Raw genomic sequence first — 57,671 nt, forward strand, 5'->3', positions numbered from 1 at the left:
GTGGCGAAGCCGCCCCAATAAAGACACCGCGCAGTTTCAGACAAACCCAATTCGCCTGGTTTGGGGCGGCTTCGCCACCCAGCGCGGGACAAGCCCGCTCACTACAGGAATTGTCAGTCTCTGAAAGTTGGTAAAACAGGCACACCCAGTTGAACAAGCATAAAAAAGGGGGCCAACTGATTCCTCAGCCGCCCCCCTGCTTAACTCTGCCTGTACGGCAAGCTTCTTCACCCGTTCAACGTAAGCCCCGGATAACTGCGCACCGGCAGCTTGTGCCTCTTTGGTTGCTGCCGCGCAAGCTGCGTCTGCACCTGTGCAACCGCCTCCAGCACGCGTTGCGCCCACTGCTTGTCTTGCGGGTCCACCACCACCACGCGAAACCCGTGATCGACCCCCTCAAGCTGCACGCCCTCGGAATCATCGACATGCAAGTCGATGTCGAATGCCGGCGGGAATTTCGACGGGGTGCTCGACAGGCCACGGTCCGTGAGGGCCTGGTTGTGCCGCACGCTGTTGACCACACCATCGACGTGGATGCCGTACAGCAATAACCAACGACGGATGTAGGACGGGGTGCGGCCGGACGAGGTATAGACCCACACGCTGCAGCCCTGGCGCCGCAACTCACGGGTCAAGGCGCGGGTTCCGCTGCGCAGCGGTTCGCCCAGCCAGCGGTGCACACACGCCGGCAAACGGCTGTGTTCGGTCGCACTGTGGTGGAGCTGGCAAGCCAGCGTGTCATCGATATCGAACGAGATACGAATGCGCTGGCGCTTGAACGCATGCTTGAGCGTGCCGAGCATATCAATAGCCACCTTGATAAACGGGTGCCGGGGTGTCGCCCAGGAAAAACTCCGCTGGATCAGGGGCGTTATCTTCCAGGAACGCGGCATATTTCTTCTTGATCTTGGGCAATTCGTACAAGGCCTTGACGCCATGCTTGGCGGAGTTGCGTATGACCGAGGACGGGTTGAAGTAGCCCTCGGCGTTGTCCAGCGTCAGTACAAAAGGTGGCAACCCCGCGCGCATCAGCAGGTAGCTGACGATCAGCGAACCGCTGCGGTGGTTGCCTTCAATGAACAACTGCGGCTTGCTGAGGACGCGCACGTAGACACCGGCGGCGCGCTTCCACACCGATTCATCGTGGTGCTTGCAGTACCAGTTGTACAAATCCTTGATGCCACCTTCGACATTGTTGAAAAAATGCACTTCGGTCGCGGCCAGGTGCTGGGCGTATTCCTGCCGGCGCTGCGGGTCTTTGCCGCAGAGCACGGTGGCATTGATCTCCAGCATCAGGTTCAGTTGCTGCAGGTCGAACAAGTCGACTCCGCGCGCCACATACTCGTCAATCAGGGCGTAGCCTTCAAGCACATTGTGCAACACCTCGTCTGTCAGCGGGTCGCGTGGCTCGGTAAAGTCCCGGCTGAGCTGGGCAAAACGGCCCTGTACCTTACGCAGTGCGCGTTCGATCGCGAGCAAATCAAGACGACGTGTTGCAGTCATTGGCAATCCTGAGAAACAGTGGATGGGCGGATCAGCTGAACTTGCCGCTGATGTAGTCCCCGGTCATTTGCTCGCGCGGGTTTTCGAAGATCTGCGCGGTGGGGCCCATTTCCACCAGATAGCCGGTGCGGGTGCCCTGGGAGATATCCACCGAGAAAAACGCGGTGGTATCGGCCACGCGAATGGCCTGCTGCATGTTGTGGGTCACCAGCGCGATGGTGTAGTCCTTCTTGAGCTCGACCATCAGTTCCTCGACGCGGCGCGTGGCAATCGGGTCAAGCGCCGAGCAGGGTTCATCGAGCAGCAACACCTCAGGCTCGGTGGCGATGGCGCGGGCGATGCACAGGCGTTGCTGCTGGCCGCCGGAAAGCGACAGGCCGCTGACCTTGAGCTTGTCCTTGACCTCATCCCATAACGCGGCGCCCTGCAGGGCGTGCTTGACGCGGTCGCCCAGGTCACCCTTGTAGCGATTGAGGCGCAAGCCAAAAGCCACGTTGTCGAAAATGCTCATCGAGAACGGGTTCGGCTGTTGGAACACCATGCCGATGTAACGGCGTACGACCACGGGATCAACGCCCTTGCCGTACACGTCCTGGCCGAGGAAATGCACATGGCCTTCGAAGCGAAAGCCCTTCACCAGGTCATTCATGCGGTTGAGGCTACGCAGCACGGTGGATTTGCCACAGCCGGACGGACCGATGAAACCGGTGATCTTGTTTTTTTCGATTGGCACATGGCTATCACGCACCGCCATGAAGTTGCCGTAGAAAATCTTGTCCAGCTTGCAGTCCATGACCACAGGTGCCTGGGTGATAAACGGAGCGGCTATTTGCGCAGATGACGTGTTCAAGATTCAGTTGCTCCCGTTCTTAGTACTTGGGCTTGCCGAAAATACGGCTCACGATATTCACGACCAGCACGATCATCACCAGCACCAACGAGGCCGCCCAGGCGAGCTCGAGCTGGTTGTCGAAGGGCATGCCGGAGAAGTTGTAAATCAGCACGGCAAGGGAGGCCGTCGGATTCATCACCGCCAGGTTGCCGTCGTGGTAGATCCAGTAGTTGCTGAACAGCGCGGTGAACAACAGCGGTGCGGTTTCGCCAGCGGCGCGCGCCACGGCGAGCATGACGCCCGTGAGGATTGCCGGCATGCCGGTGGGCAGGACGATTTTCCAGATCACTTGCGAGCGGGTGCAGCCCATGCCGTAGGCAGCGTCCTTCATGATCTTGGGCACCATCTTCATCGACTCTTCAGCCGTGAGCACCACGATCGGCAGCATCAATACCGCCAGTGCGATGCCGCCGGCAGGCGCCGAGTAGGTCCCGGTGGTCATCACCACCAGGGCGTAGGCAAATACGCCCGCCAGGATCGACGGCAAGCCGGTGAGCATCTTGGCGGCAAAGCGTGAGGCGTTCGCCAGTTTGCTGTCCGGCCCCAGTTCAGCCAGGAACACGGCGGCCAGGATACCGACCGGCACCGCGATGGCAGCCGCGATACCGACCATGACGAACGTACCCGCCATGGCGTTGCCGAAGCCACCGCCGGTCTCGAACCCGGTCGGTGGCAATTCGGTGAACACTTCCAGGCTCAGGCGAGCGCCGCCGCGGGTGATCAGCATGTACAGCACGGAAATCAGCGGCACGCTGGCCAGCAGTGCGCCAAACCACACCAGGCTGGTCAGCACCAGGCTACGCAGGGCGCGGCCTTCGAACCGGCGCTGCAGGCTCGGCATGGCGGTGATTGGGGAAGAGAGGTCAGTCATTGTTTAGTCCCCCGCTGGGCGTAGACCATGATCATCGAACCGATGATGTTCACCAAAAGCGTGATGAACATCAGCACCAGTGCGGCGTACATCAGCACCTCGATCTCGTTCGGGCCGGCTTCGGGAAAGTTCAGCGCCAGCAAGGCCGCCAGGGTATTGGCCGGTGCAAACAGCGACAGGGAAATATTGTTCGCATTGCCCACCAGCATCGCCAGGGCCATGGTTTCACCCAGTGCGCGGCCCAGGCCGAGCACCAGGGAACCGAAGATGCCGGTGGCGGCGGATGGCACCATCACCTTGAGAATCGCTTCCCAATGGGTAGTGCCCATGCCGTAGGCGGCTTGCTTGGTTTTCATCGGCACGCCGGTGAGGGCGTCCTGGGAAACCGCGGCGATGGTCGGCAGAATCATGATCGCCAGTACCAACGCGGCCGGCAGCAGGCCCGGTCCACTCAGGGAGGTGCCGAAAAACGGGATCCAGCCAAGCTCGCTGTTCAGCCACGCCGTGAGCGGGCGAATCGCCGGGATCACCACATAGATCCCCCACAGGCCGTAAACGACGCTGGGGATGGCGGCGAGCAACTCGACGATGGTGCGAAACACTGCAGCCAGCTTGGCCGGTAAAAAGTCCTGAGTCAGGAATATCGCCATGCTGACGCCGAAGAAGCCTGCGATCAGCAACGCGATGAAGGCACTGTACAGCGTGCCCCAAATCGCCGGCAGAATGCCGTATTTGCCTTGGTTCACATCCCAGACACTGCCCAACAGCACATCAAAGCCGTGCTTCTCCATGCCGGGAAGTGCCTTGCGCCCTACTTCGAACACCAGCGCGAAAACCAGCGCCAGTATCAGCACCACACCGATGCGTGCAAGGGCACGGAAGGTGCGGTCAACCACAAAGTCCTTCGTGGACGGTGGCCGGCACGCAGAGTCCGGGTTAACCGGTACGACAAAAGGTGAGTTCATTGGCTGATTCCGGAACAAGGGGGGAACGCTTCCGGCATGGCGGGCAAGCCCACGCCGGGAGCGGCCTGGCAAGCCTTACTGAATGTTGGCGGAAGCTTTGCGAACCTGGTCGACAACCGATTTGGGCAGCGGGATGTAGCCCATCGAATCGGCGATTTTCTGGCCTTCGGTCAGGCTGTACTCGACCATTTCACGCATGGCCTTGGCTTTGGCCGGGTTGCCGTTGTTCTTGCGGAAGATCATCCAGGTATAGGAAGTGATCGGGTAGGACTTGGCGCCATCCGGATCCGGCAGCCAGGCCACCAGGCTTTCCGGCATCTTCACCGCAGCCAGGGCTTCAGCACCGCTTTCGGCGTTTGGCACCACGTATTTGCCGGCCTTGTTCTGCAGCTGGGCGAAGTCGACCTTGGCCAGCTTGGCGAAGCCGTACTCGATGTAGCCGATGGCGCCTGGGGTCTGGCGCACGGTGGCGGTCACGCCATCGTTTTTCGGCGATTTGATGAACTTGTCGCTGGCTGGCCAGTTGACGGTGTTGCCTTCACCCAGGTCCTGTTTGAACGCAGGGTTGATGGCCGACAGGTGCTTGGTGAACACCGCAGTGGTACCGCTGGAGTCTGCGCGCACCACAACCGTGATCGGCATGTCAGTCAGTTTCAGCTCAGGGTTGGCCGCGACGATCTGCGGGTCGTTCCACTTGGTGATCTTGCCCAGGAAGATGTTGGAGTAAACATCGCGCGGCAGCTTCAAGCCTTTTGGGCTGCCCGGCAGGTTGTACGCCAGAACGATTTCGCCCGCGGTCATCGGCAGCAGTTGCACGCCTTCGGCAACCTTGGCGATGTCTTCGTCTTTCATTGCCGAGTCACTGGCGGCGAAGTCGACGGTTTTGTTCAGGAAGTCCTGCACGCCCGCGCCGCTACCCTTGGATTGGTAGTCAACCGTGACGCCCTCCGTCTTCTTGCTGAAGTCTTTGAACCAGGTGAGGTAGATCGGAGCCGGGAAACTTGCGCCAGAACCTGTCAGGCGGACGTTTTCCGCCGCAAATACCGAGGTGGCACTCAAAGAAACCGCGACGGCGATTGCAGCAGACTTCATCAGACGTTTCATTAAGGAGAATCCTAGTGATTTCGGGCTCGGCAACTCTGCAACAATCTTGTTACGGTTTTATGAACGTGCAGTGGCAAAACGCCCGGTTGTCGCCCTCCTCCCTGGCGATCAGGCTATTCGGTGTAATTGGTTGGTAACAAAATGCGTCTATGACTTGGCCATCCCCACCACGCGAGTTCCGCCCATGTCCTCTGTAGAAGACGCCTTGATGCAGCGCATTCACCGTGAATTGCTTGATCACAGTGATGAGGAGTTGGAACTGGAACTGTCCGAAGACGGGCACGACCTGAACACACTGTTCGATGAGCATGTCGGTGAAAGCCGCGAAAAAGCCGCACGCAGGATTTATTTCAGCGAGCTGTTCCGCCTGCAGGGCGAGCTGGTGAAATTGCAAAGCTGGGTGGTCAAGACCGGCCACAAGGTGGTGATCCTGTTCGAGGGGCGTGATGCCGCCGGCAAGGGCGGCGTGATCAAGCGCATCACCCAGCGCCTGAACCCCAGGGTCTGCCGGGTGGCCGCCCTGCCCGCGCCGAATGACCGCGAACAAACCCAGTGGTATTTCCAGCGTTACGTCTCACACCTGCCGGCCGCCGGCGAAATCGTGCTGTTCGACCGCAGTTGGTACAACCGCGCCGGCGTCGAGCAAGTCATGGGGTTCTGTAATGACGACCAGTACGAAGAGTTCTTCCGCACCGTGCCGGAGTTCGAACGTATGCTCGCCCGCTCCGGTATCCAGTTGATCAAGTATTGGTTTTCGATTTCCGACCAGGAACAGCACCTGCGCTTTCTCAGCCGTATTCATGACCCGCTCAAGCAGTGGAAGCTCAGTCCCATGGACCTGGAGTCGCGCCGGCGTTGGGAAGCCTATACCAAGGCCAAGGAGATCATGCTCGAACGCACCCACATCGCCGAAGCGCCCTGGTGGGTGGTGCAGGCGGATGACAAGAAGAAAGCGCGGCTCAACTGCATCAGTCACCTGCTCGGGCAAATGCCCTATGAGGAAGTTGAGCTACCGGTGATCGAACTGCCGCAGCGCGAACGGCAGGAGGACTATTCGCGCAGCCCGACGCCACCGGAACTCATTGTGCCGCAACTGTACTGACTTGTAGGAGCGAGCTTGCTCGCGAAGAACCCATAGGCGCCGGGTTCATCCAGCAAGCACGCGTTATTGTTGACGTTTCGCGAGCAAGCTCGCTCCTACAGGGGTGAGCTGCTCACTACCCGCAACGCCAGCCCCTCATAGGCATCCAGCGTAATGGTGAATTCGCCTTCGGCGGTCAAATCCCCCTCGACCCGCTCGTTGATGATGTCCACCACCATGCCCGCGGCAATATCGGGCAAATGCAGGGTCTCGGTGATTGGCGTAGCGCCAAAATTCAGCGCGGTAATTTGCGTGCCCTTGCCGGCCGGCAATTCGTGCACCATCACCAACAGCCCAGGATTCTCCACCTCCGGCACCTGGATCTGGCGGCTCGCGGCGATATCGTAGGCGCGGCGTACGGCAAGAATTTTTTGCAGTTGCGAGGCGAAGGACTCGGGGTCCTGCAACTGGCTGTTCAAGCTGCCGTAGAGGCTTTTCGAGCGTGGCATGTGGCCGGCGGACAGCTCTGCGTCCGGGTTCAGCTCCACCAGGTCATACGCGCCGCGATGAATCCAGCGCGTATCGCCGTCCTGCATCAGGTGCTCGACCTCTTCGGCCGCCAACGGCAGCGCGCCCACCAGGTCCCAGCCGGACAAGGCAAACACGCCAGGCTGCATGGCGTTGTACATCACCAGCAGCAAATGGATCTGGCGGATCTGCTGGATATCCGCCGGTGTGATCGCCTCCAGGTCACGAATGCCCAGCGCCGCCGTGATGATGCTGGCGGTGGTGCACGACACGCCGTTGGTCACGAATTTGAGGTTATATGGCGCATGCTCGCCGGTCAGGCGCTCGTACATCTGTTCGCGAATGTGCTCACGCAGGATATTGCCGGGGAAGGTCTGGCCCTGGTACAGGAAGGTGTCATGGGCGTGCAGCGTCCAGAAGTGCACCAGTTCCAGGGTCAATTCATCGTGGTTCTGCAACGCATGGATCAGCGAGCCGGGGTCGATGCCCTGCCGGTGCATTTCGCGCAGCATCAAGCGCAGGAATTCGGCATCGCCCATCAGCAGCGCGTGCTGGTAGGCGGGACGGGTGATGAAGTCGTAGGACAGGTCGGCGCCGCCATGGGACATCGAAGCAATGTCATCCACGGTGAGGTTCAGCTCCTGGAAGCTGAAACCGCCGGCCTTGCGGATCGCCCCGCCGAGCAACTGGTTGCCGGTGATCGACAGCGGATGGCTTTCGGACCACGCGGTGCCGTCGAGCTTGCGTTCCACGCCGAGGAAACCATTGGCGTCCAGGCGCAGGATCTTCGCGCCCATCACGTCGATGGCATGCAGCGCATCGCCGATGATCATCTGCTGCGCGGCGAAGGTCGGGTCCAGCCAATTCAGCGATGGCTGGCCCTCTTTGAAATAATGCAGGTACACCCAGCGCCGCGGCTTGCCGTCCACGCCCACCACGACGTCGGTGGCGCTCCAGTCGGTTTCCTTGACGCCGGGCTCGAAGAAGATCACCCGTTGCAATTGGCCGACGATGTAGTGCTTGTCGCGCAACGCATCGACCTGCAGCGGGCTGAGGTTCTGCGCATCGCGCCCCTCGGCGACCTCGGGCAGCAGCGGCCAGTCTTCTTCACGGATTTCAACCATGTGGTAGAGGCCTGGGTAGTCCTCATACGCCATCTCGGCCAGGCGAAAGTCCGCGCCCTTGCCGGTGTGGGACGGGATCACATCGTCGATGATCACCGCGTTGTGCGCCGCCGCCATGCGCGTCAACGCCTGCAATTGCGCCTCGGTGCCCAGCTGTGGGTCGATTTCAAAACTGATGCGGTCGAAGTTACCGTCGATGGTCGGCGTGTGCCGGGTACCGTTCAGGCCGCCGGACTTTTTCAGCGGGCCATTATGGATGCCCTGGATGCCGATCTTCGACAAGGCGTGCCACAGCGCTTCATCCCCCAGCGCCTCCAGTACCGTGCCGCCCTCACGGGTCACGATCGACGCCGGGTAGGCGGTGAACCACACCGACGACAACGCCGACGCATCGCGCGGCCGGGTCTGCGCGTAAGGCTGCTGCCACAACCGGCCCTGCCCCGAATAGAGCTTGGCCCGCTGGCGTGCCGCATGCAGCATCGATTGTTCCACCAGCCAGTTCACATGGTTGTTTTCAGCCGCCGTCATAAGCTTGGTACCTGTCGTCGAATGCATTACTCGTGAACATATGAGGGTTGTGTGGCGCATTCGTTGCATTGCGATGTGGCTGCCCTGAAACGGACCGTAGTGAGCGGGCTTGTCCCGCGCTGGGTGGCGAAGCCGCCCTAAACCCAGGCACCTCAGTCTTTCTGAAAGACTGAGGTGGCCTTATTTGGGCGGCTTCGCCCCCCAGCGCGGGACGAGCCCGCTCACTACAGAACACGAGTCAGGCGTTGCAGGTGTCCCGATACTGCCTCGGCGTAAACCCCGTCGACGCCTTGAACTGGCGACTGAACGCGCTGTGATCGGTATAGCCGCACTGCAACGCGACTTCGGTAATCGGCATGCCGGTCTGCAACAACCGATGGGCCTGCTCCAGGCGCACTTTCTGGATCATCTGCCGGGGCGTGAGGTGGAACACGCGTTTGCAGTAACGCTCCAGCTGCGCCACGGAAATCCCGGCGATATGCGTCAATTCACCCAGCGTGACACGGCGGTTGAAGTGCGCGCGGATGTGCGCGTCCACGGCGGCCAGGCGCGGGTACGCCGGGTGGCTTTCGCTGGCGGTTTGCAGGTCGACGGAAATACCGGCCAGGCCGATGATGGCGCCGCTGTGGTTGTACAACGGCCATTTGTGGGTCAGGCACCAGCCCGGTTCGCGAGTGCCATAAAGGTGCAGTTCCAGCTGGTCTTGCAGCACCAAGCCCTGCTCCAGCACGCGCCGGTCCTGCTCGGTGTAGCCCGGCCCCAGTTGCGCGGGAAACACTTCGGCGCTGGTCTTGCCCAGCAGCGGCTGCAGATACTTCAGGCCACAGCGTTGCACCAGGGTGAGGTTGGCGAGCACATAACGCGCCTGGGTGTCCTTGATGAAAATCGCCGCGTTGGGGATCACATCCAGCATTGGCAACAGCTGTACGACACCGGCCAACAGCTGCTTGAGGGTGTGAGGGCGATTCGCCTCGTTCCCCTGGCAAAGGGTCGCAAACGCGCTCTGCATCATGATGGTCGGTTCCCACGGATGGCCTTGACGCCTAGCAGATTGCCCGATGCCCGGAGCACTGTCGAGCGGTGGAAACTGTGCTGATTTCGTCATCAATACAGGCAAAAAACATCAATCGCGCCGCCCTCCATGGGCTCACTGTATGCCTATCCAATCACTCACAAGTGAGCGTCTTATGAAACGGCTGCACGTGATCGACTCCCACACCGGCGGCGAACCGACGCGGCTGGTGATGACCGGCTTTCCGGCCTTGCACGGCGCCACCCTTGCCGAGCGACTGGCGTACCTGCGCAGCGAGCACGACCCCTGGCGCCGCGCCTGCTTGCTGGAACCGCGTGGCAATGACGTGCTGGTTGGCGCGCTGTACTGCGAGCCTGTCACCCCCGGCGCGGTGTGCGGCGTGATTTTCTTCAACAACGCCGGCTACCTCGGCATGTGCGGCCACGGCACCATCGGCCTGGTGGCGTCCTTGCACTACTTGGGTCTCATCCAGCCCGGCGTGCACACCATCGACACGCCCGTCGGCCCGGTGGCGGCGACGCTGCACGAAGACGCCAGCGTGACCTTGCGCAATGTGCCTGCCTACCGTTTTCGCCGACAGGTGCCGGTCGATGTGCCGGGCCATGGCGTGGTCCACGGCGATATCGCCTGGGGCGGCAATTGGTTTTTCCTGGTGTCGCAGCACGGCCAAGCCTTGCAGATGGACAACGTCGACGCCCTGACCGAATACACCTGGGCCATGCTCCGGGCCCTCGAAGCCCAAGGCATCCACGCTGAAGACGGCGCGCTGATCGACCATATCGAACTGTTCGCCGACGACGACCTGGCCGACAGCCGCAACTTCGTCATGTGCCCCGGCAAGGCCTATGACCGCTCGCCCTGCGGCACCGGCACCAGCGCCAAGCTGGCCTGCCTGGCGGCCGATGGAAAACTTGCGCCGGGTGAAACCTGGGTCCAGGCCAGTATCACCGGCAGCCAGTTCACCGGCCGTTATGAATGGGACGGCGAACGCGTACGGCCGTTCATCACCGGCAGCGCCTACATGACCGCCGACAGCACCTTGCTGATCGACGAACGCGACCCTTTCGCCTGGGGCATCGGCGCCCCGGCCCTGCTTAACTGACTCAAGGAACAAGAACAATGAACGACAACATTTTCACCGGCTGCATCCCCGCCCTGATGACGCCATGCACCTTTGATCGCAAGCCGGACTTCGACGCATTGGTCGCCAAGGGTCGCGAGTTGGTCGATATCGGCATGAGCGCCGTGGTGTATTGCGGCTCCATGGGCGACTGGCCGTTGCTGACTGAAGCCCAGCGCCAGGAAGGTGTCGCGCGTCTGGTGGCGGCTGGCGTGCCGACCATCGTCGGTACGGGGGCGGTCAACAGCCGCGAAGCGATTGCCCATGCGGCCCACGCCGCCAAGGTGGGCGCCAGCGGTTTGATGGTGATTCCGCGCGTGCTGTCCCGTGGCGCATCCGCCACTGCGCAAAAGGCCCACTTCTCGGCGATCCTCAAGGCCGCGCCGAACCTGCCGGCGGTGATCTATAACAGCCCCTACTACGGCTTCGCCACCCGCGCCGACCTGTTCTTTGAACTGCGCCGCGAACACCCGAACCTCGTTGGCTTCAAGGAGTTCGGCGGTGCTGCAGACCTGCGCTACGCAGCGGAACACATCACCTCCCAGGACGACAGCGTCACCCTGATGGTCGGCGTCGACACCCAGGTGGTGCACGGTTTCGTCAATTGCAACGCCACGGGTGCTATCACCGGTGTCGGCAACGCACTGCCCCGGGAAGTCCTGCAACTGGTGGCGCTGAGCAGGCAAGCCGCCAAGGGCGATGTCAAGGCCCGGCGCCAGGCCCGTGAACTGGAGGCCGCGCTGGCCGTGCTGTCGTCATTCGATGAAGGCTGCGACCTGGTGCTGTATTACAAGTACCTGATGGAGCTTAACGGCGACCAGGGCTACAGCGTGCATTTCAACGAAACCGACGTGCTCAGCGAGGCCCAGCGCCGTTACGCCCAGAGCCAGTACGCGCTGTTTCGCCAGTGGTACGCCGACTGGTCGGCGCAACACACTAACCACGCAGAAGCCTAGGCCATGGCCGAGCGCGATATCGTCGTGGTGGGCGCCGGCATTATTGGCGTGGCCTGCGCGTTGCAACTGGCGCGCCAGGGCCGGCAGGTGGTGGTGCTCGACCTGCAGGAACCCGGCATGGGGGCGTCCTATGGCAACGCCGGGCACCTGGCGACCGAGCAGGTGTTCCCGATTGCCGACCTGTCGATTCTCAAGCGCTTGCCCCGCATGCTGTTCGACCCCATGGGCCCGCTGCGCCTGGACTGGCGCTACCTGCCGCGCGCCCTGCCGTGGTTCCTCCGCCTGCTCATGAACCTGCGCCCGGCCAATTACCAGCGCACGGTCGCGGGTCTGCGCGCGCTCAATGAAGGCAGCCTGGGCGCATGGCAGCGCCTGCTGCACAGCATCGGCCGCGCCGACTTGTTGCGTGAGGATGGCTCGCTGCTGGTCTATGAGCAGGCGGAGTCACGGCCAGCCCTGGAGGCCTTGCAACAACGCATGCAACAGCAGCAGGTGCCCGTGGCGTTCTGGTCCGGCGATGCCATACGCAAGGCAGCACCGCAGTTGAGCGACAACCTCCAGGGCGGGCTGTTTTTCCCTGGCACCGGCCACTTCCTGGACCCTTACCACGTGGTGCGCGAACTGGTCCGGGCAGCCGAGGCCAGTGGCGTGCAATTTCTCAAGCGCCAAGTGCTGGAGGGTCGCGTGGAGGAGCACGGCGTTTCGCTCATCACCGACCAGGGCCCGTTGAGCACACGCCAGGTGCTGATTGCCTGCGGCGCCCACTCGGCCAAGCTCACTGCCGCACTGACCGGCAAAACAGTGCCCTTGGACACCGAGCGCGGCTACCACCTCATGCTGCCCCGCGAATCTCATCGCCTGCCGTTTGCCGTCACCTCCCTGGAACGAAAATTCATCATGACCCCCATGACCGGCGGCCTGCGCCTGGCCGGCACGGTGGAATTCGCCGGCCTTGCGCGGCCAGCGAACATGCAGCGCGCCTGGCAGTTACACCGGTTGAGCCAGGGGCTGTTTCGCGAGGACCTTAGCGCCCAAGGGGCAACACCCTGGATGGGGTTCCGGCCGTCATTGCCGGATTCGTTGCCGGTGATTGACCGGGTGTGTGACGGCAAGGTGCTGCTTGCGTTCGGGCACCAGCACCTGGGGTTGACGCAGGCGGCGGTGACGGCGGAGTGGGTCGGGGAGTTGGCGAATGGCGGCCAGTCGCTCATGCCATATCGCCTGGATCGGTTCTGATGAAAACCAAATCGTTGTTTATTCGGGGTGTTGGGCGGCGGCGTTGAACAGTGCATCGGCCATTTTTTCAATGTCATCACGCATGCAGAGCTTCTCCAGCCAGCCTTGCGGAATACCCTGCACACCATAATGCGCACCGGCCAGTTGGCCCACGATGGCCGCCGTGGTGTCCGCGTCATCGCCCAGGTTAGCGGCCGTCAAGACGGCGTCGGCGAAGCTGTCTGTGTGCTGCACGCACCACAGCGCGGCCTCCAGCGACGCCACGGCGTAGCCGCTGCCCGTGATGTCCGCGCGGGGTTTATCGCGATACTCCCCCTGGGCAATCGCCACGACTTTGGGGGCAGTCAGGCCGGCGCATGAGACGTTCAACAGTTGCTTCTTGGTCGCCCCCTTCAAGGCGTTGCCGATTGCCCGCGCCAGCACGACGCAGCACTCGATTGCCTCTTGGGCGCCGTGGGTGGTACGGGAACTTTGACGGGAAAAATCGTCGACCCGTTGAAGGTCTGGAAAGTAAAACAGCACGACCGGCGCCAGACGCATCATCGAACCATTGCCGGCGGAAAAAGGCTGCGTTGAACCTGCAAACGGCTCACCGTGCGCCTCAAACTCCGCCAGCGCCGTACGTACGGTCATGCCGATATCAAAACAATCCCCGGTGGAACTCAAGTAGCCCCACTTCCACCAGTTCAGATAGCGTCCCATCTGGTCGGCGGCATCAAACCCACCTTTACGTATCAGGCTTTCGGCCAGGCACAGCGCCATCGACGTGTCGTCCGTCCATTGGCCGGGCTTGAGGCTGAACGGCCCTCCTCCGAGCATATCGGTCACCGGCGTGAAGCTGCCGCGCGGCATGAATTCGACGGTGGTGCCTACCGCATCGCCACACGCCAGGCCCAGCAGGCTACCGCGATAACGATCCAACAGCGTGAGAGACATGGAGGTCTTCCTTGAAAAAATGAGCCAGTGGGGATGTTACTTCACCAACCGCTTTTCCTTGGAGGGGCGATAACCGAAATACGAGCTGTAGCACTTGCTGAAATGGCTCGGCGACACAAACCCGCACGCCACCAGCACCTCCACCTGGGACAACTCTGTGTGCTGCAACAGCCGCCGGGCTTCGGTGACGCGCAGTTCCATGTAGTAGCGCTGCGGCGTGGTGCCCAGTTGCTCCTTGAACAACCGCTCGAGCTGGCGCCGGGAGCGGCCCGCGTAGACGGCCAACTGGTCCAGTTCCAGGGGTTCTTCGAGGTTGGCGTCCATCAGTTTCACCACTTCACGCAGCGGCGCGCTGACGCTGATGTTTTCGGTGGGCTTGATGCGCCGGTAGCGCGATTCTTCGAAGGCCAGGATGTCTTCAATGCCTTCGACCAGGGCTTTGTCGTGCAGGCCCTTGATCCAGTCCAGCGCCATATGGAACGCGCCGGAGGGGCTGGAAGCGGTGAGGCGGTCGCGGTCGATCACGTAGGGTTCGCTGGTGACGTGGGTGGCTTTTGACACCTCAGCCAGGGCCGGGCGGTGTTCGGGATGGATGGCGCAGCGATAGCCTTGCAGCAAGCCGGCGCGGCCAAGAAACCAGGCGCCGTTCCACAGGCCGGCGAGGCTGATGCCGTGTTCGGCGGCGCTGCGCAGCAGGTGGATGAAGTCGTCGCTGGCCTTGAGCTCAGTGCGAAAGCCACCGCAGATCACCAGCAACGTAAGATCTTGCAGGGCCGCTGCATCGAGGCGCGCGTCGGGGCGGATCACCAGGCCAAGGTCGCTGATCACTTCGCCATCGTCCCAGCCGAAGGTGCGCGAGGCGAACAATTCGGGGCGCAGCAGGTTGGCGGTGACGAGAGTATCGAGGGTCTGGGTGAATGCGGGCAGGGAAAAGTGTTCAAGCAACAGGAAGCCGACGCGGGTGACCGACGCCGGCTGCTGGGTTTCGTTGAGGTAGCGCAGGTTCTTGCCTTTCATGCCGCCGCTGAATTGACGTCTTTCCATCGAGGGTTGGCCCACTCTTATTGTTGATGCAATGGCGCCATCTTAGGGGCAAACGCGTCGGCTGTCTCAGGCGCTGAGCTGGAAAAAACTGCAACCGCGCAGAGCCCACGGCAGAACAGCGGCAGACGCATCTGATACGGTTTTTTCTTTGCTATCTGCCTCTGTATCGAAAAGCCGCCGGGGCGGACAATGGCGCCCTCCCCACCCCTTCCTTTCGGAGGCCTTATGGCCAAGATGGCACTTTTCCTGTTCGGCTTTTTGGTATTGACCATCGGCATCGGCCTGCTGGCTACCATCTCGCCGGTTTGAGCCTCAAGCCACAAACAACATGGGGTACAACGACAGCACCAGCAAGCCGGCCATGGACCAGTTGAACAGCCGCACCCAGCGCGGATCACGCAGCACAGTGCGCAAGCCGCTGCCGCAGCCGACCCACACGCACACGCTGGGCAAGTTGACCACGGCGAACACCAGCGCAATCACCAGCACATTGGTGACATAGCCCTCTGCCGGCGTATAGGTGGTGATTGCCCCCAGCGCCATGATCCAGGCCTTGGGGTTGACCCACTGGAACGCTGCCGCGCCGAGGAAGGTCATGGGCTTGCCCTGTTCATCGGGGCTGTCGGACAGGCCGCCCGCCGTCGCGATCTTCCACGCCAGGTACAACAAATACGCGGCCCCTACGTAACGCAGCAGCGTATAAGCCCACGGAAACACCTTGAATACTTCGCCCAGCCCCAGGCCCACCGAAATCACCAGCACCATGAAGCCGATACTGATCCCCAGCGCGTGCGGCATCGAGCGGCGGAACCCGAAGTTCACCCCCGAAGCCAGCAACATGGTGTTATTGGGCCCCGGCGTGATCGAAGACACGAAGGCGAACAGCACAAACGCTGAGAGCAGGCTGGTAGACATAGACATGACGCGGCATCCAAAAGGTGTGATATGCCTGCGACAGTAGAGCGTTATCGAGCTCCTCGCCCCGTACAGCCACTGCACGATTGAGGCATACACTTTTTTACCAAAGCTTTCACAAAGCTTTCACAGGCGACGCCCTATGGTGGACCCAGCTCCTAGTGAACATCCCTTTAGCCCGCGCTCCCCACGCGGGCTTTTCTTTGGCTGGGGTTTAGTAAACGTAACGTACAACCTTGTAGTGAGCGGGCTCGTCCCGCGCTGGGCGGCGTAGCCGCCCCAACAAAGACACCTCGGGGGTTCAGGCAAAACCGAGTCGCCTGGTTTGGGGCGGCTGCGCCCCCCAGCGCGGGGCAAGCCCGCTCACTACAGAAAGCCGTTACCATGAGGCTTCACTCATGGAAGCTGATCGCCGGGACCCAATCGATGAGAGACCTGCCCCCAACCGCCACCCTACGCGCTTTCGAAGTTGCCACCCGGCATGCCACCTTCACCTCGGCTTCAGAAGAATTGCACGTCACCCAGAGCGCCGTCAGCCATCAGTTGAAGCACCTCGAAGAGCTCTGGGGCTTGCAGCTGTTCCAGCGTGGGAAATCGTTGCGACTGACCCCGGCCGGTGCCGCGCTGGCGCCGATCGTGCGTGAGTTTTTCACCAACCTTGCGGCCACGCTGTCGGACCTGCAGGAACAAAAAGGCAGGGTCCGGCTCAAGGTCAGCACCACCTACTCGTTCGCACTCAAATGGCTGCTCCCCAGGTTGCCCAGCCTGTCGCAGCAGCACCCGGAGATCCTGATCACGCTGGAAACCAGCGACAAGGCGATCAAATTCTCCAGCGCGGATTCCGACGTGGCGATCCGCCTGGGCAACGGTAACTACCCCGGCCTGCACTCGGAGTTCCTGCTCAGGGAACAGATTTTTCCCGTGGCCAGCCCCGACCTGCTCAGCCGTTTTGGCACCCCGCACGAGCCCGCCGAGCTGCTGCGCTATCCGCTGCTGACGCGTGACGGCGCGGACTTGGTGCCCAAGTGGGAAGCCTGGTTCGAGCATGTCGGCGTCGGCATTGGCGCACTGAATGAAAGCGTCAGGTTTGCCGACACCACCATGACCATCGAGGCGGCGCTGCTGGGCCAGGGCATTGCCTTGGTCCGCAGCGGCCACGTTGAAGCCCAGATCAACGACGGTCGCCTGGTCAGGTTGTTCGAGGTGCCCTTCGCATCGCCGGTCGCCTACTATTTTGTCTGCCCCAAAGGCGTCGAGTCCCAGCCTCACATCATCAAATTTCGTCACTGGCTGCTGGATGAGTCGACACGGGCCCAACACAGCTATCGCTGAAGCATGAGCAATGACTCATGGCAGGATGAGCGGACTTCGCTTTCAAACTGCCGGATCTGATGCCTACTATTGCGCATGCCCTTGCCTATCGTGGTACTCATCCTTTTCGCCGCGCTCCTGCATGCCAGCTGGAACGCGCTACTGCGTGCCGGCAACGACAGGTTGTGGTCGATGACCGTGATGTGCCTGGCGGTCGCGGTGGCCAGCGCCGGCATCGCCCTGTTCTTGCCGGCGCCAGCCGTGGCCAGTTGGCCGTACGCCGTTCTGTCGGGCGTCTTGCACGTGGGTTACAACCTGTTCCTGGTGCGCAGCTACAAAGTCGGCGACCTCGGGCAAACCTACCCGATCGCCCGGGGCTCCTCGCCTATCCTGATCACGCTGTTCGCATTGGCCTTTGCCGACGAGACGGTGAGCGCCAGCGCGCTGTTTGGGATTGCCCTGGTCTCGGGCGGCATTATTTCACTGGCTTTCAAGCAGCGCAGGCTGGCCGTCCCCAGCCTGCCCTACGCCCTGGGTACGGGTTGTTTCATTGCGGCCTACAGCGTCACGGATGGAATCGGCGCACGACTGTCCGGCGCACCGCTGGCCTATACCGCATGGATGTGTGCCCTCTGGGGCGTACTGATGCCATTGGTCTACATCGGCCTGCGCGATACACGCAGCCTGTTTGCCCAGCGACCGGGATTCATCACGGCCTTGGCGGGCGGGCTGGTGTCCCTGCTGGCTTACGGCATTGTTATCTATGCCATGGCTGAAGCGCCCATGGGCGCCGTTTCGGCCCTGCGCGAAACCAGCGTGGTGTTCGCGGCATTGATCGGTTACATCTTCCTTGGCGAGTCGCTGAGCGTTCGAAAAGTGCTGGCGTGCGTGGTCATTGCCAGCGGCACGATGCTTATCGGCTGACCTTCACCCCTCACAAAGGTACGACAAATGGATTCTGTCTCTTCAACTCCCCTGATTCTGATCACCGGCGGAAGCCGAGGTGTGGGCGCGGCCACGGCGCGACTTGCGGCCGCGCAAGGCTACGACGTGGCGATCAGCTACGTGAGCAACGAGGCCGCCGCACTGGGCGTGGTGGCTGATGTAAAAGCACTGGGCCGCCGCGCCCTGGCCGTGCGCGCCGACAGTGCCGACCCGGACCAGGTCGCACAGCTATTCGCCGCCATTGACCAGACATTTGGCCGAATCGACGTACTGGTCAACAACGCCGCCGTCCTTGGGCTGCAATCGCGCTTCGAAGACCTCGACTTCTCCCGCATGCAACGCATCTTCGCGATCAACGCCATCGGCCCGATGCTCTGTGCGCAGCAGGCCGTCAAACGCATGTCGTTTCGTCACAACGGCAAGGGCGGCAGCGTGATCAATATATCCTCGGGCGCCGCCCGCCTCGGCAGCCCGAACGAATACGTCGACTACGCCGCGTCGAAAGGCGCCCTGGAGACGTTCACCATCGGCCTGTCCAAGGAAGTCGCGCGCGAAGGCATACGCGTCAACTGCATACGCCCAGGGCATATCTACACCGACATGCACGCCAGCGGCGGCGAACCCGGCCGCGTGGACCGCGTCAAGGACAGCATCCCGATGGGCCGCGGCGGCCAACCCGAAGAAGTGGCACGCGCGGTGCTCTGGCTGGCGGGTGCAGAGGCGTCGTTTATTACCGGGACCTTTTTGGATGTGACTGGGGGGAAGTGAGAAGACGGTCAAGGCAGATTCGAGCACGAGGGAACGAATCTGCCGCAAACCAACCCGGCCCTAGCCTTTACGCAAATAAGCAAACATATGCGGCACATAATCCGCCTTGCCCAACGGCACGCCGTTATGCCGCAGGATGCTGTACGCCGTCATCAGGTGAAAATAGAACTGTGGCGTCGCCCAGTTGACGGCGTATTCATTGCCCGTCATCTCAAACGTGATCTCGCCGGGAAGCTTGATAACGATCAACTCTTCTGCCCGCCCCTCGATCAATTCACGATCCGCACCGGCCAGTGCCTGCAGCGCCGTGTCGATCAGTGCGAAGGCCTCGTCCATTGACGCCGGGGTTTCCAGCGCCGATGCAGGCTGCCCGCTAAGCCGATTGACGGCGTCCTGGGCTTGGGTACAGGCGAAACGGACTTGAGTCGCCAGATGATGCATATCCGGCGCGAGGCGCGAATCGAGCAGGTTCTGCGGATCGTAGCCGAGCGCGCGGGCGTGCTCATTGCCCTTGGCCAACAGGCCTTTGAGTGTATTCAACATCTGGGAAAAACATGGAATGGTTGCGGCGTAGATCAGCATCGTATTCCCTCGGGTTCAGCATCAGGATCGAGTCAACAATCGCCGCCAGTACAGCACATCGCCGAGGTAGTTGTTATGAATATGCCTGCGCATCTGGCCGACCGCGGCATTTACACCCGCCGGGCGCGTACGCCACACTTGCTCGTCGAAAGCGCAACGCGGGGATGCCTGTGTTCAACGTTCGGCAAGCGACTCTGATGGATATCAGCGGATAGAAACCTAAGCGGCCAGGAAAACAGGATGGACGAGTTGATACAAGGCCTTGACGGCCCCAGGACCGCTCAGCAGGAATTGTTTTATGACCTGGAAGATGCAGCGGCGGTGATCGGGTGGTCGGTGGTTGAATTGACCGCGATGGTGGCCGACGGCAGAACGCCGAATGAAGCCGCAGCCCTGATGAAGATCTGCGCGCTGCTGACGGCGCAGCAGGAGAAAATCGGTGGGTATGCGGGTGAGGTGAAAGAGCAGCGAATCGTCAGGTCTGGGACCGAACCAGGCGACTGAACCCGTACGTATGCGTTTCACTACACCATCTTGCGGAAATATCACGCAGCGCTTTCACCCGAGTCTTATTTTTTTGCAAAACCATTCATGGCTAATTGATCTACTCCCGCCCTCGAGAGAGATCACCATGAATGACAGCACCGGCATTCCGTCCGCGCCTTTTCTACCCTACCTGAGAAGAACCTTGGCCGCGGCAGCGTTATTACTTCCCCTAACCTCCAGCGCCATAGTCGGCGGCGCGGATACGCCTGTCGGACGGTACCCGTTTGCAGCCTCCATCCAATTCAAGGAGACGGGGTCGACACCGCTCCAGCGCCACGGCTGTGGTGCCTCATTGATCGCGTCCGACTGGGTGCTTACCGCCGCTCACTGCCTGCTGGGCACCGAACCTTCGGATATCGAGGTTATCGTAGGGCGCACCCGACTCAGCGATGCCAGCCAAGGCCAGGTATTGAGCGTACGACGTATCTTCATTCATCCGGATTTCCCGCGCACGCTGGCCCCGGACGTCGCGCTGATCAAACTTGATCGGGTGGCTACCGGCATAATCCCAATTAAACTCACCACACCGGGTGAAACCCTTGAGGATCGCCGCAAGCACCTGAACGCCATCGGCTGGGGTAACACGGCACGCATCCCACCCGATATGCGCCAGGACACGTTGCAGCAGGGTAGATTGCCGCGAATGACCGACACGCAATGCAGCGCCATCGTGCCGAATCTTAACCTGCAAAACAGTTTCTGCATCGGCGCCGATGGACTGATTCCAGACAGCGGCGACTCTGGCGGCCCCGTCTTTATCAAACAGCGGAATAAAGGCTACGTGCAATTGGGCGTGGTCAGCCAGGGTATTGTGATTGCTCGGCTGTCCAATCCTGTTGTCGCCGACTTTATTCGCAATACGATGGATGGACAGCACTAAGATCTTGAAGTAACGCAGGGCGCCTCCTACACGCGGCAATTGATAAGCGCGATCCGGCCACCAGCACTCAACCCATTTAAACAGCGCTGAAATCACCGGCGCAGTGGCCAATGCCGGTCAGTTAAGCGAACGCAATGCTTAAAGCAACGAAGATCAAATGTGGGAGCGGGCTTGCTCGCGAAGACGTCGGCCCAGCAAACATTGATGTTGGCTGACACACCGCTTTCGCGAGCAAGCCCGCTCCCACTGGGATTTTCTTTGCTCGAAGCATTGCGTTCGCTTAACTGATCGGCATTAGGGGCAGCGGCCAGGTTCTGTGAAGCCTTAAGTATTCGATTGAGCCTGACTGGCTCCGCCGTTGTCACGGTCGGTCTGGGCGTCCTGATCCGATCCCGGGTTGCCAGGCGGTGGGGTCCAATCCGCTGGCTTCTCGCCCGTACCCTGCTTGGGCTCGGACTCCGCCTGATCAAGACCCGACACATGGCCCTCGCCGGCATCAGGCACTTCCTTTTTAGGTCCAGGGTATGGCGCTGCAGGCCCGTTGTTGTCATCCACCATAAATCACCTCCTGTCGGTAGCGCAGGGTTGCGCATAGGGTTGAGAGGGTTTGCGTGGATAGAAAGTGCTGTTGCCTCGACGAGTGGCTTAAGCACTGCAATTTGAATGACAAACCGCTGGCCTGCCGAGCTTCGGACATTCCTACAACTTGGCGAGGTTGAGCCATAGGAAGCAACCTGGCTAGGATGCGCCGTCGCAGTAAATCCTGTGGCCGGGTGTCGCAACCTGAAGTAGTCTGAGGCGCGGTAGCGCCATAGCTCTGTAGCAGGCGCTTTTTTTATGCCTGCTTACCGCATCTATGGTGGACCGTGTGAGGCGGGCTTTTGCCCGGCCGGTACCCTCGGACACCGGTTTGCGACCCTCGCACGGTCCACCACCCAACCGTGTCGCAACGGCGGTGGTGGCCTCTTAACTTTCCGAGGGTATAGAGGATGTTTTCTACAAATCAAAGCTGCCAGGTTCCAGTCGCAACTATTAAACCGCCCCATCAGTATTCAGCGCTGATGATTCATTCCATGTGCGGTGCACTGGAGTGCCACTCATGAAAATACACCCGACTGATGATGAATTTGCAACCAGCGTGTTCAGCGTGAAGCCAGGCTTGAGCTCCGAGGAAGCGTTAGTGAACGCGAGTGAGCTATTGGCTTCAGCGTCAGCGATAGCGAACGAACAAGCGTTCGCGGCAAGTGGAACACAGCGTCTTCAAACATTCGGGTTGGCGCAGATTATTGAGAGCGCAGGGCTTCTCGTAAATGCGGCACTTGATAAGCTAGATCCAACCAGCACTCAGCCCATTTAAACTGCGCTGAAATCGAAGGGGCAGATCACTGGTCCTCAATCAAATACTGTGGTCTGACCCCGTTCCGCCGAAAAGAAACTACGCCTTCGTCTGGAAGACGCCGGCGTGCAATCCGCGCTGAGCGCCTTCATTGATGACCTGCAGGAACGTCGCGCGCTCAACGGCATAAAAACATCCAGGCTGATCACAAATACGTCCGGTCTACGGATGAGCCAGCAGATGCTGCGTAACCGCTGGGATGAAGCTCGCGAAAAAGCTGCTATCAAAGCAGGCGCCGACGGAGACTCGGCTTTGGCCATACTGATCCGCCAGTTCCAGTTCAAGGACATCCGGCCTAAAGCCGCCAGCGAGATCGAACTTACGCACGCCAGCCGCTTACTAGGCGAAATTGTAAATCCCACGATGTGAAGAGTGCACCGCGCTGACGTATAAGCGAGTAAGTTAAATTGTCAGCATCGCGTGCATTCTTTTCACGATCATTACAATAGTTAGCAAGAGATTAGCTGTCACAAATATAACTAAAGGCGTGATCAGATACCTAGCATAACTAAAGTGAATAACTGCATCCCCGACTCCGAATTCGTGAACCAGCTTAAATACTACGGAATGCACAAAACACAATGCCACCAGCACTATAGAACTCAATATTGAAAAACAGATATTGTAATACAACTGACTAAGAAGCTCTTTTTTTGGAGCATACAAAGTATCCGCTTGCTTATTCGCCTCCAACTTGCTTTCTTGATCATATACAAGCACCAATACCGACAACAGCAACGCGGTGAAAATTGCACCAAAGTTGACGAGCATAGAGGATACATCTTTATTTAAATTATAGCCTGCCAACAAGCCAAGTCCCGCAACTAAAACAGGCACAAGAAAAAAAGTAATATAATCGCCGATCGATCTTTTACCCTCAGGGTCAGAAAGAGTTGCAATATGCCCTAAAAAAATTTCGGTGACATTGACTTTGCTACTCATACTTTCACCCCCATCTTAGGATAAAGCGCGTCTGCCAGGTCCTGCAAAACTATAGTACACCATTTATGCAGAGAGCTTCCGACAGGGTTCCCGGCGATGAAATCCACATCCTCTTCGTCGATGGCAATTTCGCAAACCTGCTCGTCTGCCGGTCGACCAATCGTGAAAGTCCGGCGCTTACCTCCCAGCTCAACCACTACCTTCACGTGTGCGCACATTGGTGACAGGTATTCCACAACCTTATACTTATCGCTATTGGGATCTAAGTAATCCTTGAACAGACCTAGGGATGAACGACTTGGCGGCTTAATAATTAACTGTTGCTCTTTGTGTCCTAATTTTTTTATCTGATCAGTCAGATCACTCATGCCTTCAAATTTCGTCAGCCTTATCTCTTTCGCCGCAGCTTTTTCCCAGCTTACAAACGCTTTCTTGTAGGCTAAAGGATTCATTTGTAAATTAAGCTTAGTAATTCGTACAAACTCAACACGAAGCAGTTCATGAAGGAGCGTTTTTATGCCCGCTCCTTTGAAGCTATGAAGCAGGGCGATACCCTCATTAAAACCAGCGGGTATAAAAAATCTAACGTAGTGCCTTATTATCTCCGCATTCTCTTGCGTCTTCTGGTAGTCCACGTTACCGGTTTTTATATCTATAATATCATTTTTGACACCATAGCTTCCGACTTCGAACCAGCCAGCGACTTGCCGCTTTGCCGGATCCGCCGTCATGCCTTTGAATCTGTAAACCTGTTTGGTATCTTCAGCAATTACAAACTTATCATCGACCCTCTTGAAATAGTCCCCTAGAATTTTAAAGGCATCATAGGCACCCACTTTATCAAGTTTAGAATATCTATCCTCGATCTTAATAGCGGTGCTATTCGGGTCAAAAAAACGAATGGAGTATGGAGCGATTGCATGCATAACTGACATCCCTGTTTATGTCCGCTCTGTGGCAGGATCAATTTCAATAGGCCTAACTACAACCCTTTTCCGTCCGCGTGACCCGCGCGCTCACGTCTAGACAAAGGGGCACTGATGCTACCGCGCGAGCTTATGCTGGCACTGTGACTACCGCAACATGAATCACTCTTCAAGCACGCATCAAGTGCAAGTCAGTCGCCGCTGACCTCCTCCAAAATGATTGTTGGCAATGCCAGTGGCAGACTCGGCGGAAGCTGGCTTATCACCTACCGAAAAGACACAGGTTGCGGAAACGATCCCAAATCGCAGGCATTAAAAAACCCCGTAGACCATTGATCTACGGGGCTTTAAGAGTGGAGGCCGAGGTCGGAATCGAACCGGCGTAGGCGGATTTGCAATCCGCTGCATAACCATTTTGCTACTCGGCCTCAAACGTTAAATGCCTCAACTACCGGCACTCATCGCATAAAAACTTGAGCGGGCCATAAAGCCATGCCTCTACTCTAACTCATTGAATACATTGAGGTTTTTAATACCTCGTTGCGTTCGATGGGCGCCATTATGTACGTATTTACCATACCGTGCAACCCCTTGATTTCAAAAATATTTCGCATTGGCATCAAGGGGTTGCGTGCCTGCCCTACTGCTGGATGTGCAGCTGTTGGTAGTGCGGGTCGGCCTTGATCTGGGCTTCGGTGAAAGGCAGCGGGTGCAATTGTTTGCGCGAGAAAGCTTGGGTCTGGTCCTTGGCGTAGGGGGAAGCCGGGTTGCCGGACTCGGAGAAGGCGAGCACGCCGGTGGCATGGGGGCCTTGATCGTCGAAGGTGACGATTTGCAGGTAGCTGCTGCCGCTGACCACTTCGCGCTTGCCGTCGGCGCGGGGCACGGTTTGCATGGCGTTATAGATCCCAAGCTCTTGCGGGCCGCCGTGGATCGGGGTTTGGCCGCTGACCTGGACGTCGCCCCAGGTGCTGTCGGCGCTCAAGCCGAGTTTGGCGACTTCGGCGCTGGAGGCCAGCATGGCTTCGCGCAGGGCTTTGGCCACAGCAGCGCGGTCGATGGACAGGCCGCGTGGGGTGGTAAGGGGCCGGGCCGGGTTGAAGGCGACGCGCCAGGCATCGGGGATCTGCTGCAGCGATTGCATCAGGTTGATGAAGTGCACCAGGCCCAGGCCGCTGTCGAGGTTGGCGCGCCGGTCCCAGCTTTTCAGGCTGGTGCACAGGGCTGTGATGTCCGCGCCGAGGTGTTTGGCGCAGAACGTAAGCAGGTCTGGCATGACTTGCCCTGCCAGGTACACCTCGTTGTCCATCACCATGTTTTGCAGGTCGGCAACGCTGATGGGTTTATCCAGCGATTGCAGGCGTTGCAGGGCGAAACGCGCGCGCGGGCCGAGGCCGATGTGGTCCTGGCTGATCACCGGGGAGAACCCGGTGAGCGGCGCCTCGGGGTTGGCCAGCCATGCCGAGTCGTTGGAATGCTGCACGTAGTCGCTGCGTTGCAGTTGCGGCAGTTGGTCGGCCGGGAAGATGCCGGGCTGGGCCGCGCGCGGGTCGATGTCCCAGGCGCAGGCGCTGTGGGCGCCGTCGAGCATGATCATTTGCAGACCGGCGCGGGGGTCGCTGCATTGCGCCAGTTTGGCCGCGCTGACGTTGGGTACCACCGACTGGTTCATGTACAGGCTCTGGCCCTGGTCGTCGGCGGCCAGGGTGTTGACCCACGGAATGCCTTGCAGGCTGTGCACCGAGGTTTTCAGGGTTTCGAGGCTGTCGGCGCGGTTCATCGCGTACCATTGTTGCAGCACGCGGTCGTTGCCGAGGTTGGCGTCACGCAGGCTGAAAGCGTAGTGGCTGTCCCAGTCGAGTTTGCCCGGCCATTGCACCACCGGGCCGAATTGCGAGCTGTAGACCGTGTGCGACTGGTCCTTGAGGCTGCCATCGGCCTGCTTGACCTGCACACTCAGCGTGGTTTTATCCAAGGGGATGGATTTGCCATCGAGCATATAGCGCGTGGCGTCCTTGGGGTCCAGGGTCAGGCGGTACAGGGTGAAGTGCTTGGACGTGTCCACGGTATGGGTCCATGCCACATGCCGGTTAAAGCCGATATTGATCACCGGCAAGCCCGGCAACGCGGCGCCCATGACGTCCAGTCGGCCGGGAATGGTCAGGTGCATCTGATAAAAACGCATGCCGCCCACCCACGGGAAGTGCGGATTGGCCAGCAACATGCCGCGCCCGTTGAATGACCGATCACGCCCCACCGCCACCGCGTTACTGCCGCGATCAAAGGCGAAACGCTCGCGGTTCGCGGCGGCCAGCTCAAAGGCCTTGGCTGTGGACGTTACGCTGACGGCCGCTTGGGGCGGTGTCGCGCCGACCAGGGCTTCGGCGAATTGGCCCACACCGCCTTCTACCAACAGCCTGCGGGTCAATTTGACCACGTCTTCAGCCACCAGCGGCCGCACCCAGGCCGCCTGGCATTGCGCCGGAGCGCCCTGCTCTTTCAGGTAACGGTTATAGCCGGCCACATAGCCGTCAATGCGCTGCTGCATCTGCGGGCTCTGCGCTTTCCAGAACGCGGCGACCGCCTCCGGCGTATTCAGCCAGTTGAAGAACAGATCGCTGGCCAGGTTGTTGCGTTCTTCCAGGGTCGCCTGCTCGGGGCCGAAGAACCGGGCGCGCTGGCCATTCACGGTGACGACTTCGTTGGCCAGCAGGCACAGATTGTCCTGCGCATAGGCGTAGCCGATGCCGAAGCCCAGGCCACGTTCATCTGTGGCGCGAATATGCGGTACGCCGTAACTGGTGCGACGGATATCCGCCGACGCCTGTGTCACCGGCTCCCGCGCCGAGGCCGCCAGGCTCGCCCCCAGCAACACTCCGGCCACACCTACCCTGGACAACCCTTTGGAAATAATCACGCGCACTCCACCGTCAGATTTAACCGTCTTACCAGGGGCAATAACCCCACCGTAAGAACGCAAACCAGCGGGAATAATTTAGCGGGGGTGACGTTTATAGAAGGCAGCGTGAATGTGACAAAACCGATACTGACGAAATTTCTACATCCAGGACTTCATGATTTCGCTCGCTCGTTCGTCTTACTAACCAAGAGCGCTCATTTTTTCCTGATCAGGCTCTGATAAGGAGTTTTTGCATGTATAACCCGCAAGTGCCCACGGACGGACATTCACCGGCTGCCGAGGCCAATTTCGCCAGCGGCACACAAACATTCGGCAAGGCGCCCGACCAGCAAGGCAACCAGCGTATCCGCCACCTGCTCAAGTGTTTTGGCTTGCGCACCAGCCTGATCCGGTTGAAGGTCATCGACGCCCTGCTCACCGCCGCCGACAACAAGCGCACCCTGGGCGTGCGCGGCGTGCACAGCCACTTGCTGGAATTGGGCATCCCGTTGTCGTTTCTCAGCGTGCGCGAAGTGCTCAAGCGCCTGTGCAGCGAGGGCGTGATCACCCTCAATGCCGACAAAAGCTACAGCCTCCATGAAGAGGCTGCGAAGGTACTCGAAGGTCGCGCCTGATTCGCGACCCGCGGCCTAGAGCTTGACCTTGCGGCGCATGACGCCGTTGATCACCACCACGACCACCGCGACCGCAATGGCGATGGTCTGGAATGTCTTCTCGCTGATTACCCCGGTGTTCTGCAGGTAGGACAGGCCGAACATCGTCGCCAGGACGGCCAGGGCAATCAGAATCGAATATTTCAAACGCTGCTTTTGTGTCATGACGGGTTCCTGAACCTGAAAAATGTAGCCCCTGTGCATCGCCGATCGGCTACGACGGGCGCTCATGGTACAGGCGATGCCTGGCGCTGCAAACCGGTGCCGGGTTGCGCGCAGAGTTCAACCAGCCAATCGACAAACACCCGCACGCGCTGGGACAACTGGCGGTGCGGCGGGTACAGCGCGGTCAGGGCCATTTTCGGCACCGCCAACTGGGGCAGCACTTCCACCAGCTTGCCCAGCGCCAGCTGCTGGCGGGCGTGGTAGTACGGCGCCTGGATCAGCCCGTACCCGGCTTCGCAGGCGCAGAAGTAGCCGTCGGCACTGTTGACCGCGACTACCTTGGGCAGGTTGACCGGACGCAGTTCGGCGCCGATCAGAAACTCCAGGCCAAACCGTTTGCCGCTGGCGCTGGAGACGTATTCGACCATCTGATGGCGGACTAGGTCATCAAGGGTTTGCGGCACGCCCATGCGCTCCAGGTATGCGGGGCTGGCCAGGGTTATCTGGTCCATCGTCGCCAGGGGGCGGGCCACCAGCGAATCGTCCAGCACCAGGCCGCCGCGCAGCACGCAATCCACGCCTTCGCGGATCAGGTCGACCGGCCGGTCGTTCAAGCCGATTTCCAATTCGATCTGTGGGTATCGGGCGCTGAAGGTGGGCAAGGCCGGGATCACCAGGAAACGCCCGATACCCGAGGGCATATCAATGCTCAAGATGCCACGCGGGTTCAGCCGGCTCGCCGAAAACACCGCTTCGGTTTCCTCGAGGTCCGACAGCAGTTGTACGCAGCGCTGGTAGTACGCGGCGCCATCCAATGTGGGGCTGACCTGCCGCGTGGTGCGTTGCAACAGCTGCACGCCCAGGTGCGCTTCCAACTGCTTGATCAGCACCGTCACCGAGGCGCGCGGCAGTTGCAGGCTGTCGGCCGCCTTGGCGAAGCCACGCAGTTCGACGATCCGGGTAAACACGCGCATCGCGTTGAAACGGTCCACGTTGCAGCTCCCTTGAGCAGATTGTTTAGATAATACGAATAGTGATAGTGCTTTTAGCCGGTTTATCCCGACTTTGTCGAGCGTAACAATGCGAGCCTACCCACACAGGAGCTCTACCGATGCACACACGTCAACTCGGCACCCACGGCCCGTTCGTCTCCGCCATCGGCCTCGGCTGCATGGGCATGAGCGATTTCTACGCGCCCGGCAGCGACACCCGGGAAGCCGTCGCGACCCTGCACCGGGCGCTGGAGCTGGGCATCAACTTTCTCGACACCGCCGACATGTACGGTCCTCACACCAACGAACAGTTGATCGGCAAGGCCATCGCCGGCAAACGTGAGCAAGTGTTCCTGGCCAGCAAGTTCGGCATCGTGCGTGACCCGGCCCAGCCCACGTCCCGTGGCGTGGATGGCCGCCCCGAATACGTGCGCCAAGCCATCGACGGCACGCTGCGGCGCCTGGGTGTGGACACGCTGGACCTTTACTACCAGCACCGCATCGACCCGGATGTGGCCATCGAAGAAACCGTCGGCGCCATGGCCGAGTTGGTGCAACAGGGCAAGGTGCGTTACCTGGGCCTGAGCGAAGCCAGCGCCGCGACCCTGGAACGCGCGCACAAGGTGCACCCGATCAGCGCGTTGCAAAGTGAATATTCGCTGTGGAGCCGCGACCAGGAACACAACGGCTGCCTCGCCGCCTGCCAACGCCTGGGCATCGCATTCGTGCCCTACAGCCCGTTGGGCCGAGGCTTCCTGACCGGCGCGCTGCAAAGCCCGGATGACTTCGACGCCGATGACTACCGCCGCTTTAGCCCGCGTTTCCAGGGCGAGAACTTCGCCAGGAACCTGCAACTGGTCCAGAAGGTGCAAGCGATGGCGGCCGACAAGGGCGTCAGCGCCGGGCAACTCGCGCTGGCTTGGGTGTTGGCACAGGGCGACTTCATCATTCCGATCCCCGGCACCAAGCAGCGCAAGTACCTGGAAGAAAACGCGGCAGCCGTTTCGATCAGCCTCAGCCCGACGGAGCTGGCAGCCCTGGACGCGATTTTCCCGAGCGATGCGGCAGCCGGCCAACGCTACCCCAAGGAAGTGATGGCGATGCTGGATATCTAGGGCCGTTCATGAACGCCCCATCTTTACCCAGGTGAAAAGGCCTTCAGGTGGATCAGCGATACGGGGCGCCGTTAAAAGCGCCCCGTTTTTCTTGCACATGCGTACCTAAAGCTGCGCCTTTCCAAGCCGATAGCCCTACGAAGCTCTAACAAAGCCGCGTCGACAATAAACGCTTCGTAAGGACGACCCCATGCCCCCACTGCGCTCCATCCAAGCCCGCTACACCCTGTTCCTGGTGCTGTTCGTCCTGGTGTTATTTGTGTTGACCGTAGTGGGTATCGGCCAGTTGGTCGCGCCCACGTTGCGCCATACCGAAGAACAGGTGGTGCTCAACCGCATCGCCGAGGTCGCCGTACAGATCCAGGGCGAGTTGAACAAGGTTCAGTCCCAGCAACGCACCATCACCCAGACCATCCCCTTGCTCGACAGTGATGCCATCGACAAGGTCCTGCCTGGGCTGGTCGATCAATATGGCGAGCTGAAGGTCTTCGGCGGCGGCATCTGGCCGTTGCCCAACCAGCGCACGCCTGGGCGCAACAAGCACAGCACGTTCTGGCACCGCGATGCGTCGGGCAAACTGGCGGTCAATACCTTCTGGAACAGCGACCCCGCGCCCAACTACTACGACCAGAGCTGGTACAAGGGCGGCCTGGCCTCGCCACGCGGCCAATGCGCCTGGGCCGCCGCCTACAAGGACGACGCCAGCCAGGAGCCACGCACCAACTGCGCCATGGCGATCCAGCGCGACGGCGCGCCATACGGTGTCGCCACCATCGACGTGACCCTGGGCTTCTTCAATGACCTGGTCGCCAGCAAAGAAAAAGACATCGGCGGGCAAATGCTGATCGTCGAAGGCGACGGCAAGATCATCAGCAACAGCACGCGCATCAGCAGCCCGGTGGTGTTGAAAAACATCAGCGAACTCACCGGCACCTCGGCGTTCGCCGCCCAGGTCAGCAAGGCCCTGGCCAACCGCGACCAGGCGCTGCAACGCAGCGAGTTCGACAACCAAGGCGTGGCCAGCACCTTTTACATGCGCCCCATCGCCGGCACGCCGTGGTTCCTCGCCACCGCCCTGCCCACTTCGCTGATCACCGCCCAGCGCGATGACGTGCTGGGTACTCTCGCGTTGCTGCAAATCCCGATGGTGTTGCTGCTGGTTCTGCTCGCGGTGTATGCGATCCGCCAACTGGTGCAGCGCATGACGAACCTTAAAGCCAACATCGACGCGTTGTCCGCCGGCGACGCCGACCTTACCCGTCGCATCACCATCCGCGCCGAAGACGAACTGGGCGCCATCGGCCACTCGGTGAACCGTTTTATTGTCTACCTGCAGAACATGATCGGCGAAGTCACCCAAGCCACCGGCGCCATGTCGTCGAGCCTTGAGCAACTGCAACGGACCTCGGCGCACACCAACCAGATCCTGGTGCGGCATGCCTCGGAGACCGACCAGACGGTCACCGCCATCACCGAAATGAGCTCCACCGCCGACACCGTTGCGCAGAACGCCGCCGAAACCGCTGCGTTCACCCAGCGCGCCAACGAGCACGCCGACCGCTCCCGCGTGGTTGTAGGTGAAGCGTCCAACAGCGTCAGCGCCTTGATCGGCGAAGTGTCCAGCGCCACCCACAGCGTGGAAAACATGCGCCAGGACGCCGCGCGCATCACTGAAACCCTCGGCGTGATCGGCGCGATTGCCGGCCAGACCAACCTGCTCGCCCTCAACGCCGCCATCGAAGCGGCGCGGGCCGGCGAGCAAGGCCGTGGTTTCGCGGTGGTCGCCGATGAAGTCCGCGCACTTGCCGCACGTACCCAGGCCAGCACCTCGCAGATCAATGAAATGCTCACGCGCCTGACCGCCGGCGTCAGTTCATCGGTCGCGGCCATGGAAAACACCCAGGCCAGTTGCCAGTCGGCGGCGGACGCCACGGCGCGGGTGAACACCGGCCTGGATGAGATGGCCGGTTCCGTCAGCCACATCAATAACCTCAGCACCCAGATCGCCACGGCCGCCGAGCAGCAAAGCGCGGTGACCGAGGAGATCAATCGCAGCATGGTGCAGATCCGACAGATGGTCGAAGAGCTGGTGCAGAGCGGCCATGCCACTGAAACCAATACCCAGAGCCTGCTGGATGCGAACGGCCGGGTGATTGCCTTGATGGGCCGATTCAAGGTGCGGTGATAAACGGATGAAACACTCCCGTGCAATGTGCGGGAGTGGGGCTATTCTGACAGTTCGACGTACCTAGTACCGCCACACAGGAGGTGTGCCATGCGCGCAGCCGAGCAGTCGGTCCGCTTGGAGCGGATCAGTCAGGAACGCTTTATCCAGGCCCCTATCGAAGCCGTCTACGACTACGTGACCCAACCGGATCGCTGGCACGAATGGCACCCCACGTCCCTGGGTGCCGACACCGGCACCACCGGATCACTCCCGGCCGGTGCACGCTTCACCGAATTCATCGACCTGCTGGGTGTGCGGGTTCCCTTGAGCTACCGCGTACAAGTCGACCGACGCCCCGGCGAATTCAAGGCGGTGTTCACCTCGGTGGCCGTCGATGGCTCCATTCATTTTTTCCTGCTGCCCCATCAAGGCGGCACGCTGTTCAAGCGCGTGCTCACCTATGAAACCGAACTGCAACTGGCGACCTTGCAAGCGCGCATGGTCGAGCTGTCGACAGTCGCCCTGGGCCAACTCAAGCACCGCTTGGAAAACCCGCCTCTCGTAGAATCTCGTATAATTTAGAAACATTACCGGCGCCTCCGTTCACCTGTGGGCGCTGGCTTGCCTGCGATGACGCCGTCATGATCGCCATCCCAACGGCCACCTCCTGCATGCGAGCCTTCCCATGAAAACAACATTGCGTCTGGCCCTGCTGTCAGCCCTGTTCGCCACCAGCCTGGCCCAAGCCGCCGAATTGATCCCCATCGACGTGCACCGCGACGCCAACTGTGGCTGCTGCAAAAAGTGGATCAGCCACCTGGAAAGCAACGGTTTCAAGGTCAACGACCATGTGGAAGCCGACATGAGCGCCGTCAAGAAACGCCTCGGCGTGGCACCGCGCCTGGGCTCATGCCATACCGCCGTGATCGATGGCAAGTTCGTTGAAGGCCACGTGCCCGCCGAGCAGGTGCTGGCCTTGCGCAAACGCAACGACCTGCTGGGCATCGCGGCACCCGGCATGCCCATGGGCTCGCCCGGCATGGAAGTGCAAGGCCGCGGCGAGGCCTATCAGGTCATCGGCCTGACCCGTGAGGGTAAAGACGCAGTGGTGGCTGACTACCCGGCGCAATGATCGCGGCTTACCTGGGGTTATTTTTCGCGGCGTTTGGCGCCGCGACCTTGTTGCCGCTGCAATCGGAGGCCGTGCTGGTGGGCCTGCTCGTCAGCGGGCATTTCAACCTGTGGCTGCTGCTGGCCATTGCCACCCTGGGCAATGTGCTCGGCTCGGTGCTGAACTGGTGGCTGGGACGCTGGGTTGAGCACTTCAAGACGCGGCGCTGGTTTCCGGTCAGCGACCGGCAGCTGGACAAAGCGCGCCAACATTACGAGCGCTGGGGTCATTGGACGTTGCTGCTCAGTTGGCTGCCGATCATCGGCGACCCGCTGACCCTGGTCGCCGGGGTAATGCGCGAGCCCTTGTGGCGATTCCTGCTGCTGGTCACCCTGGCCAAAAGCATTCGATACGGCGTGCTCGCGGCCGTGACCTTGCAGTGGGGGTTAATCCCCACTTAATCTCCTCGCAACAGCATCCGATCACCTTTCCCGGAGCCCTGCCCATGCCTCTGATCCGCGCTTTTTGTATCGCCGGCCTGCTCACGGCCAGCGCCGCCCCGGTGCTTGCCGCAACCTATGGCCCTGAACTCCAAGGTTTCAAATACCCCTACCCGCTCCAGCATTTCCAATTCCAATCCCAGGGTAAAACGTTGCAGATGGGTTACATGGACGTTGCGCCCAAAGGCCAGGCCAACGCTCGCACGGTGGTGCTGATGCACGGCAAAAACTTCTGCGGCGCCACCTGGGAAGGCTCGATCAAGGCCTTGAGCGACGCCGGGTACCGTGTGATCGCGCCGGACCAGATCGGCTTCTGCAGTTCCAGCAAGCCCGACCACTATCAATACAGTTTCCAGCAACTGGCGACCAACACCCACCAGCTCCTGGAACAGCTTGGCATTCAAAAGGCCACCTTCATCGGCCACTCCACCGGCGGCATGCTCGCCACGCGATACGCGCTGATGTACCCCGAGCAAACCGAGCAGCTTGCACTGGTGAACCCCATCGGCCTGGAAGACTGGAAGGCCCTGGGCGTGCCTCCGCTCACCGTCGACCAGTGGAATGCGCGTGAGCTCAAAGTCAACGCCGAGGGCATCCGCAAGTACCAGCTCAGCACCTATTACGTCGGCCGCTGGAAACCGGAGTACGAGCGCTGGGTCGACATGTACGCCGGCCTGGCCAACGGCCCTGGGCGTAAGTTGGTGGCCTGGAACTCGGCATTGATTTACGACATGATCTTCACCCAGCCGGTCTATTACGAGTTCAAGAACCTGCAGATGCCCACACTGCTGCTGATCGGCACGTCCGATAACACCGCCATCGGCAAGGACATTGCGCCGCCGGCGGTCAAGGCCAGGCTCGGCAACTATGCGGTGCTGGGCAAGCAAGTGGCCGAACTGATTCCCCACGCAACCCTGGTGGAATTCCCTGGCCTGGGGCACGCACCGCAAATGGAAGAACCGGCCCGGTTTCACACAGCGCTGTTGCAGGGTCTGAACGCCCTTTAACCCAACCTTTTCGAGGCACTGGTGATGTCGGTACAGATCGCGGTCATAGATGATTGGCAGAACGTCGCCAGCGGCGTGGTGGACTGGTCGGTTCTCGACACGGTGGGCCAGGTGCATTTCCTGCACGATTACCCGGCGGACACCGCCACCCTGATCGAGCGGTTGAAGGGCTTCGAGGTGATTTGCCTGATGCGCGAACGCACCCTCTTCGACAAAGCCCTGCTGCAGGGTTTGCCGGCGCTGAAGCTGCTGGTGACCGGCGGCATGCGCAACGCCGCCATCGACATCCCCGCCGCCAAGGCCCTGGGCATCCAGGTCTGCGGTACCGACAGCTATAAACAAGCGGCGCCGGAACTGACCTGGGCGCTGATCATGGCTTCGACCCGCAACCTGGTGGCCGAAGCCAACGCGTTGCGCGCGGGCCACTGGCAGGTTGGCCTGGGCGGTGACCTGTATGGCAAGACCCTGGGCATTCTCGGCCTGGGCAGCATCGGCCAGAAAGTCGCGCAGTTCGCCCAGGTGTTCGGCATGCGGGTGATTGCCTGGAGTGAAAACCTCACGCCGGAACGGGCGGCCGAGTCGGGCGTGACGTGGGTCAGCAAGAAGGCACTGTTCGAACAGGCAGACATCCTCACCATTCACTTGGTGCTCAGCGACCGCAGCCGTGGGCTGGTGGATGCCCAGGCGCTGGGCTGGATGAAACCCGGCGCCCGGCTGGTCAACACCGCACGCGGGCCGATCGTGGATGAGGCGGCGCTGGTGCAGGCACTGCAAAGCGGCCGCCTGGCCGGCGCGGCGCTGGACGTGTTTGCCGAGGAGCCACTGCCGCTGGATCACCCGTTGCGCCACTTGCCGAATGTACTGGCCACGCCCCATGTGGGTTATGTGAGCGAACAGAATTATCGGCAGTTTTATGGGCAGATGATCGAAGACATACAGGCATGGGCGACGGGCGTGCCCGTTCGTGTGCTCGGCTGACGCACCACGCTGGTGCAATACCATAATCATCCGCAAAACACACTTGTAGTGAGCGGGCTTGCCCCGCGCTGGTGGCGAAGCCGCCCCAAACGTGCGGCCGGGGTTATCCTGAGGCTCGGCGGTGCCATTATGGGGGGCGGCTTTGCCACCCAGCGCGGGGCGAGCCCGCTCACTACAGAGGCCGGCGCGCTTGGGCGAGACCAAAGCAGCCCACGACAGAATCGTGGGACCTTAGCAATGGGTATATGGTTAAAAGTTTTTTGTCCTACAAAAATCGCTCGAAAACCCTACAGGCTCTGGGATCTGTCCTAGACTCCTGACCGATGGGTCCCTTCCAAAACAAAAACCCCGCAAAAAAACTAAACTTTTCAACTCGGCCCTTGGTCAAGTTTTAAGGCAAGGCGAGCACTCCGCGATTCACGCTACATGCCCGTCCATCCAATCTTTTTCAGTTAACCGTGCAACTGGCATACGCCTTGCCAGATTGTCGTGCGCTTGTGCGCTTGGCCGCAGGAAGCGGTCATCGAGCTAATGGCAGCGGGCCATTAGCTAACCAACACGTTGGAGAGAACTATGATCAGTGCCGCAGCAAGTATTCAGGGAGAGCGTGTTAGTCAGCCAGTTGGCGGGTCGACCTCTTTAGTAGTCGACCTCAATACGGTGCGGCCGGTGTCCAGTCATAACCCCAATCGAAAGAAAGTGCTGTTTGTAACCTCCGAGTTTGCCGACCTGGTGAAAACCGGCGGCCTGGGCGATGTGTCGGCGGCCCTGCCCCGCGCCATGGCTCACTTGCACGATGTGCGCGTGTTGATCCCCGGCTACCCGCAGGTGATGGAAAGCGACAACCCGATTCACATCATCGGCGAGTTGGGTGGCCACGCCGCGCTGCCGCCGTGCAAGATCGGGCGCATGGACCTCAAGGACGGCCTGGTCATCTATGTGCTGATCTGCCCTGAACTCTACGAGCGCGAAGGCACGCCTTACGGCGCCAACAACGGCCGCGACTGGCCGGACAACCATATTCGTTTCGCCCGCCTGGGCCTGGCCGCCGCCGACATGGCCGCCAACCTGGCGCAGATCCACTGGTGCCCGGACCTGGTGCACGCCCACGACTGGCCCGCTGGCCTGGCGCCGGCGTACATGCACTGGCGCGGCTCACGCACCCCGACGCTGTTCACCATCCACAACCTGGCGTACCAGGGCGTGGTCAGCCTGGGCTGCACTCCTGAGCTGGGCATTCCGCCCCACGCCTTGCAACAGGAAGGCATGGAGTTCTACGGCAAGATGTCGTTCCTCAAGGCCGGCATGGCCTACTCCAGCCACATCACCACGGTGAGCGCCACTTACGCCCAGGAAATCACCACCCCCGAATTCGGCTGCGGCCTTGATGGCTTCCTGGCCAGCAAGACCCAGCAAGGCTTGCTCAGCGGCATCCCCAACGGCATCGAAGACAGCTGGGAAACCTCGACCGACCCGCACCTGGCCCACAACTTCAATGTGGGCGACTGGGAAGGCAAGGCCATCAACGCTGCGCAAGTGCGCGAGCTGTTTGGCTTGAGTGAGTCGACCGGCCCGCTGTTCGCCGTGGTGTCCCGCCTGGTGTTCCAGAAAGGTCTGGACCTCACCGAAGCCGTTGCCAGCTTTATCGTCGAGCAAGGTGGGCAGATCGCAATCATCGGTCGCGGCGAGCCGGAGGAAGAAAACGCCATGCGTGAACTGGCGCTGCGCTTCCCAGGCCAGATCGGCGTGCGCATCGGCTTCAACGAGACCGATGCCCGCCGCATGTTCGCCGGCAGTGACTTCCTGTTGATGCCGTCGCGCTACGAGCCCTGCGGCCTGAGCCAGATGTATGCCCAACGCTTCGGTTCGCTGCCGGTTGCACGCAACACCGGCGGCTTGGCCGATACCATCGAAAACGGCGTGACGGGCTTTCTGTTCAATGAGTCCACCGTCGACAGCTACAAGGAAGCCCTGAGCCGTGCGTTCAAGGTGTTCGCCTTCCCTGACCTGCTCAACGCCATGCGTTGCCGGGCGATGACGCGCCCCTTCAACTGGAGCCAGGCGGTGGAACCCTACGCCGAACTGTACGAGCAGCTGGTCGCCAAGGCCCTGGGGAAATCAGTCAAATAATCAAAGAGAGGTTTTTATAGATGCCTTTACGGACTCTGGAAACCTGGCCCCACGGCGCAATCATGCTGGACGCGCAACACACGCGTTTCGCCTTGTGGGCGCCAGATGCGTTTTATGTCAGCGTTGAATTGGAAGGGGGCAAATCGGTCGCCATGCTGCCCCAGGCAGAAGGCTGGTTTGAAACCGAAATAGCGTGCCCGGCGGGCACGCGCTACCGCTTCAATATCGACGGGGAAAAAGATGTCCCCGATCCGGCGTCCCGGGCCCAGGCCTCGGACGTGCATGGTTGGAGCGTGGTGGTCGACCCGCTCGCCTACCAATGGCGCAACGCCAACTGGCAGGGCCGCCTCTGGCACGAAGCCGTCATCTATGAGCTGCACGTCGGCGCGATGGGTGGCTACGCCGGCGTCGAGAAGCACCTGCCGCGCCTGGCCGAGCTGGGCGTCACCGCGATCGAATTGATGCCTTTGGCCCAATTTCCCGGTGAGCGCAACTGGGGCTACGACGGGGTCCTGCCCTACGCGCCCCAAGCCTCCTACGGTACGCCCGAACAGCTCAAGCACTTGATCGACAGCGCCCATGAGCATGGTCTGGCGGTAATCCTCGACGTGGTCTACAACCACTTCGGCCCCGATGGCAACTACCTGGGCCAGTACGCCAAGGGTTTCTTCCAGGAAGACGTGCACACCCCGTGGGGCGCCGGTATCGACTTCAATCGTCGCCAGGTTCGGGATTTCTTCCTGGATAATGCGCTGATGTGGCTGCTTGAATACCGCTTCGACGGCCTGCGCCTGGACGCGGTGCATGCCATCGACAACCCGGACTTTCTCAGGGAGCTGGCCCACCGGGTCCGCGAGCAAGTGGACGCCGGCCGACACGTGTGGCTGATGCTGGAAAACGAGCTTAACCAGGCCAGCCTGCTGCAGGACGATCGGGACTTCGACGCGCAATGGAACGACGATTTCCACAATGTCATGCATGTGTTGCTGACCGGCGAGACCGACGCGTACTACAGCGATTTTGCCGAGGAGCCTACGGCCAAGCTCGCACGTTGCCTGGGCGAAGGTTTCATCTACCAGGGTCACACCACGCGCCATGGCCATGAGCGTGGCGAACCCAGTGGGCATCTGCCACCGAGCGCCTTTGTGGCGTTCCTGCAGAACCATGACCAGATCGGCAATCGCGCCCTGGGCGAGCGCCTGCACCAGCTCTGCCCGCCCCAGGCCTTGCAGGCGGCGACCGCCCTGCTGCTGTTGTCGCCGATGATTCCGCTGATGTTCATGGGCGATGAATCCAACGCCAGCGAGCCTTTCCTGTTTTTCACCGATCACCACGGCGAACTGGCCGAAGCGGTGCGTGAAGGCCGGCGCAATGAATTTGCGGATTTCGCCGCCTTCAAGGACCCGCAGCGACGCGAGCGCATCCCCGATCCGAATGCCTTGGCGACGTTCCTGCAAACCACGCCTACTTTTACCGAGAACGAGCACACGCAGCTCTATCGTCACCTGCTGAGCCTGCGCCATCAGCGCATCGTGCCGCACCTGCCCGGCAGCACGACCCTGGGCGCCGAGGTGCTGGCCGACGGCGCGGTCAGTGCGCGCTGGCGCCTGGGCAACGGCAGCCTGTTGCAGATTGATCTGAACCTCAGCGCTACGCCCCTGGATCGTCCCGCGACGCAACATGTCCTGTTCGAAACGCCTGTCAACGATGGCGCACACCTGCCGCCTTTCAGCGCCCGCGTTACTTTATTCCCTGTTGGAGAGCACCCTTGAGCGAAGCGAACCTGGAAATCCTCGCCAGCCGAGCGGGACTGGCCGTCGATTGGATCGACGCAAACGGCCGCCCGCAACGAGTGAAACCCGACGCCCTGCGCGCCGTTCTCAAAGGCCTGGGCCACCCGGCCGACACTGACGCCGAGATCGACGCCAGCCTGCACGAACTGGAGCAGGAACAGCAGAACAAAGTCCTGCCACCCTTGATGACCATCGACAGCGGCCAAAGCCTGGACCTGGCGCGTTACTTCGAACCGGACACCCTGTGCCGAGTCAGCCTTGAGAATGGCGAAACCCTGGAACTGCGGCTCGATGGCGACGCCGTCCTGCCCGGCATCATCGCCCTGGGCTATCACCAGGTGCACATCGCCGAGCAGACCTTCACCCTCGCCGTCGCGCCTGCCCACTGCTACAGCGTGGCCGAAGCGGTCGACACCCAACCCGCCCGTGCCTGGGGCCTCAGCGCCCAGCTCTATGCCCTGCGCCGTTTGGGCGATGGCGGCTTTGGCGACACCTTGGCGCTGGAACACCTGGCCCGCTCCGCCGCCGAGCGCGGCGCGGATGCGTTGGCGATCAGCCCGATGCACGCGATGTTCAGCGCCGACACCGGCCGGTTCAGCCCGTATTCGCCCTCGAGTCGGTTGTTCCTCAACAGTTTGTACGCCTCACCGGGCTGCATCCTGGGCGAACGTGAAGTGCGCAACGCCATCGAAGCCATCGGCCTGACCGATGAGCTGCACGACCTGGAGCAGCACAGCCTGATCGACTGGCCCACCGCCGCCAACGCCAAACAGCGCCTGTTGCGCGCACTGTATGAAGACTTCCGCCACGGCCATCATCCGCAACACGCTGACTTCCTGAGCTTCCGCCAGGCCGGTGGCGAAGCGCTGGAGAACCACTGCCGTTTCGAAGCCGTGCAAGCGGCGCGTGCCGCCGCCGGTGAAAGCCTCGACTGGCGCCACTGGCCCGAGGAGTGGCGTAGCCCGCAGAGCCCGGCACTGGCCAGGTTTGCTGAAGAAAATCCCGATGAAATCGGTTACTACGCCTTCAGCCAATGGCTGATCGCCCGCTGCCTGGAGCGCGCGCAACAAGCCGCGCGCGGCAGCGGCATGGGCGTCGGCTTGATCGCCGACCTGGCGGTGGGCGCCGACGGCGGTGGCAGCCAGGCCTGGAGCCGCCAGGATGAATTGCTCGCCGACCTCACCGTGGGCGCGCCACCCGACATCCTCAACCGTGCCGGCCAAGGCTGGGGTATTTCCGCTTTCTCTCCCGAAGGCCTCAAGCGCAACGGCTTTCGCGCGTTCATCGAAATGCTGCGCGCCAACTTCGCCCATGCCGGCGGCCTGCGCATTGACCATGTGATGGGCTTGCAGCGCCTGTGGGTGATGCCCATGGACGCCTCGCCGCAGGACGGCGCGTACCTGTATTTCCCGGTGGATGACCTGCTGCGCCTGCTCGCGCTGGAATCGCACCGCCACCAGGCCATTGTGCTCGGCGAAGACCTGGGCACCGTGCCGGATGGCCTGCGCGAAAAGCTCATCGCCCGCTCGATCCTGGGCATGCGTGTGTTGCTGTTCGAGCAAGACCACGAAGGTCGGTTCAAGCCGATCCTCGACTGGCCCGACAATGCGCTGGCCACCACCAGTACCCACGACCTGCCGACGCTCAACGGTTGGTGGCACAGCCGCGATATCGACTGGAACGTCCAGCTCGGCCTGATCGACGCCCCCACGGTGGAGCAATGGAGTGAGCACCGCCTGCGCGAGCGCCAGGCGCTGCGCCAGGCCTTGAGCCAGGACCCGCAGAACTTCGTCGAAGAAATCCGCAATGAAACCGACCACATGATCGACGCCAGCGTGCGTTACCTCGGCCACACCCGTGCGCCGCTGGTACTGCTGCCGCTGGAAGATGCGCTGGGCATCGAGGAACAAGCCAACCTGCCCGGCACCACCGACACCCACCCCAATTGGCGCCGCCGCCTGCCGGGGGAGGCATCCAGCCTGCTCGACAATGCCGGCGCTGCCCGCCGCCTCGAGCTGCTGGCCGTCGCGCGTAACCAAGCCTATGAGCGTGACCGATGAAAGCACTGCCCCTGCGCGCTACCCAGCGCCTACAGTTCCATAAAGGTTTTACCCTCGATGACGCGGTGCCGCTGGTGCCGTATTTCGCCCAGCTCGGCATCAGCCACCTGTATGCCTCGCCGCTGCTCAGCGCCCGCGCCGCTTCCATGCACGGCTACGACGTGGTCGACCCGACCACCGTCAACCCGGAGCTGGGTGGCGAAGCGGCCTTGCGCCGCCTGGTGGCGGCACTGCGTGAGCACGACATGGGGCTGATCCTCGATATCGTCTCCAACCACATGGCCGTGGGCGGTGCCGATAATCCCTGGTGGCTGGACCTGCTGGAGTGGGGCCGGTTGAGCCCCTACAGTGAGTTCTTCGATATCCAGTGGCATTCGCCCGACCCCTTGCTCAAGGGCCAATTGCTGATGCCGTTCCTCGGCAGCGACTACGGCGAAGCCTTGCAGAACGGCACGCTGACCTTGCATTTCGATGCTAGCCACGGTGCGTTCTATGTCGAGCATTACGAACACCGTTTCCCGATCTGCCCACGCGATTATGCAGCGATCCTGGGCACTGGCGACTCGCTCAAGCCCCTGGCCGACCAGTTCAGCGCCCTCGCCTATCAGGACGACGCCTACCATGAGGCGGCGTGGCTCAAACAGGCATTGGCGGAACGCGCCACCGAAGTGCTGCCCGCCATCGAACAACGCCTGACCGAGTTCGACGGCCGCCAGCCGGAAGGCTTCGAACGCCTGCATCAACTGCTTGAACAACAGGCCTACCGCCTGGCGAGCTGGCGCACCGCGGCCGACGATATCAACTGGCGGCGCTTCTTCGATGTCAACGAACTGGGCGGCCTGCGAGTCGAGCGCGCTGCCGTGTTCGAAGCCACCCATGGCAAGATTTTCGAACTGATCAGCGAAGGTCTGGTGGATGGCCTGCGCATCGACCATATCGACGGCCTGGCTGACCCGCGCGGTTACTGCCGCAAGCTGCGCCGCCGTGTCGATTCGTTGTCGCCGCAGCGGCATTTGCCGATCTTCGTCGAGAAGATCCTCGGCGAAGGCGAAACCCTGCGCGAAGACTGGCAAGTGGACGGCACTACTGGCTATGAATTCATGAACCAGCTGTCGCTGCTGCAACACGACCCGAGCGGCTTCGAGCCATTGGCTGAACTGTGGACCCGCCACAGCGAACGGCCTTCGGCGTTCATCGAAGAAGCACGGCTGGCGCGGCAGCAGATCCTCAACGGCTCCCTCGGCGGCGATTTCGAAAGCGTGGCCCAGGCCCTGTTGCAAGTGGCGCGCGACGATGTGATGACCCGTGACATGACCCTGGGCGCCATCCGCCGCGCCTTGCAGGAACTGATCGTGCACTTCCCGGTGTACCGCACCTACATCAGCGCCCGTGGTCGCAGTGCCGCCGACGACAAGGTATTCCAGCAGGCCATGGACGGCGCTCGTACGACCTTGAGCGAAGGCGACTGGCCGGTGCTCGATCACCTGGAAAAATGGCTCGGCGGCCAGCCCTGGCGTAATCGCCCGGTGGGCCGAGAGCGCAAGATCCTCAAGCATGCCTGCGTGCGTTTCCAGCAGCTGACCTCGCCCGCCGCGGCCAAGGCGGTGGAAGACACGGCGTTCTATCGCTCGGCGGTCTTGCTGTCGCGCAACGACGTGGGCTTCAGTACCGAGCAGTTCAGCGCGCCATTGGCCGAGTTTCATCAGGTCAACAGCGAGCGCCTGCAGGCGTTCCCGGACAACCTGCTGGCCACCGCCACCCATGACCACAAGCGCGGCGAAGACACCCGCGCACGCCTGGCCGTGCTCAGTGAATGCGCGCCGTGGTACGTCGAGCAGGTCGAACAGTGGCGCGCCCTCGCCGCGCCGTTGCGTACCGATGCCAACGCGCCGTCGGCCGGCGATGAACTGATCCTCTACCAGGCGTTGCTCGGTAGCTGGCCGCTGGACCAGGACGCTGACTTTGGCGGATATAAACAGCGCCTGTGGCAATGGCAACAAAAGGCGTTGCGCGAAGCCAAGTTGCAGAGCAGCTGGAGCGCGCCCAACGAGGCCTACGAACAGGGCGTCGAGGCCTTCCTGTCACGGTTGTTGCTCAGTGACGAAGGCCAGGCGCTGCGTACCGCCATCGGCGACGCCGCGCAGGCCATCGCGCCGGCCGGCGCGCTCAATGGCCTGGCGCAATCCTTGCTTCGCATCACTGCGCCGGGCGTGCCGGACCTGTACCAGGGCGACGAGTTCTGGGACTTCAGCCTGGTGGACCCGGACAACCGCCGCCCAGTGGATTTCAGCGCACGGCAACAGGCGCTGAACACGCCGCCGGACTTGGGCGAATTGCTGTTCAACTGGCGCGACGGGCGTATCAAGCAAGCGCTGATTGCCCAGGTACTGGCCCTGCGCAAGGCCCACCCCGAGGTGTTCCACAGCGGTGCCTATACACCGCTGGAAGTGGTCGGCAAGCATGCCGAACGGGTGGTCGCATTCTGTCGCGAACATGAGGGCAAACGCCTGTTGGTGGTGGTACCGCGCTGGTCCCATGAGTTGCTTGAAAACGGTGTGCACCCGCAGATCAATGCGCAGGTTTGGGGCGATACGCGGGTCAAATTACCGTTCGCCGTGCCAAACCAAAACTGGAAGGGACTTTTTCACACAGGCGCAGTCACACCAGACAAGGAGCTATCGATCAGCGCTGCCCTGGAGGATTTCCCGGTCAATGTCTTTATCAATTCTGATGATCAAGAAAGCTGAAAATTTCTGCGAGGAGCATTGTGATGAGTACTGAAGACAAACGCATACGCGAGCTGGCGCATCAGATCTGGGAATCTGAAGGCAAACCCCATGGTGAAGATGCTCGCCACTGGGAGATGGCGCGCAAACTGGCCGAAGCCGAAGCGCTGACGCCAAGCAAGCCAAAGGCTGCGGCCAAGCCGAAGACGGCGCCCAAGTCGCCTGCCGCCAAAGCGCCTGCCGCAAAAGCCAAGCCTGCGCCTGCGAGCAAACCGACTCCGGCGCCGGCCGCTAAAAAGCCCGCGCCGAAAAAGCCCAAACCCTGACCCTCGTTATTTCATAGCCCTCCTGCCGACGCCGTCGGCAGGAGGGGATTCTGTTTTTGATACCGATCAGCTGACTTTCCGTCGGCAGGGCCGCGTTCGGCCCGAAGAATTTCCCCTTCCAGGAGCAACATTCATGAGCAAACCCCATAAGACCCCAGCGACGCCGGGCGGAGAACCGTCACGGGTGCGTGAAGGTTTACCGTTCCCCCTCGGTGCCACCTGGGACGGACTGGGTGTCAACTTTGCCCTGTTCTCGGCCAATGCCACCAAGGTCGAGCTGTGCTTGTTCGACGACACCGGCGAAGTAGAGCTTGAGCGTATAGAGCTGCCGGAATACACCGACGAGATCTTCCACGGCTACCTGCCCGACGCCCACCCCGGGCTGATTTACGGCTATCGCGTGTACGGTCCGTATGACCCGGCCAACGGGCATCGCTTCAACCACAACAAATTGCTGATCGACCCCTACGCCAAGCAACTGGTGGGCGAACTCAAATGGTCCGAGGCGCTGTTCGGCTACACCATCGGCCACCCGGATGACGACCTGAGTTTCGACGAACGCGACAGCGCACCCTTCGTGCCCAAATGCAAAGTCATCGACCCAGCGCACACCTGGGGCAACGACCAACCGGTACGGGTGCCATGGGACCGTACGATCATTTACGAAACCCACTTGCGCGGCATCAGCATGCGTCACCCTTCGGTCGACGAGGCAGTGCGCGGCACCTGCGCCGGGTTGATGGAAGATGACGTGCTCAAGCACATCCGCCAGTTGGGGGTGTCTTCGGTTGAGCTGCTGCCGGTGCACGCCTTCGTCAACGACCAGCATTTGCTGGAAAAGGGCATGACCAACTACTGGGGCTACAACAGCATCGCGTTTTTTGCCCCGGACCCGCGCTACCTCGCCAGCGGCAAGATCGCCGAGTTCAAGGAAATGGTCGCGCACCTGCATGAGCAGAAGCTCGAAGTGATCCTCGACGTGGTCTACAACCACACCGCCGAGGGCAACGAGCGCGGCCCCACACTGTCCATGCGCGGTATCGACAACGCCTCGTACTACCGCCTGATGCCGGACGAGAAGCGCTTCTACATCAACGATTCCGGCACCGGCAACACCTTGGACCTGAGCCACCCGTGCGTCCTGCAGATGGTCACTGACTCGCTGCGCTACTGGGCCACGGAAATGCATGTCGATGGCTTCCGCTTCGACCTGGCGACCATTCTCGGCCGCTACCGTGACGGCTTTGACGAGCGCCACAGCTTCCTCGTGGCTTGCCGCCAGGACCCGGTGTTGCGCCAGCTGAAAATGATCGCCGAGCCTTGGGACTGTGGCCCCGGCGGCTACCAAGTGGGGAATTTCCCGCCGGGCTGGGTGGAATGGAACGACCGTTTCCGCGACACCGTGCGTGCGTTCTGGAAAGGCGACGACGCTCAGTTGGCCGATTTCGCCGCGCGTATGACGGCTTCCGGCGAGATGTTTAACCATCGCGGCCGCCGTCCTTACAGCTCGGTTAACTTCATCACCGCGCACGACGGGTTCACCCTGCACGACCTGGTGTCGTACAACGACAAGCACAACGAAGCCAACGACGAGAACAACCAGGACGGCAGCAACAACAACCTGTCCTGGAACCATGGCGTCGAAGGCCCGACCGACGACCCGGAAATCAACGCCCTGCGCCTGCGCCAGATGCGTAACTTCTTCGCGACATTGCTGTTGTCCCAAGGCACGCCAATGCTGGTGGCCGGTGACGAATTCGCCCGCACCCAGCACGGCAATAACAACGCCTACTGCCAGGACAGCGAAATCGGCTGGATCAACTGGGACCTGGACGAGGACGGCAAGGCCTTGCTCAAGTTCGTGAAACGCTTGATCAAGCTGCGCCTGGCCTACCCGATCCTGCGTCGTGGCCGCTTCCTGGTCGGCGACTACAACGAAGATATCGGTGTGAAAGACGTTACTTGGCTGTCGCCGGACGGCTCGGAGATGACAACCGAACAATGGGAAGACAGCAACGGCCGCTGCCTGGGCATGTTGATGGATGGTCGCGCCCAGGAAACCGGGATTCGCCGGCCCGGCGCCGATGCCACGCTGCTGCTGGTGGTCAACGCCCACCATGACGTGGTCAATTTCCGCTTGCCGCCGGTGCCCGAGGGTGAGTTCTGGACCTGCATGCTCGACACCAACGAGCCCGCCGTGCGCGGCCAGGAACGCTTCGATTTCGAACATGAGTACGGCGTCACCGGCCGTTCGCTGTTGCTGTTCGAACTGCAGCGTGAAGACGAGGTATGAAATGGAGGCGCATGGATGCCTCCAGGACTTCCGGGGCTATGCTGACACGCACGCCCTGGGCGTGGCCCTGAAGGCACTTCAGGAGGAAGGCCTGGACCAACTGCCCTTGCCCGGCAGCGGCCAGACGCTGGCGCGTTTCGGCCGCTTGGCGCAGGTGGCGGGTCACGACCTGCGCCTGTGCAAGCTGTTCGAAGGCCACGCCGATGCCTTGGCGATCATGGCCGAGCTCGACAGCCCGTTGCCGCCCTTGGGCAGCCTCTGGGGAATGTGGGCCGCCGAGCCGCCGTCGGCCAAGCTGCGCGTGCGGCGGGACGGGGAGTGCCTGAGCGTGCAAGGGCGTAAAGCCTGGTGCTCCGGCGCGGCGGTGGTCAGCCATGGATTAGTGACTGCCTGGGACGAAGACGACCGCCAACAGTTGGTGGCGGTGCCCATGGCGCAACCCGGTGTCATCGTGACGGATGAAGGCTGGAACGCCGTGGGCATGGCGGCCACCGGCAGTGTGGACGTCGTGTTCGACGGGGCGTGGGGCCTGGCCGTGGGCGGACCGGGCGATTACTTGTCCCGGCCCGGTTTCTGGCAAGGCGGAATCGGTATCGCCGCCTGCTGGTATGGCGGCGCGGAACGCCTGGCCCAGGTTTTGCTTGAACACTGCAGCACGCATGCAGAGCCCCACGCCCTCGCCCACCTTGGCGCCGTCGACAGCGTATTGAACAGTGCAGCTTGCGTGCTGCGCGCCAGTGCGCGGCAGGTTGACCTTGCGCCACAGGCCGATGCCAGGGAGTTGGCCCAGCGGACCCGTGCCTGCGTCGAAGACACCGTTGAGCAAGTCATGCGCCATGTGGGGCGTGCGCTGGGGGCCGGACCCTACTGCAAGGACCCGCACTTTGGCCAATTGATGGCGGACCTGCCGGTGTATGTGCGCCAGAGCCATGCCGAACGCGACTTGGCCGGCCTTGGCGAGCTCGTCGCCAGGGCCCCCACAGGACGGTGGCAGTTATGAAACCCAATCCGATCGTTGGCCAGGGCACGCCGCTGCATCGCTGGCAAGCCTCTGCGAAGATGGCCGAGCTGGCGCAGATCAGCGTCGAGCAGTTGGTACCTGAAGACCACCGTGCGGTCATCATTGCCCCGCACCCGGATGATGAAGTGCTGGGCTGCGGCGGTTTGCTGCAAGGCCTGGCGGCACTGGGTCGGCCGATCCAGTTGATCTCGGTGACCGACGGCAGCGCCAGTCACCCCGGCTCGCGGCGCTGGCCCGTGGAGCGCCTGAGCGTGGTACGCCCGCAGGAGTCGGCGCAGGCCCTGCATCGCCTGGGCGTGCCCTTGCATAGCCTCAAATGGTTGCGCGCGGGGTTCGGCGATAGTCAGGTGGCCGCTCGCGAAGATGAGCTGGCGGTGTTTATCCAGCGCTACCTCAAACCTACTGACGTGGTCTTCACCACCTGGCGCGAGGATGGCCATTGCGATCATGAAGCCGTCGGCCGCGCCAGCGCCAAGGCTGCAATGGCGGTGGGCGCCACTTTGTATGAGCTGCCGGTATGGACCTGGCACTGGGCAACGCCCGAAGACAGCCAGGTGCCCTGGCACCGTGCGCGCAAGATTGCGCTGAGCTGCGAAGCCGTGGCCCGTAAGCGCCATGCCATCCATGCCTTCGCCAGCCAGCTGGAGGGCGACCCGCAGGTCGGCCTGGCGCCCGTGCTCGCACCCTACGTGGTGGAGCGCCTCTTGCAACCTTTTGAAGTGGTGTTTGTTTGAGTGTCGCCACGCCCTACTTCGACCAATTGTTCGCCGAAAACGATGATCCCTGGGCCTTTCGCCAGCGTTGGTACGAACGACGCAAACGCGCGTTGACCCTGGCGATACTCACACGCCCGCGCTACGCCTCGGTGTTCGAGCCCGGCTGCGCCAATGGCGAGCTGAGCTTCGAGCTGGCGCCACGCTGCGATCGCCTGCTGTGTTGCGACACTGCCTCGGCCGCGGTGGCGCTGGCGCGTAATCGCTTGCTGGGGTTCCCTCATGCCGAGGTGCGGCAAAGCCGTCTGCCGGCGCAATGGCCTACGGGCAAGTTCGAGCTGATCGTGTTGAGCGAGTTGTGTTACTACCTCGACACCAGCGACCTGGGCGAGTTGATCGAGCGCGCCCGTGGCTCGCTGACTGAAGACGGCCAGGTGCTGGCTTGCCATTGGCGCCCGCCCATCGAAGGTTGCCCGCTCACCGCCGAGCAGGTGCACGGCCTGCTCCAGCAGCAGTTACACATGCCGCGACTCGCCTCCCATCACGAGCATGACTTTTTTCTTGACCTGTGGAGCCGCGACGGCACCTCGGTTGCCACCCTCGAGGGCTTGCGTTGATCGGCATTCTGATCCCGGTACACAACGAAGAGGCCCTGCTGGGCGCTTGCTTGAAAGCGGCGCTGATGGCGGCCAGCCACCTGGGGCTGCTGGGCGAAGAAGTCACTGTCCTGGTGGTACTCGACAGCTGCAGCGATGGCAGTGCCGGCATCGCTCGGGGTTACCCGGTGCAATGCCTGGAAGCCCAGGCGCGTAATGTCGGGCAGGTGCGCGGCATTGGCGCGCGGCACCTGATCAGCCAGGGCGCACGGTGGATCTCCTGCACCGACGCCGACAGCCGGGTAGCCCCCGACTGGCTGGTGGCCCAGCTCGCACTGGGGGTGGACGCGGTGTGCGGCACCGTCACGGTGGATACATGGGGTGAAGCGTTCGGCCCCGCTGCGCAGATTCGCTACCACCAGGGCTACGAGGCGCGTGACGGTCATCGGCACATCCACGGTGCCAACCTGGGGGTGAGCGCCGACGCCTACGTACGCGCCGGTGGTTTCGAACCCCTGGCCTGCCATGAAGATGTCCAATTGGTTCGCGACCTCGAATCGTCCGGCGCCTCCATCGCCTGGAGCCACGCCCCGCAGGTGATCACCAGTGCGCGCCTGGATGCCCGCGCACAAGGCGGGTTTGGCGATTATTTGAAGAGCCTGATACTCGCTGTGTAAAAAACCGCGTGGCTGAATGTCAGAGGCCGCATCCTTGTCTATGCTGAGGATGCCTTGCCAGCATTCCAGGTTTGGAATGCCAGCCCCACCGCAGCGGAGCCTGTGGTGAATACAAGCGAGTCGTGCAGCCCATACGGCCCGGCACAAACCAACAAGGACGTGATTCCCATGAAGCTTGCTTCCCTAAGCGACGGCCGTAGCGGCCCAGCGCAAATCTGGAACAACGCGCCGCAACTGGCGCAGATTCCCCCCATCACCCCTTCCTCACTGGTGCCCCCTGGCGCACGCGTGGTCATCATCGCGCCCCACCCCGGCGATGAGGTCCTGGCCTGTGGCGGCCTGCTGCAATTGCTCAGCACGCTGGAACACCCGCTGAAGCTGATCTCCATCACCGATGGCAGTGCCAGCCATCCCGGCTCCAATGTCTGGCCGGCGAGCCGCTTGAGCGTGGTGCGGCCACAGGAAAGCGTCGAAGCCCTGCGCCGCCTCGGCATGCCCTTGCACAGCCTGAAGTGGATCCGTGGCGGATTCTGCGATAACGCCCTGGCCGCGCGGGAGGCGCAACTGAGCCAATTCATCGCGCGCTACCTGCAACCTGGCGATGTGGTGTTCAGCACCTGGCGCAATGACGGCAATGACGACCACGACAGCGTCGGCCGCGCCAGTGCCAGCGCCTGCACCCTGGTAGGTGCGCACCTGCATGAACTGCCGATCCGGGCCTGGCACTGGCCCGCCCGCGAAGCAGCGCTCATCCCCTGGCACCGGGCGCGCAAGGTGCGCCTGGACACCTGGAGCGTGGCGCGCAAACTCCATGCCGCGCACGCCTATGCCAGCCAGTTGGCCGGTGACCCGCACATCGGCCTTGCGCCGATGCTGGCCCAGGTGCTGCTGGAGCGCATGCGCGAGCCTTATGAGATTGTATTTTCCTGACACAAAACCGGGGGCATCGCATGCCCCCCGCTCAACGATTATTCATCATCAGCCTTTCGGCAATTAATCAGGTAGTCGTCGGTTCTTTTCTGGTCCAGGCTCTTTCTCGTTTTAGCAACCGCCTCTTCGACACTATCGGCTTCAACCAGATCATCAGACAGCCTGGCATCAGCCCCCAGCCCCCCGTTGATGTTTTTGTCGTAAACCGCGCAATCATACTGCGCGGCCCAACTCAGCGTCGGAATCATCAAACATACCAACGTAATGGACAGTGTTTTTGCATATCGAATAGTCATAATCGTACTCCTTCAGAAAGTTACGGCCTTGCTGGCCGGATACCGGGAGCCTTGAATCTCGATACACCCAACAGCGACGTCCAAAGGCTTGCGGCGCCTTCGCCATCGACTTTCATCCAATACTGCATCATTCCCAGCCCACTCAGCATAGTCGAACGAACCGGGCGGCCCCACTCGTCCATACCTGTTATTTCTGACAGTAGCGGCCCGGGCAACGGCTGGCTATGGTGGAAAAAGTACTGCACGGGTTCAGGTGCAGTCGAGAAAGCCATGCCAACCCTTTGCATTGGCCGGTGTTTTCAGAAACGGGTAACCCGCTGTCCCCTGATCCGTATCGCGCGTGACGTTGTCATGGTTTGGTCCGCACCTGCCTTTGCAAGCGCGGGGCAATTTTCCGCTCAGATGAGGACGGATCATGCGCGTACGCACAGTTTCCTGGGTTTACCTGATTGTATTGGCCATGTGGCCGCTGGGCTCTTACGGGGCCTGCACGATCACCAACACCGCCGGTGACGACACCTCCACCTGCAACAGCGCCACCGCGCCGGGCTTTACCGACACGGGCGGCAATAACACCCTCGATATCACAGCGACAGGCCAGGTCATCGGTAACGTGACCTATGGTGCCGGCAATGACCTGGTGGATATTAATGGGCCCAGCGCGGGGATCATTGGAGACCTCAACCAAGGCGACGGCGCAAATATCTTTCGGCTCAACCTGGGCAGCGTTACCGGGTCCGTCGATCAGGGCTTGGGCGCGGACGTTGTGCAAATATCGGGCGGTCAAGCCGGTGCAGTGCGCCAGGGCGCGGGTATAGACACCTTTTCCATGAGCGGCGGAACCATCGAGCGGCTCTTGCAAGGCGACGGCCTGGATGACTTTTTCATGAGCGGCGGTACGATCACTGTGGCGTTTGAGGACGGCGACCGCGCCACCATGACCGGCGGCACCATCGGCCGCGTCGACATGAAGCTCGATAACAACCTGTTTGACATGTCGGGGGGACGCATCATCGGCAACCTGGTGACGGGCTTCGGCGACGATACCATCCTGATCTCGGGCACGGCTTTCGTGGGTGGCAATATCAGCGTCAGCGGCGGTGACGATCAAGTGACCGTCGCGGGTGGCGACGTCAACGGGCAGACGCTGTTCAGTTTCGGCAACGACAGTTTCATCTGGACGGGCGGAAACCTTCACTCGTTCGCACTGATGGGCGCGGGTGACGACACGGCATTGCTGCACAACCTGGTCAATTCGCAACTGGCGGCGGCGCAGTTGGTCGATGGCGGCCCGGGCAATGACAAGCTGACGCTGGACAACACCAGGGCTGACGATCCGGGTTTGTTTCCCAATTGGGAGGCCGTTCAACTGGACAACGGCTCGCGACTGACACTGGGCGGCACCTTGACGCTGGGTGACAGCGCGACGAACACGGGCGTTCTGAGCCTGGATGGCACCAGCCAGTTACTCGTCGATACGGGGGTAATCGCCCCTTTCACTGCTGGCCAATTTGTCGACCTCAACAATAGCGGCGTCATCAATATGACCACCGGCGGTTCAAGCGCCAACGATACCTTGCGTATTGAGGGCAATTACACCGGTAGAGGCGGTGTACTCGCCCTGCAGACGGTATTGGGCGATGACAGTTCCGCCAGCGACAGACTCATTGTCAACCGAGGCGTGATCAGTGGAAATACGGCAATCCAGATCACCAACCTTGGCGGTATCGGCGCGGCAACTGCTGCGGACGGCATCCGTGTAGTGGATGCGCAAAATAGCGCGACCAGCAGCAGCGGTGCGTTTTCATTGAACGGCATCGCAGCGGCCGGTCCGTACAATTATTACCTGTATCGCGGCGGGGTCAGCGCCGGCACTGAGGAGAGTTGGTTTCTGCGCTCTGAAACCCCCGTGGAAGGGCCGGTTACCCCACTGCCTGCGCCGGGCAGTCCGGCGTTGCCGGCAGCCACGATTCGACCCGTGCGCTTCATTCGCCAGGAGGTGTCGCTCGCGACAATGCTTTACCCGGCGGCCCAACAAGTCGTGCGCGATGCACTCGGCACCTTTCATGAACGCTTGGGAGAACAAGGCAGGCAGCGAGAAACAGGCGCGCTCCGGTCAGGTTGGGCACGCGTTTATGGCGGTAGCAGTCGTCAGGATTTCGTCGGTGACTTGAGCCCTTCGCTGGACAGCTCGATACGCGGCTATCAAGTCGGCACGCCTGTTTTTTCAAGAGTCACCGACGCCGGCGATACCCAGCACCTGGGTGTGTTTGTGGGGCAGAGCCGACTCAAGGGCAAGGTCAAGGGCCTTATCGATGGCATGCCGGACCGGGACGCCGGCGACATCACGTTGCGCGGCGCCAGTGTGGGCGTTTCCGCCACCCAGGTATGGCAGGACGACACTTATTTTGACCTCGTAGGGATGTTCACCCGACTCAGCGGCAACAACGAGTCGGACCGCGGTATAAAGATGAAGAACAAGGGTCACGATCTGGCGTTGTCGGTGGAAGTCGGCAAACCGTTTGCCATCACTTCAACCTGGAATATCGAGCCTCAGTTCCAAATGATCTGGAACCGGACGAAACTCGATAGTCAGAATGATCCGTTTTCCAGGGTGTCATATGACGCCGACTCCCAGCTCACAACCCGCCTGGGGGTAAGGGCGAGCGGCAATTACATCATCCAGGAGCTGCCCGTCAGCCCTTATGTTCGCGCAAACATCTGGCATACCCCGGGAGGCAAGAGCACGGTGACCTTCAACACCGTGGACTTTGATACTGAACAAAAATCCACCACGCTGGATCTGAGCCTGGGAGCGACGGCGATGATAGCGCGAGACGTTAGCGTTTACGGGGAAGTGGGTCTCAGCCAAAACCTCGACAGCCAGGCTGTGAGGGCTACACGGGGCACGCTCGGAGTCAGCGTCGCTTTCTAAGGATGGGGTTTGTATCGCAACGTGCAAAGAGCACGCTGCGATACGCCGTTCGCGGCGCTGGCCTCATCAATAGTGGCGATATGCCCAGCGCTTTCGATGTGAAAAATTCGTTAACTAATTCTCTCCAAAGGCTTTTTCCGAAAGAAACAATCTGCCAGACTGATGCGAATAATTATCAACATCTTTATTATTCGCCACGGAGGGCACTTGGGGAGAGTCAATTACATGTCTGTGCAACATCGTAGCGGCAACGGTTTTTCACCCAGCCTGGTGGCGCTGGCTATGTGTCTTGCAACCTCACACGCGGCGTTTGCCGCTGACGCTGAAAAAACTGCCCCCCTGGAGCTAGGGGCTACCCAGATCAGCAGTGAACAACTCGGCCAGACCACCGAAGGCACGCAGTCGTACACCACGGGCGAGATGGCCACCGCCACCAAACTGCCCCTGACCATGCGCGAGACGCCCCAGGCCGTTACGGTGATCACCCGCCAACGTATGGACGACCAAGCCATGACCAGCGTCAACGACGTGGTCAAGAACACGCCCGGCCTGTTCCTCAGCCAATCCAGCGGTCCCGGACGGCAGACGTACAGCTCGCGCGGCTTCAATATCGATAACATGATGTTCGACGGCATCCCCAGTTCCTATTCAGGCTACGCCAACAGCGTGCAGCCCAATTTGGCGATGTTCGACCGTGTGGAGGTGATTCGTGGCGCCACCGGCCTGGTCACTGGCGCCGGCAACCCTTCGGCGGCAATCAACTTTGTGCGCAAACGCCCCACCGCCACGCCGCAGGCGTCGATCACCGGCGCCGCCGGCAGTTGGGACGACTATCGCGGCGAATTCGACGCCTCCAGCGCCTTGAATGACAACGGCACCCTGCGTGGCCGGGTGGTCGGTTCATACCGGGACGCCAACAGTTTCCGCAAGGGTGAAGAAAGCGACCACGGCCTGTTCTACGCCATCGGCGAAGCCGACCTCAGCGAAGACACCACGGCTACACTGGGCTTCTCGCGCCAGGAAGACCAGACGAACTTTTTCTGGGGTGGCTTGCCCATCGGCACCGATGGCCACCACCTGAACCTGCCCCGCTCCACCAACCCCGGCTCCGACTGGGAAAACAAAAAGCTGACCATCGATACCGTATTCGGTGATATCGAGCACCGCTTCGACAACGGCTGGAAACTCCACGTCGCCGGTTCTTCATCACAGTTGGACGGCGTGTTCACCGGCACCTACCAGTCACGCTACCAGACCACCCTGGCGCGTACCGCCTACCAGTCTCACCAGGACGACAAGCAGTACGGCCTGGACACCTTCTTCAGCGGGCCGGTCGAAGCGTTCGGCCGCACCCATGAAGTGGTGGTGGGCACCAGCAAACGCATCTACGACGCTACGTCCAAGGAATTCAGCCCCTACGACACCAACTACCCGCTCAATGGCGCGAAGCCGAACTTCGTGCGTGACGGCAAAGGTCATAGCATCACTACCCAGGATGGCGTGTACCTGACGACCCGTCTGAACCTGGCGGACCCACTCAAGGTGATCCTCGGTGCCCGCGTGGACTGGTACGACTACGATGACCGCCAGGGCGACGGCGACTACAAAGTTACCCGCAACCTCACGCGCTACGCCGGGGTGATCTACGACCTGAACGACCAATATTCGGTGTACGCCAGCTACACCGACATTTTCACGCCGCAGACAAGCCGCGACTTCTCGGACAAGCCGCTGCAGCCTATCGTCGGCGAAAACTACGAAGTCGGCATCAAGGGCGAATATTTCAACGGCGCGCTCAACGCCAGCCTGGCGGTGTTCCAGATCGACCAGAAAAACCGCGCGACCCAGCCCGACAGCCAGGTGGGCTGCCCGATCACCGCCTGCTACGAAGCGTCTGGCCTGGTGCGCAGCCAAGGTATCGACCTCGAGCTGCAGGGCGCGCTGACCGAAAACTGGCAAGTCGGCGGCGGCTTCACCTATACCCGCGCGCATTACATCAAGGACACCAAGCCGACTAACAACAACCAGCGTTTCGACACTGACACCCCGGAGCGCCTGTTCAAGCTCACCACCTCATACCGTTTCCAGGGCCCGCTGGAAAAACTGCGCATCGGCGGCAACGTCTACTGGCAGAGCCGCATGTACAACGACGTGGTACTCGCCAACAGCACCACCTACCGCCTGGAACAAGGCAGCTATGCGGTTGCGGACGTGATGGCCGGTTACCAAGTGAACAAGCACCTGGACCTGCAGTTGAACGTGAATAATATCTTCGACCGCACCTACTACTCGGCAGTCGGCACCAGCCCGATCTGGGGCTCGACCGACACCTACGGCAACCCACGCAGTGTTGGCGTCACGGCCAAGTACAGCTTCTGAGTGAAGCATGGGTAGAGACCTATGCCTATCAACGGCTACCCTCCCGGGTAGCCGCTCCTAAAGTCCCGCCTCCTGATGCCGATATACGGTTGGCATCCATGATTCCAATAAAAAACCAAAAATACCGATTCGCTCCACCCTGCCCTCGCTTTGTTTCGGCCAGCCCCCATGGAGTAAGTGTGAATGCCCACCCCCACGCGTTTTTTCGAGCACTACCGCAAAGCCGACCGCATCATGCTGGCGCTGATCTGGCTGATGTTCCTGTTTTCCTTGGGGCTGGCGTTCTGGCATGACACGCTGATGCAAGCCGTCATCATCGGTGGCGGCACCAGCGTGGTGCTGACCGCGCTGTACCGCGCCATCGGTGGAACCCGTGTGATGCGTTGCGTCCTCGGCGCAGGCCTGATGGTCATGGCGGCGCTGCATATCAACCAGGCCCAGGGTGTGATCGAAGCGCACTTCGGAATCTTCGCGCTGCTGGCGGTGCTGACCTTTTATCGCGACTGGCTGCCGATCCTGGTCGCGGCGGCCACCATCGCCGTGCACCACGTGGTGTTCCATGCACTGCAACATCAAGGCTTCCCAGTGTTTGTGATGGAACACCATGGCGGCTGGGCCATGGTCTTCGTCCACGCGTTCTACGTGGTCATGGAAACCGTCGCCCTGCTCTACCTGGCCGTGCACAGCCAGGCCGAAGCGGTTGAGAGCCAGGAGATGCTCGAGAAAATGCTCGCGGTCACCTCCCAGGTCACCGCGCAAGCCGCCCAAGGCGAAGGCAAGGCGCATGTGTCGCTGGCCAAGCGTTTTGATCACTTCCTGCAGCAGATCACCCACCTGATCGATGGCGTTGCCCGAGACTCCCAGGGCCTTGGCGAGCTCGGCCAGGAGCTGGCCAGCGCCAGCGGCACCCTGGAAAAAGGCGCGCGCCATCAACTGGCGGAAATCACCCAGATGACCGGCTCAATGCAGCGCATGGAAGACGCCATGAGCCACATCGCGGTGCACGTCGAGCAAGCGGTAGATCGCGCCGGCCAGGCCAGCCGGCAGGTCCTGCGC

Annotated in this window: 51 protein-coding genes and 1 tRNA gene (1 of these 52 running past the window's edge); 33 read left to right on the top strand and 19 right to left on the bottom strand. The window is 61.3% G+C overall.

Going from position 1 to position 57,671, the window contains the following annotated elements; translation table 11 throughout:
• Positions 1-227: 227 nt before the first annotated feature.
• The 6 genes from H0Z09_RS06490 to pstS form a co-directional block, all read right to left on the bottom strand.
• Positions 228-803, bottom strand: a complete 576-nt coding sequence (locus H0Z09_RS06490; RefSeq protein ID WP_076953931.1) for a hypothetical protein — start codon at positions 801-803, stop codon at positions 228-230.
• A gap of 1 nt (position 804) precedes the next feature.
• Positions 805-1,503, bottom strand: a complete 699-nt coding sequence (locus H0Z09_RS06495; RefSeq protein ID WP_186688649.1) for a hypothetical protein — start codon at positions 1,501-1,503, stop codon at positions 805-807.
• A gap of 31 nt (positions 1,504-1,534) precedes the next feature.
• On the bottom strand, positions 1,535-2,296 hold the full coding sequence (pstB, locus tag H0Z09_RS06500) for a phosphate ABC transporter ATP-binding protein PstB (protein ID WP_010210300.1): 762 nt from the start codon (positions 2,294-2,296) through the stop codon (positions 1,535-1,537).
• A 76-nt stretch (positions 2,297-2,372) separates the two neighbouring features.
• Positions 2,373-3,266, bottom strand: a complete 894-nt coding sequence (pstA, locus tag H0Z09_RS06505) for a phosphate ABC transporter permease PstA (RefSeq protein WP_076953925.1) — start codon at positions 3,264-3,266, stop codon at positions 2,373-2,375.
• Positions 3,263-4,231 (bottom strand): phosphate ABC transporter permease subunit PstC, encoded by a 969-nt coding sequence (gene pstC / locus H0Z09_RS06510; protein WP_057725518.1) that lies wholly within the window; start codon positions 4,229-4,231, stop codon positions 3,263-3,265. Before pstC ends, pstA begins: the two co-directional genes overlap by 4 nt.
• A gap of 75 nt (positions 4,232-4,306) precedes the next feature.
• Entirely contained in the window at positions 4,307-5,335 is a 1,029-nt protein-coding gene (gene pstS, locus H0Z09_RS06515) for a phosphate ABC transporter substrate-binding protein PstS (protein ID WP_186688652.1), read from the bottom strand.
• A 184-nt stretch (positions 5,336-5,519) separates the two neighbouring features.
• Here pstS and ppk2 point away from each other — a divergent pair, with 184 nt between their 5' ends.
• Positions 5,520-6,437, top strand: a complete 918-nt coding sequence (ppk2, locus tag H0Z09_RS06520; RefSeq protein ID WP_076953922.1) for a polyphosphate kinase 2 — start codon at positions 5,520-5,522, stop codon at positions 6,435-6,437.
• A gap of 95 nt (positions 6,438-6,532) precedes the next feature.
• Here the strand turns inward: ppk2 and treS are convergent, their stop codons facing one another.
• Together treS and H0Z09_RS06530 are read right to left on the bottom strand one after the other, a co-directional pair.
• Positions 6,533-8,596, bottom strand: coding sequence for a maltose alpha-D-glucosyltransferase (gene treS / locus H0Z09_RS06525; protein WP_186688655.1), 2,064 nt, complete (start codon positions 8,594-8,596; stop codon positions 6,533-6,535).
• Between the two features lie 238 nt (positions 8,597-8,834).
• Positions 8,835-9,608, bottom strand: coding sequence for an AraC family transcriptional regulator (locus H0Z09_RS06530; RefSeq protein WP_186688657.1), 774 nt, complete (start codon positions 9,606-9,608; stop codon positions 8,835-8,837).
• 175 nt (positions 9,609-9,783) lie between these two features.
• Between H0Z09_RS06530 and H0Z09_RS06535 the strand changes: the two genes are divergently transcribed.
• Genes H0Z09_RS06535 through H0Z09_RS06545 form a run of 3 tightly spaced genes read left to right on the top strand, consistent with a single transcriptional unit; the run spans position 9,784 to position 12,941 of the window.
• Positions 9,784-10,731, top strand: a complete 948-nt coding sequence (locus H0Z09_RS06535) for a 4-hydroxyproline epimerase (RefSeq protein WP_186688659.1) — start codon at positions 9,784-9,786, stop codon at positions 10,729-10,731.
• Positions 10,732-10,748: 17 nt separating this feature from the next.
• Positions 10,749-11,705 (top strand): dihydrodipicolinate synthase family protein, encoded by a 957-nt coding sequence (locus H0Z09_RS06540; protein ID WP_186688661.1) that lies wholly within the window; start codon positions 10,749-10,751, stop codon positions 11,703-11,705.
• A gap of 3 nt (positions 11,706-11,708) precedes the next feature.
• Positions 11,709-12,941, top strand: coding sequence for an FAD-dependent oxidoreductase (locus H0Z09_RS06545; protein ID WP_186688663.1), 1,233 nt, complete (start codon positions 11,709-11,711; stop codon positions 12,939-12,941).
• An 18-nt stretch (positions 12,942-12,959) separates the two neighbouring features.
• Here H0Z09_RS06545 and H0Z09_RS06550 read toward each other — a convergent pair whose 3' ends face one another.
• The 3 genes from H0Z09_RS06550 to H0Z09_RS06560 form a co-directional block, all read right to left on the bottom strand.
• Entirely contained in the window at positions 12,960-13,877 is a 918-nt protein-coding gene (locus H0Z09_RS06550; RefSeq protein WP_186688665.1) for an ADP-ribosylglycohydrolase family protein, read from the bottom strand.
• Positions 13,878-13,913: 36 nt separating this feature from the next.
• Positions 13,914-14,894, bottom strand: coding sequence for a GlxA family transcriptional regulator (locus H0Z09_RS06555; RefSeq protein WP_186689279.1), 981 nt, complete (start codon positions 14,892-14,894; stop codon positions 13,914-13,916).
• Positions 14,895-15,233: 339 nt separating this feature from the next.
• Complete coding sequence (locus tag H0Z09_RS06560; RefSeq protein WP_186688667.1) at positions 15,234-15,842, bottom strand: LysE family translocator; 609 nt, start codon at positions 15,840-15,842, stop codon at positions 15,234-15,236.
• A 420-nt stretch (positions 15,843-16,262) separates the two neighbouring features.
• Here H0Z09_RS06560 and gcvA point away from each other — a divergent pair, with 420 nt between their 5' ends.
• The 3 genes from gcvA (at position 16,263) to H0Z09_RS06575 (ending at position 18,860) form a co-directional block, all read left to right on the top strand.
• Complete coding sequence (gene gcvA / locus H0Z09_RS06565; RefSeq protein ID WP_186688670.1) at positions 16,263-17,168, top strand: transcriptional regulator GcvA; 906 nt, start codon at positions 16,263-16,265, stop codon at positions 17,166-17,168.
• A 75-nt stretch (positions 17,169-17,243) separates the two neighbouring features.
• Positions 17,244-18,071: a DMT family transporter gene (locus H0Z09_RS06570; protein WP_076953893.1), complete on the top strand. Its 828-nt coding sequence runs from the start codon at positions 17,244-17,246 to the stop codon at positions 18,069-18,071.
• Between the two features lie 27 nt (positions 18,072-18,098).
• Positions 18,099-18,860: an SDR family oxidoreductase gene (locus tag H0Z09_RS06575; RefSeq protein ID WP_186688673.1), complete on the top strand. Its 762-nt coding sequence runs from the start codon at positions 18,099-18,101 to the stop codon at positions 18,858-18,860.
• 60 nt (positions 18,861-18,920) lie between these two features.
• On the opposite strand, the gene H0Z09_RS06580 is transcribed toward H0Z09_RS06575, so the two are convergent.
• The gene (locus H0Z09_RS06580; RefSeq protein ID WP_186688676.1) at positions 18,921-19,442 is read right to left on the bottom strand and encodes a DUF1993 domain-containing protein; all 522 of its coding nucleotides are present in this window, start codon (positions 19,440-19,442) and stop codon (positions 18,921-18,923) included.
• A 240-nt stretch (positions 19,443-19,682) separates the two neighbouring features.
• On the opposite strand from H0Z09_RS06580, the gene H0Z09_RS06585 reads away from it, so the two are divergent.
• The 4 genes from H0Z09_RS06585 to H0Z09_RS06600 all read left to right on the top strand — a co-directional run bounded on the left by H0Z09_RS06585 (position 19,683) and on the right by H0Z09_RS06600 (position 22,633).
• Positions 19,683-19,946 carry a hypothetical protein gene (locus H0Z09_RS06585; RefSeq protein WP_186688679.1) on the top strand — a complete coding sequence of 88 codons (264 nt, stop codon included), beginning with the start codon at positions 19,683-19,685 and terminating at the stop codon, positions 19,944-19,946.
• Between the two features lie 127 nt (positions 19,947-20,073).
• Positions 20,074-20,868: a serine protease gene (locus tag H0Z09_RS06590; protein ID WP_186688681.1), complete on the top strand. Its 795-nt coding sequence runs from the start codon at positions 20,074-20,076 to the stop codon at positions 20,866-20,868.
• Between the two features lie 1,099 nt (positions 20,869-21,967).
• Positions 21,968-22,225: a DUF3077 domain-containing protein gene (locus H0Z09_RS06595; RefSeq protein ID WP_186688683.1), complete on the top strand. Its 258-nt coding sequence runs from the start codon at positions 21,968-21,970 to the stop codon at positions 22,223-22,225.
• Positions 22,226-22,330: 105 nt separating this feature from the next.
• Positions 22,331-22,633: an integrase gene (locus tag H0Z09_RS06600; RefSeq protein WP_346656784.1), complete on the top strand. Its 303-nt coding sequence runs from the start codon at positions 22,331-22,333 to the stop codon at positions 22,631-22,633.
• A 33-nt stretch (positions 22,634-22,666) separates the two neighbouring features.
• Here H0Z09_RS06600 and H0Z09_RS06605 read toward each other — a convergent pair whose 3' ends face one another.
• The 4 genes from H0Z09_RS06605 to H0Z09_RS06620 all read right to left on the bottom strand — a co-directional run bounded on the left by H0Z09_RS06605 (position 22,667) and on the right by H0Z09_RS06620 (position 27,049).
• Positions 22,667-23,206 carry a hypothetical protein gene (locus tag H0Z09_RS06605; protein ID WP_186688685.1) on the bottom strand — a complete coding sequence of 180 codons (540 nt, stop codon included), beginning with the start codon at positions 23,204-23,206 and terminating at the stop codon, positions 22,667-22,669.
• Complete coding sequence (locus H0Z09_RS06610) at positions 23,203-24,132, bottom strand: hypothetical protein (protein WP_186688687.1); 930 nt, start codon at positions 24,130-24,132, stop codon at positions 23,203-23,205. The genes H0Z09_RS06605 and H0Z09_RS06610 overlap by 4 nt, the downstream gene beginning before the upstream one ends.
• Positions 24,133-24,486: 354 nt before the next feature.
• Positions 24,487-24,560 (bottom strand) — tRNA-Cys (locus tag H0Z09_RS06615).
• A 212-nt stretch (positions 24,561-24,772) separates the two neighbouring features.
• Positions 24,773-27,049, bottom strand: coding sequence for a penicillin acylase family protein (locus H0Z09_RS06620; RefSeq protein WP_186688689.1), 2,277 nt, complete (start codon positions 27,047-27,049; stop codon positions 24,773-24,775).
• Between the two features lie 236 nt (positions 27,050-27,285).
• On the opposite strand from H0Z09_RS06620, the gene H0Z09_RS06625 reads away from it, so the two are divergent.
• The gene (locus H0Z09_RS06625; protein WP_186688691.1) at positions 27,286-27,666 is read left to right on the top strand and encodes a fe2+ zn2+ uptake regulation protein; all 381 of its coding nucleotides are present in this window, start codon (positions 27,286-27,288) and stop codon (positions 27,664-27,666) included.
• A gap of 15 nt (positions 27,667-27,681) precedes the next feature.
• Here H0Z09_RS06625 and H0Z09_RS06630 read toward each other — a convergent pair whose 3' ends face one another.
• Together H0Z09_RS06630 and H0Z09_RS06635 are read right to left on the bottom strand one after the other, a co-directional pair.
• The gene (locus H0Z09_RS06630) at positions 27,682-27,870 is read right to left on the bottom strand and encodes a hypothetical protein (protein ID WP_049713137.1); all 189 of its coding nucleotides are present in this window, start codon (positions 27,868-27,870) and stop codon (positions 27,682-27,684) included.
• A gap of 62 nt (positions 27,871-27,932) precedes the next feature.
• Entirely contained in the window at positions 27,933-28,862 is a 930-nt protein-coding gene (locus H0Z09_RS06635; protein WP_186688693.1) for a LysR substrate-binding domain-containing protein, read from the bottom strand.
• Between the two features lie 119 nt (positions 28,863-28,981).
• Here H0Z09_RS06635 and H0Z09_RS06640 point away from each other — a divergent pair, with 119 nt between their 5' ends.
• The 18 genes from H0Z09_RS06640 to H0Z09_RS06725 all read left to right on the top strand — a co-directional run bounded on the left by H0Z09_RS06640 (position 28,982) and on the right by H0Z09_RS06725 (position 51,005).
• The gene (locus tag H0Z09_RS06640) at positions 28,982-29,977 is read left to right on the top strand and encodes an aldo/keto reductase (protein WP_186688695.1); all 996 of its coding nucleotides are present in this window, start codon (positions 28,982-28,984) and stop codon (positions 29,975-29,977) included.
• 190 nt (positions 29,978-30,167) lie between these two features.
• The gene (locus tag H0Z09_RS06645; RefSeq protein WP_186688697.1) at positions 30,168-32,162 is read left to right on the top strand and encodes a methyl-accepting chemotaxis protein; all 1,995 of its coding nucleotides are present in this window, start codon (positions 30,168-30,170) and stop codon (positions 32,160-32,162) included.
• A gap of 90 nt (positions 32,163-32,252) precedes the next feature.
• Entirely contained in the window at positions 32,253-32,726 is a 474-nt protein-coding gene (locus tag H0Z09_RS06650; protein ID WP_186688698.1) for an SRPBCC family protein, read from the top strand.
• 103 nt (positions 32,727-32,829) lie between these two features.
• The gene (locus H0Z09_RS06655; protein ID WP_186688699.1) at positions 32,830-33,276 is read left to right on the top strand and encodes a DUF411 domain-containing protein; all 447 of its coding nucleotides are present in this window, start codon (positions 32,830-32,832) and stop codon (positions 33,274-33,276) included.
• A complete protein-coding gene (locus tag H0Z09_RS06660; RefSeq protein WP_186688701.1) occupies positions 33,273-33,716 on the top strand; it encodes a YqaA family protein in 444 nt (147 codons plus the stop codon). The genes H0Z09_RS06655 and H0Z09_RS06660 overlap by 4 nt, the downstream gene beginning before the upstream one ends.
• A 44-nt stretch (positions 33,717-33,760) precedes the next feature.
• Positions 33,761-34,762: an alpha/beta hydrolase gene (locus H0Z09_RS06665; protein WP_186688703.1), complete on the top strand. Its 1,002-nt coding sequence runs from the start codon at positions 33,761-33,763 to the stop codon at positions 34,760-34,762.
• A 24-nt stretch (positions 34,763-34,786) separates the two neighbouring features.
• Positions 34,787-35,740: a D-2-hydroxyacid dehydrogenase family protein gene (locus tag H0Z09_RS06670; RefSeq protein WP_186688705.1), complete on the top strand. Its 954-nt coding sequence runs from the start codon at positions 34,787-34,789 to the stop codon at positions 35,738-35,740.
• A gap of 573 nt (positions 35,741-36,313) precedes the next feature.
• Complete coding sequence (gene glgA, locus H0Z09_RS06675) at positions 36,314-37,870, top strand: glycogen synthase GlgA (protein ID WP_076953860.1); 1,557 nt, start codon at positions 36,314-36,316, stop codon at positions 37,868-37,870.
• A 20-nt stretch (positions 37,871-37,890) separates the two neighbouring features.
• Positions 37,891-39,642, top strand: a complete 1,752-nt coding sequence (treZ, locus tag H0Z09_RS06680; RefSeq protein WP_186688706.1) for a malto-oligosyltrehalose trehalohydrolase — start codon at positions 37,891-37,893, stop codon at positions 39,640-39,642.
• A complete protein-coding gene (gene malQ / locus H0Z09_RS06685) occupies positions 39,639-41,723 on the top strand; it encodes a 4-alpha-glucanotransferase (protein WP_186688707.1) in 2,085 nt (694 codons plus the stop codon). The genes treZ and malQ overlap by 4 nt, the downstream gene beginning before the upstream one ends.
• Positions 41,720-44,470 carry a malto-oligosyltrehalose synthase gene (locus H0Z09_RS06690; RefSeq protein WP_186688709.1) on the top strand — a complete coding sequence of 917 codons (2,751 nt, stop codon included), beginning with the start codon at positions 41,720-41,722 and terminating at the stop codon, positions 44,468-44,470. Before malQ ends, H0Z09_RS06690 begins: the two co-directional genes overlap by 4 nt.
• Positions 44,471-44,493: 23 nt before the next feature.
• Positions 44,494-44,775 carry a DUF2934 domain-containing protein gene (locus H0Z09_RS06695; protein ID WP_186688711.1) on the top strand — a complete coding sequence of 94 codons (282 nt, stop codon included), beginning with the start codon at positions 44,494-44,496 and terminating at the stop codon, positions 44,773-44,775.
• Between the two features lie 133 nt (positions 44,776-44,908).
• Entirely contained in the window at positions 44,909-47,068 is a 2,160-nt protein-coding gene (gene glgX / locus H0Z09_RS06700) for a glycogen debranching protein GlgX (RefSeq protein ID WP_186688712.1), read from the top strand.
• A 1-nt stretch (position 47,069) separates the two neighbouring features.
• The gene (locus H0Z09_RS06705; RefSeq protein ID WP_186688713.1) at positions 47,070-48,068 is read left to right on the top strand and encodes an acyl-CoA dehydrogenase family protein; all 999 of its coding nucleotides are present in this window, start codon (positions 47,070-47,072) and stop codon (positions 48,066-48,068) included.
• Positions 48,065-48,823, top strand: coding sequence for a PIG-L family deacetylase (locus tag H0Z09_RS06710; RefSeq protein WP_186688715.1), 759 nt, complete (start codon positions 48,065-48,067; stop codon positions 48,821-48,823). The genes H0Z09_RS06705 and H0Z09_RS06710 overlap by 4 nt, the downstream gene beginning before the upstream one ends.
• The gene (locus tag H0Z09_RS06715) at positions 48,820-49,419 is read left to right on the top strand and encodes an SAM-dependent methyltransferase (RefSeq protein WP_186688717.1); all 600 of its coding nucleotides are present in this window, start codon (positions 48,820-48,822) and stop codon (positions 49,417-49,419) included. The genes H0Z09_RS06710 and H0Z09_RS06715 overlap by 4 nt, the downstream gene beginning before the upstream one ends.
• The gene (locus H0Z09_RS06720; RefSeq protein ID WP_186688719.1) at positions 49,416-50,075 is read left to right on the top strand and encodes a glycosyltransferase; all 660 of its coding nucleotides are present in this window, start codon (positions 49,416-49,418) and stop codon (positions 50,073-50,075) included. Before H0Z09_RS06715 ends, H0Z09_RS06720 begins: the two co-directional genes overlap by 4 nt.
• 168 nt (positions 50,076-50,243) lie before the next feature.
• Positions 50,244-51,005: a PIG-L family deacetylase gene (locus H0Z09_RS06725; RefSeq protein WP_186688727.1), complete on the top strand. Its 762-nt coding sequence runs from the start codon at positions 50,244-50,246 to the stop codon at positions 51,003-51,005.
• Positions 51,006-51,043: 38 nt separating this feature from the next.
• Here H0Z09_RS06725 and H0Z09_RS06730 read toward each other — a convergent pair whose 3' ends face one another.
• On the bottom strand, positions 51,044-51,301 hold the full coding sequence (locus H0Z09_RS06730) for a hypothetical protein (RefSeq protein WP_186688731.1): 258 nt from the start codon (positions 51,299-51,301) through the stop codon (positions 51,044-51,046).
• A 415-nt stretch (positions 51,302-51,716) separates the two neighbouring features.
• Between H0Z09_RS06730 and H0Z09_RS06735 the strand changes: the two genes are divergently transcribed.
• The 3 genes from H0Z09_RS06735 to H0Z09_RS27460 form a co-directional block, all read left to right on the top strand.
• Positions 51,717-54,236, top strand: a complete 2,520-nt coding sequence (locus H0Z09_RS06735; protein ID WP_186688743.1) for an autotransporter domain-containing protein — start codon at positions 51,717-51,719, stop codon at positions 54,234-54,236.
• A 225-nt stretch (positions 54,237-54,461) separates the two neighbouring features.
• The gene (locus H0Z09_RS06740; protein ID WP_186688746.1) at positions 54,462-56,615 is read left to right on the top strand and encodes a TonB-dependent siderophore receptor; all 2,154 of its coding nucleotides are present in this window, start codon (positions 54,462-54,464) and stop codon (positions 56,613-56,615) included.
• Positions 56,616-56,798: 183 nt separating this feature from the next.
• On the top strand, positions 56,799-57,671 hold the 5' portion of the coding sequence (locus tag H0Z09_RS27460; RefSeq protein ID WP_186688748.1) for a methyl-accepting chemotaxis protein. It continues 624 nt past the right edge of the window; only the first 873 of its 1,497 coding nucleotides appear in the window; its start codon is at positions 56,799-56,801; its stop codon lies off the right edge, out of view.

Source organism: Pseudomonas sp. SWRI18 (assembly GCF_014268345.1).
GTDB lineage: Bacteria > Pseudomonadota > Gammaproteobacteria > Pseudomonadales > Pseudomonadaceae > Aquipseudomonas > Aquipseudomonas cedrina.

Coding starts and splice junctions, on each gene's coding strand:
- H0Z09_RS06490 (WP_076953931.1), bottom strand. CDS start 803: ATGCTCGGCACGCTCAAGCATGCGTTCAAGCGCCAGCGCATTCGTATC.
- H0Z09_RS06495 (WP_186688649.1), bottom strand. CDS start 1,503: ATGACTGCAACACGTCGTCTTGATTTGCTCGCGATCGAACGCGCACTG.
- pstB (WP_010210300.1), bottom strand. CDS start 2,296: ATGGACTGCAAGCTGGACAAGATTTTCTACGGCAACTTCATGGCGGTG.
- pstA (WP_076953925.1), bottom strand. CDS start 3,266: ATGACTGACCTCTCTTCCCCAATCACCGCCATGCCGAGCCTGCAGCGC.
- pstC (WP_057725518.1), bottom strand. CDS start 4,231: ATGAACTCACCTTTTGTCGTACCGGTTAACCCGGACTCTGCGTGCCGG.
- pstS (WP_186688652.1), bottom strand. CDS start 5,335: ATGAAACGTCTGATGAAGTCTGCTGCAATCGCCGTCGCGGTTTCTTTG.
- ppk2 (WP_076953922.1), top strand. CDS start 5,520: ATGTCCTCTGTAGAAGACGCCTTGATGCAGCGCATTCACCGTGAATTG.
- treS (WP_186688655.1), bottom strand. CDS start 8,596: ATGACGGCGGCTGAAAACAACCATGTGAACTGGCTGGTGGAACAATCG.
- H0Z09_RS06530 (WP_186688657.1), bottom strand. CDS start 9,608: ATGATGCAGAGCGCGTTTGCGACCCTTTGCCAGGGGAACGAGGCGAAT.
- H0Z09_RS06535 (WP_186688659.1), top strand. CDS start 9,784: ATGAAACGGCTGCACGTGATCGACTCCCACACCGGCGGCGAACCGACG.
- H0Z09_RS06540 (WP_186688661.1), top strand. CDS start 10,749: ATGAACGACAACATTTTCACCGGCTGCATCCCCGCCCTGATGACGCCA.
- H0Z09_RS06545 (WP_186688663.1), top strand. CDS start 11,709: ATGGCCGAGCGCGATATCGTCGTGGTGGGCGCCGGCATTATTGGCGTG.
- H0Z09_RS06550 (WP_186688665.1), bottom strand. CDS start 13,877: ATGTCTCTCACGCTGTTGGATCGTTATCGCGGTAGCCTGCTGGGCCTG.
- H0Z09_RS06555 (WP_186689279.1), bottom strand. CDS start 14,894: ATGAAAGGCAAGAACCTGCGCTACCTCAACGAAACCCAGCAGCCGGCG.
- H0Z09_RS06560 (WP_186688667.1), bottom strand. CDS start 15,842: ATGTCTATGTCTACCAGCCTGCTCTCAGCGTTTGTGCTGTTCGCCTTC.
- gcvA (WP_186688670.1), top strand. CDS start 16,263: ATGAGAGACCTGCCCCCAACCGCCACCCTACGCGCTTTCGAAGTTGCC.
- H0Z09_RS06570 (WP_076953893.1), top strand. CDS start 17,244: ATGCCCTTGCCTATCGTGGTACTCATCCTTTTCGCCGCGCTCCTGCAT.
- H0Z09_RS06575 (WP_186688673.1), top strand. CDS start 18,099: ATGGATTCTGTCTCTTCAACTCCCCTGATTCTGATCACCGGCGGAAGC.
- H0Z09_RS06580 (WP_186688676.1), bottom strand. CDS start 19,442: ATGCTGATCTACGCCGCAACCATTCCATGTTTTTCCCAGATGTTGAAT.
- H0Z09_RS06585 (WP_186688679.1), top strand. CDS start 19,683: ATGGACGAGTTGATACAAGGCCTTGACGGCCCCAGGACCGCTCAGCAG.
- H0Z09_RS06590 (WP_186688681.1), top strand. CDS start 20,074: ATGAATGACAGCACCGGCATTCCGTCCGCGCCTTTTCTACCCTACCTG.
- H0Z09_RS06595 (WP_186688683.1), top strand. CDS start 21,968: ATGAAAATACACCCGACTGATGATGAATTTGCAACCAGCGTGTTCAGC.
- H0Z09_RS06605 (WP_186688685.1), bottom strand. CDS start 23,206: ATGAGTAGCAAAGTCAATGTCACCGAAATTTTTTTAGGGCATATTGCA.
- H0Z09_RS06610 (WP_186688687.1), bottom strand. CDS start 24,132: ATGCATGCAATCGCTCCATACTCCATTCGTTTTTTTGACCCGAATAGC.
- H0Z09_RS06625 (WP_186688691.1), top strand. CDS start 27,286: ATGTATAACCCGCAAGTGCCCACGGACGGACATTCACCGGCTGCCGAG.
- H0Z09_RS06630 (WP_049713137.1), bottom strand. CDS start 27,870: ATGACACAAAAGCAGCGTTTGAAATATTCGATTCTGATTGCCCTGGCC.
- H0Z09_RS06640 (WP_186688695.1), top strand. CDS start 28,982: ATGCACACACGTCAACTCGGCACCCACGGCCCGTTCGTCTCCGCCATC.
- H0Z09_RS06645 (WP_186688697.1), top strand. CDS start 30,168: ATGCCCCCACTGCGCTCCATCCAAGCCCGCTACACCCTGTTCCTGGTG.
- H0Z09_RS06650 (WP_186688698.1), top strand. CDS start 32,253: ATGCGCGCAGCCGAGCAGTCGGTCCGCTTGGAGCGGATCAGTCAGGAA.
- H0Z09_RS06655 (WP_186688699.1), top strand. CDS start 32,830: ATGAAAACAACATTGCGTCTGGCCCTGCTGTCAGCCCTGTTCGCCACC.
- H0Z09_RS06660 (WP_186688701.1), top strand. CDS start 33,273: ATGATCGCGGCTTACCTGGGGTTATTTTTCGCGGCGTTTGGCGCCGCG.
- H0Z09_RS06665 (WP_186688703.1), top strand. CDS start 33,761: ATGCCTCTGATCCGCGCTTTTTGTATCGCCGGCCTGCTCACGGCCAGC.
- H0Z09_RS06670 (WP_186688705.1), top strand. CDS start 34,787: ATGTCGGTACAGATCGCGGTCATAGATGATTGGCAGAACGTCGCCAGC.
- glgA (WP_076953860.1), top strand. CDS start 36,314: ATGATCAGTGCCGCAGCAAGTATTCAGGGAGAGCGTGTTAGTCAGCCA.
- treZ (WP_186688706.1), top strand. CDS start 37,891: ATGCCTTTACGGACTCTGGAAACCTGGCCCCACGGCGCAATCATGCTG.
- H0Z09_RS06690 (WP_186688709.1), top strand. CDS start 41,720: ATGAAAGCACTGCCCCTGCGCGCTACCCAGCGCCTACAGTTCCATAAA.
- H0Z09_RS06695 (WP_186688711.1), top strand. CDS start 44,494: ATGAGTACTGAAGACAAACGCATACGCGAGCTGGCGCATCAGATCTGG.
- glgX (WP_186688712.1), top strand. CDS start 44,909: ATGAGCAAACCCCATAAGACCCCAGCGACGCCGGGCGGAGAACCGTCA.
- H0Z09_RS06705 (WP_186688713.1), top strand. CDS start 47,070: ATGGAGGCGCATGGATGCCTCCAGGACTTCCGGGGCTATGCTGACACG.
- H0Z09_RS06710 (WP_186688715.1), top strand. CDS start 48,065: ATGAAACCCAATCCGATCGTTGGCCAGGGCACGCCGCTGCATCGCTGG.
- H0Z09_RS06725 (WP_186688727.1), top strand. CDS start 50,244: ATGAAGCTTGCTTCCCTAAGCGACGGCCGTAGCGGCCCAGCGCAAATC.
- H0Z09_RS06730 (WP_186688731.1), bottom strand. CDS start 51,301: ATGACTATTCGATATGCAAAAACACTGTCCATTACGTTGGTATGTTTG.
- H0Z09_RS06735 (WP_186688743.1), top strand. CDS start 51,717: ATGCGCGTACGCACAGTTTCCTGGGTTTACCTGATTGTATTGGCCATG.
- H0Z09_RS06740 (WP_186688746.1), top strand. CDS start 54,462: ATGTCTGTGCAACATCGTAGCGGCAACGGTTTTTCACCCAGCCTGGTG.